The 53893-nt window shown below is 62.8% G+C and carries 63 protein-coding genes and 2 tRNA genes (2 of these 65 cut by a window edge); 26 read left to right on the top strand and 39 right to left on the bottom strand.

Annotated features, from left to right (window positions below; genetic code table 11):
* A protein-coding gene (locus AC1D10_RS24770) for a tetratricopeptide repeat protein (RefSeq protein ID WP_477276501.1) crosses the window boundary here: on the bottom strand, positions 1-378 show its start. It extends 531 nt beyond the left edge of the window; only the first 378 of its 909 coding nucleotides appear in the window; its start codon is at positions 376-378; its stop codon lies beyond the left edge, outside the window.
* A gap of 5 nt (positions 379-383) precedes the next feature.
* Entirely contained in the window at positions 384-962 is a 579-nt protein-coding gene (locus AC1D10_RS24765; RefSeq protein WP_477276499.1) for a winged helix-turn-helix domain-containing protein, read from the bottom strand.
* A gap of 154 nt (positions 963-1116) precedes the next feature.
* Here AC1D10_RS24765 and AC1D10_RS24760 point away from each other — a divergent pair, with 154 nt between their 5' ends.
* A complete protein-coding gene (locus AC1D10_RS24760; RefSeq protein WP_477276497.1) occupies positions 1117-1950 on the top strand; it encodes an AraC family transcriptional regulator in 834 nt (277 codons plus the stop codon).
* Between the two features lie 4 nt (positions 1951-1954).
* Here the strand turns inward: AC1D10_RS24760 and AC1D10_RS24755 are convergent, their stop codons facing one another.
* Genes AC1D10_RS24755 through AC1D10_RS24745 form a run of 3 tightly spaced genes read right to left on the bottom strand, consistent with a single transcriptional unit; the run spans position 1955 to position 5574 of the window.
* Positions 1955-3100 (bottom strand): alanine racemase, encoded by a 1146-nt coding sequence (locus AC1D10_RS24755; RefSeq protein ID WP_477276495.1) that lies wholly within the window; start codon positions 3098-3100, stop codon positions 1955-1957.
* Positions 3097-4377, bottom strand: coding sequence for a D-arabinono-1,4-lactone oxidase (locus AC1D10_RS24750; RefSeq protein ID WP_477276493.1), 1281 nt, complete (start codon positions 4375-4377; stop codon positions 3097-3099). The genes AC1D10_RS24755 and AC1D10_RS24750 overlap by 4 nt, the downstream gene beginning before the upstream one ends.
* A gap of 12 nt (positions 4378-4389) precedes the next feature.
* A complete protein-coding gene (locus AC1D10_RS24745) occupies positions 4390-5574 on the bottom strand; it encodes an MFS transporter (protein ID WP_477276491.1) in 1185 nt (394 codons plus the stop codon).
* 126 nt (positions 5575-5700) lie between these two features.
* On the opposite strand from AC1D10_RS24745, the gene AC1D10_RS24740 reads away from it, so the two are divergent.
* From AC1D10_RS24740 to groL, 3 genes are all read left to right on the top strand, one after another.
* Positions 5701-6327: a TetR/AcrR family transcriptional regulator gene (locus tag AC1D10_RS24740; RefSeq protein ID WP_477276489.1), complete on the top strand. Its 627-nt coding sequence runs from the start codon at positions 5701-5703 to the stop codon at positions 6325-6327.
* Between the two features lie 286 nt (positions 6328-6613).
* Positions 6614-6910 (top strand): co-chaperone GroES, encoded by a 297-nt coding sequence (gene groES, locus AC1D10_RS24735; RefSeq protein ID WP_006203049.1) that lies wholly within the window; start codon positions 6614-6616, stop codon positions 6908-6910.
* Between the two features lie 62 nt (positions 6911-6972).
* On the top strand, positions 6973-8628 hold the full coding sequence (gene groL / locus AC1D10_RS24730; protein WP_091577362.1) for a chaperonin GroEL: 1656 nt from the start codon (positions 6973-6975) through the stop codon (positions 8626-8628).
* Positions 8629-8721: 93 nt separating this feature from the next.
* Here groL and AC1D10_RS24725 read toward each other — a convergent pair whose 3' ends face one another.
* Positions 8722-9330 carry a TetR/AcrR family transcriptional regulator gene (locus tag AC1D10_RS24725; protein WP_477276481.1) on the bottom strand — a complete coding sequence of 203 codons (609 nt, stop codon included), beginning with the start codon at positions 9328-9330 and terminating at the stop codon, positions 8722-8724.
* Positions 9331-9430: 100 nt separating this feature from the next.
* Here AC1D10_RS24725 and AC1D10_RS24720 point away from each other — a divergent pair, with 100 nt between their 5' ends.
* The 3 genes from AC1D10_RS24720 to AC1D10_RS24710 are packed head-to-tail and all read left to right on the top strand — an operon-like array spanning position 9431 to position 11328.
* Positions 9431-10444 (top strand): zinc-dependent alcohol dehydrogenase family protein, encoded by a 1014-nt coding sequence (locus AC1D10_RS24720; RefSeq protein ID WP_477276479.1) that lies wholly within the window; start codon positions 9431-9433, stop codon positions 10442-10444.
* A 30-nt stretch (positions 10445-10474) separates the two neighbouring features.
* On the top strand, positions 10475-10924 hold the full coding sequence (locus AC1D10_RS24715; protein WP_477276476.1) for an OsmC family protein: 450 nt from the start codon (positions 10475-10477) through the stop codon (positions 10922-10924).
* Between the two features lie 17 nt (positions 10925-10941).
* Complete coding sequence (locus AC1D10_RS24710; protein WP_477276474.1) at positions 10942-11328, top strand: nuclear transport factor 2 family protein; 387 nt, start codon at positions 10942-10944, stop codon at positions 11326-11328.
* A gap of 19 nt (positions 11329-11347) precedes the next feature.
* Here the strand turns inward: AC1D10_RS24710 and AC1D10_RS24705 are convergent, their stop codons facing one another.
* The 8 genes from AC1D10_RS24705 to AC1D10_RS24670 form a co-directional block, all read right to left on the bottom strand.
* Positions 11348-11959, bottom strand: coding sequence for a LysE family translocator (locus AC1D10_RS24705; RefSeq protein ID WP_379106542.1), 612 nt, complete (start codon positions 11957-11959; stop codon positions 11348-11350).
* 136 nt (positions 11960-12095) lie between these two features.
* The gene (locus AC1D10_RS24700) at positions 12096-12479 is read right to left on the bottom strand and encodes a YkgJ family cysteine cluster protein (RefSeq protein ID WP_477276472.1); all 384 of its coding nucleotides are present in this window, start codon (positions 12477-12479) and stop codon (positions 12096-12098) included.
* Positions 12480-12483: 4 nt separating this feature from the next.
* Positions 12484-12645, bottom strand: a complete 162-nt coding sequence (locus AC1D10_RS24695) for a hypothetical protein (protein WP_477276470.1) — start codon at positions 12643-12645, stop codon at positions 12484-12486.
* A 1-nt stretch (position 12646) separates the two neighbouring features.
* The gene (locus AC1D10_RS24690; protein ID WP_477276468.1) at positions 12647-13054 is read right to left on the bottom strand and encodes a hypothetical protein; all 408 of its coding nucleotides are present in this window, start codon (positions 13052-13054) and stop codon (positions 12647-12649) included.
* Positions 13054-13281: a hypothetical protein gene (locus tag AC1D10_RS24685; protein WP_477276466.1), complete on the bottom strand. Its 228-nt coding sequence runs from the start codon at positions 13279-13281 to the stop codon at positions 13054-13056. Before AC1D10_RS24685 ends, AC1D10_RS24690 begins: the two co-directional genes overlap by 1 nt.
* A 347-nt stretch (positions 13282-13628) precedes the next feature.
* The gene (locus tag AC1D10_RS24680) at positions 13629-13838 is read right to left on the bottom strand and encodes a cold-shock protein (protein WP_010915421.1); all 210 of its coding nucleotides are present in this window, start codon (positions 13836-13838) and stop codon (positions 13629-13631) included.
* 85 nt (positions 13839-13923) lie between these two features.
* Positions 13924-14067 (bottom strand): hypothetical protein, encoded by a 144-nt coding sequence (locus AC1D10_RS24675; RefSeq protein ID WP_477276464.1) that lies wholly within the window; start codon positions 14065-14067, stop codon positions 13924-13926.
* 285 nt (positions 14068-14352) lie between these two features.
* Positions 14353-15006 carry a glutathione S-transferase family protein gene (locus AC1D10_RS24670; RefSeq protein WP_477276462.1) on the bottom strand — a complete coding sequence of 218 codons (654 nt, stop codon included), beginning with the start codon at positions 15004-15006 and terminating at the stop codon, positions 14353-14355.
* A gap of 188 nt (positions 15007-15194) precedes the next feature.
* Between AC1D10_RS24670 and AC1D10_RS24665 the strand changes: the two genes are divergently transcribed.
* Positions 15195-15383, top strand: a complete 189-nt coding sequence (locus tag AC1D10_RS24665; protein WP_477276460.1) for a CsbD family protein — start codon at positions 15195-15197, stop codon at positions 15381-15383.
* A 52-nt stretch (positions 15384-15435) separates the two neighbouring features.
* Here AC1D10_RS24665 and AC1D10_RS24660 read toward each other — a convergent pair whose 3' ends face one another.
* The gene (locus AC1D10_RS24660; protein ID WP_477276458.1) at positions 15436-16569 is read right to left on the bottom strand and encodes a metallophosphoesterase; all 1134 of its coding nucleotides are present in this window, start codon (positions 16567-16569) and stop codon (positions 15436-15438) included.
* A gap of 100 nt (positions 16570-16669) precedes the next feature.
* Positions 16670-17266: a TetR/AcrR family transcriptional regulator gene (locus tag AC1D10_RS24655; RefSeq protein WP_477276456.1), complete on the bottom strand. Its 597-nt coding sequence runs from the start codon at positions 17264-17266 to the stop codon at positions 16670-16672.
* A gap of 239 nt (positions 17267-17505) precedes the next feature.
* On the opposite strand from AC1D10_RS24655, the gene AC1D10_RS24650 reads away from it, so the two are divergent.
* Positions 17506-18300 (top strand): NIPSNAP family protein, encoded by a 795-nt coding sequence (locus AC1D10_RS24650; protein WP_477276454.1) that lies wholly within the window; start codon positions 17506-17508, stop codon positions 18298-18300.
* 40 nt (positions 18301-18340) lie between these two features.
* Here AC1D10_RS24650 and AC1D10_RS24645 read toward each other — a convergent pair whose 3' ends face one another.
* Both AC1D10_RS24645 and choX read right to left on the bottom strand, forming a co-directional pair.
* Complete coding sequence (locus tag AC1D10_RS24645) at positions 18341-19180, bottom strand: alpha/beta fold hydrolase (protein WP_477276452.1); 840 nt, start codon at positions 19178-19180, stop codon at positions 18341-18343.
* Positions 19177-20115: a choline ABC transporter substrate-binding protein gene (gene choX, locus AC1D10_RS24640; RefSeq protein WP_477276450.1), complete on the bottom strand. Its 939-nt coding sequence runs from the start codon at positions 20113-20115 to the stop codon at positions 19177-19179. The genes AC1D10_RS24645 and choX overlap by 4 nt, the downstream gene beginning before the upstream one ends.
* Positions 20116-20195: 80 nt before the next feature.
* Between choX and betI the strand changes: the two genes are divergently transcribed.
* The 5 genes from betI (at position 20196) to AC1D10_RS24615 (ending at position 24419) form a co-directional block, all read left to right on the top strand.
* A complete protein-coding gene (gene betI, locus AC1D10_RS24635) occupies positions 20196-20858 on the top strand; it encodes a choline-binding transcriptional repressor BetI (RefSeq protein ID WP_477276448.1) in 663 nt (220 codons plus the stop codon).
* Between the two features lie 71 nt (positions 20859-20929).
* Complete coding sequence (locus tag AC1D10_RS24630) at positions 20930-21688, top strand: SDR family NAD(P)-dependent oxidoreductase (protein ID WP_477276446.1); 759 nt, start codon at positions 20930-20932, stop codon at positions 21686-21688.
* Positions 21689-21813: 125 nt separating this feature from the next.
* Positions 21814-23211: a class II fumarate hydratase gene (fumC, locus tag AC1D10_RS24625; RefSeq protein WP_477276444.1), complete on the top strand. Its 1398-nt coding sequence runs from the start codon at positions 21814-21816 to the stop codon at positions 23209-23211.
* Between the two features lie 178 nt (positions 23212-23389).
* A complete protein-coding gene (locus tag AC1D10_RS24620; RefSeq protein ID WP_477276442.1) occupies positions 23390-23809 on the top strand; it encodes a DoxX family protein in 420 nt (139 codons plus the stop codon).
* A 193-nt stretch (positions 23810-24002) separates the two neighbouring features.
* Complete coding sequence (locus tag AC1D10_RS24615) at positions 24003-24419, top strand: DoxX family protein (protein ID WP_477276440.1); 417 nt, start codon at positions 24003-24005, stop codon at positions 24417-24419.
* A 10-nt stretch (positions 24420-24429) separates the two neighbouring features.
* Here the strand turns inward: AC1D10_RS24615 and ppx are convergent, their stop codons facing one another.
* Together ppx and AC1D10_RS24605 are read right to left on the bottom strand one after the other, a co-directional pair.
* Positions 24430-25965, bottom strand: a complete 1536-nt coding sequence (gene ppx / locus AC1D10_RS24610) for an exopolyphosphatase (protein ID WP_477276438.1) — start codon at positions 25963-25965, stop codon at positions 24430-24432.
* On the bottom strand, positions 25965-28166 hold the full coding sequence (locus AC1D10_RS24605) for an RNA degradosome polyphosphate kinase (RefSeq protein ID WP_379106505.1): 2202 nt from the start codon (positions 28164-28166) through the stop codon (positions 25965-25967). Before AC1D10_RS24605 ends, ppx begins: the two co-directional genes overlap by 1 nt.
* A 145-nt stretch (positions 28167-28311) precedes the next feature.
* On the opposite strand from AC1D10_RS24605, the gene AC1D10_RS24600 reads away from it, so the two are divergent.
* Both AC1D10_RS24600 and AC1D10_RS24595 read left to right on the top strand, forming a co-directional pair.
* The gene (locus tag AC1D10_RS24600) at positions 28312-28557 is read left to right on the top strand and encodes a zinc-finger domain-containing protein (protein WP_477276436.1); all 246 of its coding nucleotides are present in this window, start codon (positions 28312-28314) and stop codon (positions 28555-28557) included.
* A 19-nt stretch (positions 28558-28576) separates the two neighbouring features.
* The gene (locus tag AC1D10_RS24595; protein ID WP_477276434.1) at positions 28577-29815 is read left to right on the top strand and encodes an FAD-dependent monooxygenase; all 1239 of its coding nucleotides are present in this window, start codon (positions 28577-28579) and stop codon (positions 29813-29815) included.
* 28 nt (positions 29816-29843) lie between these two features.
* On the opposite strand, the gene AC1D10_RS24590 is transcribed toward AC1D10_RS24595, so the two are convergent.
* The 7 genes from AC1D10_RS24590 to AC1D10_RS24560 all read right to left on the bottom strand — a co-directional run bounded on the left by AC1D10_RS24590 (position 29844) and on the right by AC1D10_RS24560 (position 36856).
* Positions 29844-30512 (bottom strand): TIGR02117 family protein, encoded by a 669-nt coding sequence (locus AC1D10_RS24590; RefSeq protein WP_477276432.1) that lies wholly within the window; start codon positions 30510-30512, stop codon positions 29844-29846.
* A gap of 115 nt (positions 30513-30627) precedes the next feature.
* Entirely contained in the window at positions 30628-31377 is a 750-nt protein-coding gene (locus tag AC1D10_RS24585; RefSeq protein ID WP_031240865.1) for an amino acid ABC transporter ATP-binding protein, read from the bottom strand.
* A 79-nt stretch (positions 31378-31456) separates the two neighbouring features.
* On the bottom strand, positions 31457-32614 hold the full coding sequence (locus tag AC1D10_RS24580; protein ID WP_379106498.1) for an amino acid ABC transporter permease: 1158 nt from the start codon (positions 32612-32614) through the stop codon (positions 31457-31459).
* Between the two features lie 4 nt (positions 32615-32618).
* Positions 32619-33806: an amino acid ABC transporter permease gene (locus AC1D10_RS24575; protein ID WP_477276430.1), complete on the bottom strand. Its 1188-nt coding sequence runs from the start codon at positions 33804-33806 to the stop codon at positions 32619-32621.
* Positions 33807-33869: 63 nt separating this feature from the next.
* Positions 33870-34898: an amino acid ABC transporter substrate-binding protein gene (locus AC1D10_RS24570; protein ID WP_477276428.1), complete on the bottom strand. Its 1029-nt coding sequence runs from the start codon at positions 34896-34898 to the stop codon at positions 33870-33872.
* 422 nt (positions 34899-35320) lie between these two features.
* Positions 35321-36211 carry a DUF2182 domain-containing protein gene (locus tag AC1D10_RS24565; protein ID WP_477276426.1) on the bottom strand — a complete coding sequence of 297 codons (891 nt, stop codon included), beginning with the start codon at positions 36209-36211 and terminating at the stop codon, positions 35321-35323.
* A 9-nt stretch (positions 36212-36220) separates the two neighbouring features.
* Positions 36221-36856 carry a DUF1326 domain-containing protein gene (locus AC1D10_RS24560; protein WP_477276424.1) on the bottom strand — a complete coding sequence of 212 codons (636 nt, stop codon included), beginning with the start codon at positions 36854-36856 and terminating at the stop codon, positions 36221-36223.
* A 330-nt stretch (positions 36857-37186) separates the two neighbouring features.
* Between AC1D10_RS24560 and AC1D10_RS24555 the strand changes: the two genes are divergently transcribed.
* The 5 genes from AC1D10_RS24555 (at position 37187) to AC1D10_RS24535 (ending at position 41431) form a co-directional block, all read left to right on the top strand.
* Entirely contained in the window at positions 37187-38356 is a 1170-nt protein-coding gene (locus AC1D10_RS24555; protein WP_477276423.1) for a cystathionine beta-lyase, read from the top strand.
* 252 nt (positions 38357-38608) lie between these two features.
* Positions 38609-39697, top strand: a complete 1089-nt coding sequence (locus AC1D10_RS24550; RefSeq protein WP_477276421.1) for an HPP family protein — start codon at positions 38609-38611, stop codon at positions 39695-39697.
* Positions 39698-39798: 101 nt separating this feature from the next.
* A complete protein-coding gene (locus AC1D10_RS24545) occupies positions 39799-40473 on the top strand; it encodes an RNA polymerase sigma factor (protein ID WP_477276419.1) in 675 nt (224 codons plus the stop codon).
* Between the two features lie 113 nt (positions 40474-40586).
* The gene (locus AC1D10_RS24540) at positions 40587-41111 is read left to right on the top strand and encodes a DUF4142 domain-containing protein (protein ID WP_477276417.1); all 525 of its coding nucleotides are present in this window, start codon (positions 40587-40589) and stop codon (positions 41109-41111) included.
* An 11-nt stretch (positions 41112-41122) separates the two neighbouring features.
* Positions 41123-41431, top strand: a complete 309-nt coding sequence (locus tag AC1D10_RS24535; protein ID WP_477276415.1) for a cupredoxin domain-containing protein — start codon at positions 41123-41125, stop codon at positions 41429-41431.
* Here the strand turns inward: AC1D10_RS24535 and AC1D10_RS24530 are convergent.
* Entirely contained in the window at positions 41377-42273 is an 897-nt protein-coding gene (locus tag AC1D10_RS24530; protein WP_477276414.1) for a crotonase/enoyl-CoA hydratase family protein, read from the bottom strand. The genes AC1D10_RS24535 and AC1D10_RS24530 overlap by 55 nt on opposite strands.
* A gap of 80 nt (positions 42274-42353) precedes the next feature.
* On the opposite strand from AC1D10_RS24530, the gene AC1D10_RS24525 reads away from it, so the two are divergent.
* Positions 42354-42941 (top strand): TetR/AcrR family transcriptional regulator, encoded by a 588-nt coding sequence (locus AC1D10_RS24525; protein ID WP_477276412.1) that lies wholly within the window; start codon positions 42354-42356, stop codon positions 42939-42941.
* Here AC1D10_RS24525 and AC1D10_RS24520 read toward each other — a convergent pair.
* The 6 genes from AC1D10_RS24520 to AC1D10_RS24495 all read right to left on the bottom strand — a co-directional run bounded on the left by AC1D10_RS24520 (position 42938) and on the right by AC1D10_RS24495 (position 47394).
* Positions 42938-44164: an anion transporter gene (locus tag AC1D10_RS24520; protein WP_477276410.1), complete on the bottom strand. Its 1227-nt coding sequence runs from the start codon at positions 44162-44164 to the stop codon at positions 42938-42940. The two genes, AC1D10_RS24525 and AC1D10_RS24520, sit on opposite strands and share 4 nt — an antisense overlap.
* A gap of 148 nt (positions 44165-44312) precedes the next feature.
* Complete coding sequence (locus AC1D10_RS24515) at positions 44313-45320, bottom strand: glycosyltransferase family 4 protein (protein ID WP_477276408.1); 1008 nt, start codon at positions 45318-45320, stop codon at positions 44313-44315.
* A gap of 155 nt (positions 45321-45475) precedes the next feature.
* The gene (locus tag AC1D10_RS24510; RefSeq protein ID WP_477276406.1) at positions 45476-46264 is read right to left on the bottom strand and encodes a GGDEF domain-containing protein; all 789 of its coding nucleotides are present in this window, start codon (positions 46262-46264) and stop codon (positions 45476-45478) included.
* A gap of 189 nt (positions 46265-46453) precedes the next feature.
* The gene (locus tag AC1D10_RS24505; protein ID WP_477276404.1) at positions 46454-46678 is read right to left on the bottom strand and encodes a hypothetical protein; all 225 of its coding nucleotides are present in this window, start codon (positions 46676-46678) and stop codon (positions 46454-46456) included.
* A gap of 287 nt (positions 46679-46965) precedes the next feature.
* A tRNA-Arg gene (locus tag AC1D10_RS24500) sits at positions 46966-47042 on the bottom strand.
* 46 nt (positions 47043-47088) lie between these two features.
* The gene (locus AC1D10_RS24495) at positions 47089-47394 is read right to left on the bottom strand and encodes an ETC complex I subunit (RefSeq protein WP_477276402.1); all 306 of its coding nucleotides are present in this window, start codon (positions 47392-47394) and stop codon (positions 47089-47091) included.
* 124 nt (positions 47395-47518) lie between these two features.
* On the opposite strand from AC1D10_RS24495, the gene AC1D10_RS24490 reads away from it, so the two are divergent.
* Positions 47519-47595, top strand: a tRNA-Pro gene (locus AC1D10_RS24490).
* A gap of 21 nt (positions 47596-47616) precedes the next feature.
* On the opposite strand, the gene AC1D10_RS24485 is transcribed toward AC1D10_RS24490, so the two are convergent.
* Positions 47617-48483, bottom strand: coding sequence for an NAD(P)H-binding protein (locus tag AC1D10_RS24485; protein WP_477276400.1), 867 nt, complete (start codon positions 48481-48483; stop codon positions 47617-47619).
* Between the two features lie 118 nt (positions 48484-48601).
* On the opposite strand from AC1D10_RS24485, the gene AC1D10_RS24480 reads away from it, so the two are divergent.
* The gene (locus tag AC1D10_RS24480) at positions 48602-49504 is read left to right on the top strand and encodes a LysR family transcriptional regulator (RefSeq protein ID WP_477276398.1); all 903 of its coding nucleotides are present in this window, start codon (positions 48602-48604) and stop codon (positions 49502-49504) included.
* Positions 49505-49554: 50 nt separating this feature from the next.
* Here the strand turns inward: AC1D10_RS24480 and hdaA are convergent, their stop codons facing one another.
* The 4 genes from hdaA to AC1D10_RS24460 all read right to left on the bottom strand — a co-directional run bounded on the left by hdaA (position 49555) and on the right by AC1D10_RS24460 (position 53161).
* Positions 49555-50259, bottom strand: a complete 705-nt coding sequence (gene hdaA / locus AC1D10_RS24475; protein ID WP_477276396.1) for a DnaA regulatory inactivator HdaA — start codon at positions 50257-50259, stop codon at positions 49555-49557.
* A gap of 47 nt (positions 50260-50306) precedes the next feature.
* Positions 50307-51509, bottom strand: coding sequence for an AI-2E family transporter (locus tag AC1D10_RS24470; protein ID WP_477276394.1), 1203 nt, complete (start codon positions 51507-51509; stop codon positions 50307-50309).
* Complete coding sequence (locus AC1D10_RS24465) at positions 51481-52038, bottom strand: CDP-alcohol phosphatidyltransferase family protein (protein WP_477276392.1); 558 nt, start codon at positions 52036-52038, stop codon at positions 51481-51483. Before AC1D10_RS24465 ends, AC1D10_RS24470 begins: the two co-directional genes overlap by 29 nt.
* 133 nt (positions 52039-52171) lie before the next feature.
* Positions 52172-53161, bottom strand: coding sequence for a methyltransferase (locus tag AC1D10_RS24460; RefSeq protein ID WP_477276390.1), 990 nt, complete (start codon positions 53159-53161; stop codon positions 52172-52174).
* A gap of 70 nt (positions 53162-53231) precedes the next feature.
* Here AC1D10_RS24460 and AC1D10_RS24455 point away from each other — a divergent pair, with 70 nt between their 5' ends.
* Together AC1D10_RS24455 and purM are read left to right on the top strand one after the other, a co-directional pair.
* Complete coding sequence (locus tag AC1D10_RS24455) at positions 53232-53438, top strand: hypothetical protein (RefSeq protein WP_477276388.1); 207 nt, start codon at positions 53232-53234, stop codon at positions 53436-53438.
* Positions 53435-53893, top strand: the beginning of a protein-coding gene (purM, locus tag AC1D10_RS24450) for a phosphoribosylformylglycinamidine cyclo-ligase (RefSeq protein ID WP_477276386.1). 606 nt of this gene lie beyond the right edge of the window; the window shows 459 of its 1065 coding nt (coding positions 1-459); its start codon is at positions 53435-53437; its stop codon lies beyond the right edge, outside the window. The genes AC1D10_RS24455 and purM overlap by 4 nt, the downstream gene beginning before the upstream one ends.

Raw genomic sequence — 53893 nt, 5'->3', positions numbered from 1 at the left:
GCGCGCATTTTCCAGCACTGCGTCGCTGGCGCGCCCGAATTCTCCGTCCAGCGCCCGCGTCAGGGCGAGATAAGTGTAGGCCAGTCCATAGTTCGGATCCTTGGCGATTGCCGCCTCGAACAGAGCCTCCGCACCTTTCTGGTCGGTCTGGGCTGGATCGCGCAACAGCGCAAAGCCACGCAAAGCCAGTTCATAGGCGGCAAGGCTGGTGACCGGCTTGCGCGATGCCTGTTGCAGCCCTGCATTGGTGACCCGCGTGACCAGCCTGCCGACGATCTGCTCGACAACCTCCTGCTCGATGGCGAACAGGCCTGTGCCCTGCGACTGGTAGCGGTCGCCCCAGAGTTGGCTCGCAGTCGCGATGTCGATCAGGTTCACGGCTGTTATGACTTGCTCGCCTTGGCGTCGCAGCGATCCTTCGACAAGATAGTCGGCGCCGATGCGGGCGCGGATTTGAGACCACTCGTCGCGCCCGAAGAGGCGAACGAGAAACTCGAGTTGCGGGCGAGCACCGTGACCGTCCCAAAGCGCGCCAGGCCGTTGATGATATCCTCGGCAAAGCCGTCGACCATCGCCTCGTCGGCCGGATCTCCGCTGTCGTTGCGAAAGCGTATCACCGCCACAACCGGTTGCGCGCCGATCTCCGGCGCAGTCTCGGCTTCGGCGGCGAGCATATAGCCGCGCTTGGATACAGTACGCACCATGTCGTCGCCGAGCACCTTGCGGATTTCGCGGATCGACTGGGTCAGCGAATCCTCGGTGACGTAGACACCCGGCCATACGACATCCATCAGTTCCGATTTCGGAACGACGCGGCCCATGTTGCGGGCAAGGTGCGAAAGCAGCGCGTAGGCCTTCGGGCGCAGGAACAGCGGCTCGTTGACGCCACGCAACGTTCCCCTGTCGAGGTCGAGCGTGAATCCGCCGAACCGGAAAAGCTGACCGGCAGTCGCCGTCGTCATTGGGACCCCTCCCCGGACACTGCGCATCATGCCGCGTCGATCCCACATCCACGCGGCACGGGATTTGGTGCATTATTGCCCAGTGCGCAATTTCAATCAAACTGGCCGCTTGGAGAGACAGCAAGATGATCTGGCCAACGCGGGAAGGAACTCGATGAATCCGACGGAAAAAGCGCTGTGGTTCGTCGAGAGCCATCTGCCGGAGGCGGTCTCGCTCGACGATGTTGCCCAAAGCAGCGGCGTGTCGCGTTTTCATGTGACACGGGCTTTCGGCGCTGCCACCGGCCGCTCGGTGATGGGCTACATGCGCTCACGCCGGCTGACCGAGGCGGCCCGCAAGCTGGCTGGCGGGGCGCCCGACATCCTCTCGGTCGCGCTCGACGCCGGCTACAACTCGCATGAGGCATTCACCCGCGCCTTCCGCGACCAGTTCGGCACCACGCCGGAACTGGTGCGCGCACAAGGCACGCTCGACAACCTCGACCTCGTGGAGCCAATCCTGATGAACCAGTCCGTTCGTGCCAACCTCGAACCGCCGCGCTTCGAAACCAGCCGGCCGTTCCTGATCGCCGGCCTCGGCGAGCGTTACAGCTGCGAAACCAGCGCCGCCATCCCGATGCAGTGGCAGCGCTTCGGCCCCTATATCGGCAACATTCCGGGCGAGACCGGCGACGTCGCCTATGGCGTCTGCGTCAACGGCGACGATGCCGGCAATTTCGACTACATCGCCGGCGTCGAAGTGTCGGACTTTTCCGACCTGCCGAAGGAGTTCAGCCGGGTGCGCGTGCCGGCGCAGAAATATGCCGTCTTTGCCCACCGCGAGCACATCTCGACCATCCGTCGAACAGTCAACACGATCTGGAACAAATGGCTGCCGGCCTCCGGCCACGAGATCGCGGATGCCCCCGAATTCGAGCGCTACGGCCCCGAGTTCGATCCGCGCAGCGGCAATGGCGGACTGGAGATCTGGATACCGGTGAAGGCGTAGTCGGTCACGCCATCGGCAGCGCCGGCCAGCGATCGGCAATCCTGCCGCCGGAAAACACCGTGATCGATCCGAACTGCTGCAACACGGCCTCGCTCTGCGTCGGGCGTAAGAAGGCGTAGTCGCCGGGCTTTGCGGTCGCATTAGCCGGCAAGCCCATGAATTGCTGGTTCGAGGAGAGGCCGAGCAAGCCGTTCGCCCTCATGCCTTCGGGAAACACCGGTTCGGCCATCCATTTGCCGCCATAGAGATAACAGCCTCTGCGCGGAAACCGGCCGAGCGCCTGTAGCAGGCGGGTGACGGCCGGTGGGCCGGGCAGCATCGGCTCGACGACTTTCAGGATCGGCGTGGCGATGAAGGCCGCCGGCTGGAAGCCTTCGAGGCCGGGCGTATCGAAATCGCTGGGCAACACAAAGGCCGAGCCCATCGACACCTCGTTGGCAGCGCTGCCATGATGAAGCAGCGCGGTCTTGCTGCCGCCGATGTTGAGGATACGGCGCTGGTCGGCGCCGAGGCACGCAATGAAGGCGGTGGCCTGTTCCGAGGCGTTCGCCAACGCCCTGGCCGCCCCGCCGAACAGGCCGGGAATATGTGGCGCATGCGCTTCATAGGCCATGACGCCCTCGCAGCGCAGCCGTCTATGGCCCGGCAGTGCGCTCAACGCCTTTGACAATGCCTCCGGGCTGGCAAAGCCGCCGCGATGCAGCCCTACATCGATCTCGAAAGCGATGCGCAGCTCGGCGCCGAGTTCGTCCGCGAGCGCACCGTACTCGGCCAGCCTCTCTTGGGTATCGATCAGCCAGCAGACACGCGACCAGTCGGCGCCACCTTTCACCAGTGCCGCCCTTGCCGCGTGGACAGGCATCGGCTTGCCATAAAGCAGATCCGCATCCGGAAATGCCTTCAACACCGCCGCGGTGATCGGCGGATGGAAAGTCATGAAGCGATTGGTGCCCAGAGCGTTGCCGATGTGCGACAGCAGCGGCAGACAGGCGAGCGACTTGTCGACCAGCCGCACGGCAAGGTCGGGGTCAAGCCGCTCCTTTGCCAGCGCAACGTTGCGATCCAACCGATCGCGATCGAGCAACAGGCAGGGCTGGAAGATGCCGGCTTCCTTCAGTCCATCCGAAAGCGTGGCGAAATAGGCGCTCATCGTTCGATGCCGAACAGGCCGGCCAAATAGGGCGAGATGAAGCGGTTCTGCGGATCGATGTCGCGGCGCACCGCCATGGCGTCGTCCCAGCGCGGATAGAGCTTTTTCAGGTCCGCCGCTTTCAGGCTGTGCATCTTGCCCCAATGCGGCCGGCCGCCGTATTTGCGGAAGATCGGCTCGGCCGCCCGCATGAACGGCAACGGATCGCTCGCCGCATCGTGATGGACGGCGATCGAGCAGGTCTGCCTGTTGTAGAACGGCGAAAGCCAGAACTGGTCCGGTGCGACCGAGCGCACCTCCATCGGGAAATAGACTTCGGGAAAGCGCTTCTCGGTCAGTTCGATGATCTCGGCCAGCGCCTTCGGCCCCTCCTCGAACGGCAGATGATATTCCATCTCGTTGAATTTGGTCTGCCGGTCGCTGGCATAGACGTTGAGCCAGTCCTGCACATAGTCCTCGGCCCGCACTTTCGCGACGGCATCGCGGATCAGACGGCGGCGGAGCGACGGCAGCCAGGCGAGCCCGGTGCGCAGCCGGCGCAACGTCCTCAACCCGCCCTCGTCATCCTCGGTCGGACGCGTGGTGGTCGCAGCCGTGCTGAAGTCGCTGGCGATGAACTGCGCGTAGCCGGAAAACGGAATGTAGTAGAATTCGGCCGAACGATGCGCGGTCATCATCGTTTCGAAATCGCCCAGCATGTCGGTGATCGGCAACACCCATTTGCGGCGGCGCAGCCGGTAGGTCGCAATGTTGTTCAGCGTCACCTCGGTCATCACGCCAAAGGCACCGAGCGCGGCGCCGATGGCGTGTATCGTCTCCTGATCCCCTGCCCGCTTGAAGTCGCGCAACTTGCCCAGCCCGTCGACGATCTGCACCGTCTCGAGCTGCGTGTGATAGGCGCCGAGCGTCGGTCCCGAGCCATGCGTGGCAGTGCCGAGCGCGCCACCGATCGCCTGGCGGTCGATATCGCCCATGTTGGGCAGGCCCTGGCCAATGCCTTGCAGGATATGCATCAGCGGGCCGAGCCGCGTCCCTGCCCGCACGCGTGCCTGATGTTTTCCGGTGTCATGCGAGACGAGCCCTTCCAGCCTCTCCAGGGACAGGATCGTTCCCTCGGATTTCACCAACGGCGTGAAGGAATGACCGGCGCCGGCAACGCGGACCGGACCGGGTGCGGTACGAACAAGATCACCGAGTTCGCCGGCATCGGCTGGGCTGGCAATCAGCTTTGGCTCTGCGCTTACATAGCCCGACCAGTTGCTCCACATGTTCGACATGCCGCCCCCTGCTCAGGCAACGGCGCGGCGACGCCGCGCCACGAAGACAAACAGGCCGAGCAGTGCCACGCTGGCAACGGCGCTGGCCGCGGCGAATTCCGGCACCGGGCGAAAATCCTTGCCGTCGATGAGCGCCGACACCGCGATCGGCCCGATCGCCAGGCCAAAAAGCTGCGCGGCCGGCACCAGCAGCACGGCGGAGCGCGTCTCATCGGCTGTGATCGCAAGCCGGATCTGGTAGGGCACGATGAACAAGAGGATGAAGCCCATGACCAAGGCGGCAACCCAGAATGTGGCGAGGCCTGGTCCGCTGGCGAGGACCAGGGAGCAGACAACCGCGACGGCACCGATCGCGACGATGGCAAGGCGATAGTCGATGCGCGCCTCGAACGCGGTCGCCGTCATCGCGCCCAGGACCTGAACCGCAAGGCTCGCCGATACAATCAGCCCCACGGTGCGGCCATCGATGCCGTATTGCGCGCCAAGCGGCTCCAGAAAGGCCCAGACGGCGCCGAAGAACATGAAGTAGCAGAAGACCGACAGCAGCGCGGTCATCGCAGGGACCGTCAGCACATTGGCCAAGTTCTCGTCCTTCGGCAGGTCGGCATAGTCAGCGGGGACGCTGAAGGCGACCGCCAGTGACGCGACGCAGACGGCCGCAAGAACGATGAAACCGCCCGCCGACCCGGTGGCCGGGATGACATAGAGCGCCAGCAGCAGGGCAAGCGCGCACTGCGCCAGCGTCTGCATGGTGACGAAATAGCCGCCGATACGCTCGGCACGCCGCGAACGCGCAATCAGTTCGGTCGCGACCGCCACCAGGCCGCCCTCGGCGAGGCCCGCCAGGGCGCGGCCCGCAATCAGCATGCTGGCGCTTGCGGCATAGGCCGTCCAAAGGTTCGCCAGTGCCAGCAGGAGCAGAAGAGCCGCACTTTTCCAGCGCATGTTGTGGGCCGACAGCAGCATCGCCACAACAGCCGAGCCGATGGCGATGGCGATCATCTCGGCGGTGGCGACCAGCGCCAGTTCATCGCCGCTGACATGGCCCTCGGTGTAAAGGGCGCCGAGCAGTACCGGCTGCAGCCCGAGGATGAGCAGGCCGACCGACCCGATCCACAGGGCCGAGGCAAGCTGTCCGCCGGTCGGATTGCCGACCAGCCAGTCGCCGCTTCCGGTATGCGCGTCCCCAGATGCCAAAGCCGCCTCCCAACGTCCCTTGCCGTACCACAAAAAAGCTGACAATCTGTCAGCATTTAGAAAACTGATACTTGATCATATTACTTTGTCAACCATGGAGCCGGAATTGTCGCGGAAGATCGGAGCATGACAGAAGCAAGGCGAACGGTGACAAGGCTTAGGCGCAAACCCAAGCAGGAGCGCAGCCGCGAGCGCATCGACGCGATCCTGTCGACAACCATGCGGCTGATCGGAGAAAAGGGCATCGACGCCGTCACCATGAAGGAAGTCGGCATGCTGGCGGGCGGACCGATCGCCACCGTCTATCATTACTTCCCAAACAAGTCGGCGATCCTGGCGATGCTCTACGAGCGGTTTTCCGAGGTCAGCCGTACACGATTGACAGCAATCATCACCGACGTCCGCGAGGCCAAGGACGTGATAATGGCCGCCGACCGGTTGCTTGACGACTATCTCAGCCGTGTCGCCGGCGATCCGGCCATCCAGGATCTGCAGAACGCCATCCAGGCCGACAAGGCGCTCAAGAATCTCGACATCGCCGAAACCCGACATCAAGCCAAGATGTTCTGCGACCATGTCATCGCCCTGCTCGAGCCCGAGAAGCGCGAGCAGTTCGAACGCATGGTTCTCCTGATCTTCCAGCTAGCCGGTGGCGTGGTGCGCCTGGCGCTTGCCGAGGGCAAACCGGAAAGTCGCCAAACCATCGAGGATTACCGGTCGATCATCCACACCCAGCTGCGGCTCTTTCTCTAAGCAGACTTCACTCGCTTCGCCATCGCGTCGTCTGCTTGGGTTTCTTTGATTGCCGCAGGTTCTTGTCGCAAAACCGCGGACACTTTTGCGGAACCTGCTCAGCGGTCGCGGCGACATCGCCCCGTGCAAATTTCGCGCGTTTGCGCAGCGTGTCGCGCCTTGACACTTGCAGGCCAGCGGCCTATTTCAGCGCCACGTTAGCACTCGCCATTGGTGAGTGCTAACCATATGTCCGGCGCCGCCGGACTGAGGAACTGTTCTCACCGTTCTCATCGAGGAAGAAAAAATGGCAAAGTCGAAGTTCCGCCCGCTTCATGACCGCGTGGTCGTTCGCCGGGTCGAATCCGAATCCAAGACCGCCGGCGGGATCATCATCCCCGATACGGCAAAGGAAAAGCCGCAGGAAGGCGAGATCATCGCTGTCGGCTCCGGCGCTCGTGACGAAGCCGGCAAGCTGGTCCCGCTGGACGTCAAGGCCGGCGACCGCATCCTGTTCGGCAAGTGGTCGGGCACCGAAGTCAAGCTCAATGGCGAAGACCTTCTGATCATGAAGGAATCCGACATCATGGGCATCATCGGCTGATATCAGGCCTTTCCGTCAACTGAATTCCCGGGCTCAATCCAAGCCCTTGCCAGGAGTTAAAAATGGCTGCCAAAGACGTAAAATTCTCCCGTGATGCCCGTGAGCGCATGCTGCGCGGCGTCAACATCCTCGCCGACGCGGTGAAGGTCACGCTTGGCCCCAAGGGCCGCAACGTCGTCATCGACAAGTCGTTCGGCGCCCCGCGCATCACCAAGGACGGCGTCACCGTCGCCAAGGAAATCGAGCTTGAGGACAAGTTCGAAAACATGGGCGCGCAGATGGTCCGCGAAGTTGCTTCGAAGACCAATGACATCGCCGGCGACGGCACCACGACCGCGACGGTTCTGGCGCAGTCGATCGTCCAGGAAGGCCACAAGGCGGTTGCCGCCGGCATGAACCCGATGGACCTGAAGCGCGGCATCGATCTGGCCGTGACCGAAGTCGTCGCGGCGCTCGGCAAGGCTGCCAAGAAGATCAAGACCTCCGAGGAAGTTGCCCAGGTCGGCACGATCTCGGCCAATGGCGACGAGTCGGTCGGCAAGATGATCGCGGAAGCGATGCAGAAGGTCGGCAACGAAGGCGTCATCACGGTTGAGGAAGCCAAGACCGCCGAGACCGAACTCGAAGTCGTCGAAGGCATGCAGTTCGACCGCGGCTATCTCTCGCCCTACTTCGTCACCAACGCCGACAAGATGGTTGCCGAGCTCGAGGACGTCTACATCCTCCTGCACGAGAAGAAGCTCTCCAACCTCCAGGCCATGCTGCCGGTTCTCGAAGCCGTCGTGCAGACCTCGAAGCCGCTGCTGATCATCTCGGAAGACGTCGAAGGCGAGGCTCTGGCCACGCTCGTCGTCAACAAGCTGCGTGGCGGCCTGAAGATCGCCGCCGTCAAGGCGCCGGGCTTCGGTGATCGCCGCAAGGCCATGCTGGAAGACATCGCCATCCTCACCGGTGGCCAGGTCATCTCGGAAGACCTCGGCATCAAGCTCGAGAACGTTGGCCTCAACATGCTCGGCCGCGCCAAGAAGGTGTCGATCTCCAAGGAGAACACCACCATCGTCGACGGCGCTGGCAAGAAGGCCGAGATCCAGGGCCGCGTCGCCCAGATCAAGCAGCAGATCGAAGAGACCACCTCGGACTACGACAAGGAGAAGCTGCAGGAACGTCTCGCGAAGCTCGCGGGCGGCGTTGCGGTGATCCGCGTCGGCGGTGCGACGGAAGTCGAAGTCAAGGAAAAGAAGGACCGCGTCGATGACGCCCTCAACGCGACCCGCGCGGCCGTGGAAGAAGGCATCGTTGCAGGCGGCGGCGTTGCCCTGCTGCGCGCTTCGGCCAACATCAAGGCCACCGGCGCCAATGCCGACCAGGCTGCTGGCATCAACATCGTGCGCCGCGCGCTGCAGGCTCCGGCCCGCCAGATCGCGTCGAACGCCGGTGCGGAAGCATCAATCGTTGCCGGCAAGATCCTCGAGAACAAGGGCGCGACCTTCGGCTACAACGCCCAGACCGGCGAATATGGCGACATGATCGCCATGGGTATCGTCGATCCGGTCAAGGTCGTGCGCACGGCTCTCCAGGACGCGGCCTCGGTCGCCGGCCTGCTGGTCACCACCGAAGCCATGATCGCGGAGGCTCCGAAGAAGGAGTCGGCTGGCGGCGGCATGCCCGGCGGCATGGGCGGCGGCGGCATGGGCGGCATGGGTGGAATGGACTTCTAATCCAGCCCCTATCAACCTTCAGCTACGGAAAGGGCGCCGAAAGGCGCCCTTTTTGTTTAGGCATGCACCTTGATCGCCGCGCCTCGATCGGCCTCACACGGCGGCATTCGCACGTTGCCGTGCCTCCCCAGACAGTACCGCGCCTTCAATCAGCGCTGCGACTTCGTCCGCCACCGCCAGCAGCGGGGCGCGGTCGCGGGTGGCGCGGGCGATCACCATCAGCCCTTCCAGCGACGATTCGACCAGCAGCGCCAATGCATGCGCGCGGCGCTCGGGCACGCCTGCCCTGACAAAAGCCTGTTGCAGAAGGCCGATCCATTGCTCGAAGGCCGATCGGCACAATTCCGCCAGTTCCGGCATATCGGTCGGTGAGTCGAGGACCACGGGTGCGATCGGGCAGCCGAGCGTGAATTGGTTCTCCTCGAGCATGCGTCCGACCGCCTGGTAGATATGGTGGACGGCCACTGCCGGATCCCGCTCGGCGGCCAGTGCCGCGCCTAGCCTTTGCGTCACCTGGTCGACGCTGTCCCGCGTCACCTCGATGACCAGCTGGTCCTTGCCGCCGGGAAAATGGAAGTAGAGCGAGCCGCGCGGCGCGCCGCTGGCGCCCAGTATGTCGTTGAGTGAGGTGCCGTGATAGCCGCGCTGCCTGAGCAGCAGCGCCGTCGTCTCAAGTATGCGGGTGCGGGTGTCGTTCGCCATGTCAACCTCTGTCAGCAGCAATCATTATAGGCCTTGCATCGAATATGACAATCGGTCTACATAATATGTAGATCAGTCTATATATTATGAGGAAACCGACATGCAGGCCTATCGTCTCGGAGGGTGGTCCGGCGGGACCGCATGCCTGGTGATGCGCGACGAGGCGCAGCCGGAGCCGAAACCGCATGAGATCGTGGTGCGCGTTCATGCCACCTCGCTCAACCGGCGTGACACGATGATCCTCAACGGCACCTATCCGCTGACGCCGCGCCAGGGCGTCGTTCCCCTGAGCGACGGAGCTGGCGAGATCGTCGCCATCGGCGATGCCGTTACCCGCTTTGCCATTGGCGATCGCGTGACCGGCAGCTATTTCGCCCGCTGGGTCGACGGCCGCATCAATGCCGGGCTCATCGACCAGCTCGGCTGCACGTTGGACGGCATGCTGGCCGAATACGCCGTTCTCGACGAGCAATGGGCGGTGCGCCTGCCCGATCATCTCGACTGGCATGAGGCGGCAACGCTGACCTGCGCCGGCGTGACCGCCTGGAATGCGGTGACCGGCGCCGGAATTCCGAAGCCTGGCCAATGGGTTCTGGTCATCGGCTCGGGTGGCGTCTCGCTGTTTGCGCTGCAGTTCGCCAAGCTGCTGGGCTGCCGCGTCGTCGCCGTCACCTCACGTGGCGAGAAAGCCGACAGGCTGCGCGCGCTGGGCGCCGACCTTGTGATCTCGACGTCGGAGATGCCCGAATGGGGCGCGACTGTCCGCGACCAGACCGGCGGCATCGACCTCGTCGTCGAGACCGGTGGCCCGGCGACATTCGCGCAGTCGCTGATCGCCAGCACGCTCTACGGGCACATCGTGCTGCTGACGCTGCAGGACCCGCAAGGCAGGTCGATCGAGATGCCGGCAGCGCTCTACCAGCGCAGCCTCGCCACCATCAACCGCCTTTTCGTCGGCAGCCGGTCCAATCTCGAAGCCATGCTGCGCGCTGTCTCACAGCACCGGCTGCGGCCCGTCATCGACAAGGTCTTTGCCTTCGCCGAGGCCGGCGACGCGTTTCGGTATTTCCAGCAAGGCGACGTCTTCGGGAAAGTGGTCGTCGACGGCGCCTGACATTTTTCACAATCAAGGGGAGAACAGACAATGACAATTCGTGACGCTTCGGCCGAGTGGCAAGGCACGCTGAAGGAAGGTTCGGGTCGGCTACGGCTCGGCAGCGGCGTGTTCGAAGGCGCCTATTCCTTCCCGTCGCGTTTCGAAAACGGCCCGGGCACCAATCCGGAAGAACTGATTGCGGCGGCCCATGCCGGCTGCTTCTCGATGGCCTTGAGCGCCATACTGGTCGGAGCCGATCACATCCCAACAAACATCAGCACCGTCGCCAAGGTGCATCTCGGCGCAAGCGCTGCCGGGCCGACGATCACCCGCATCGACATCGAGACGCAAGCCGAGATCCCGGGCCTTGCCCAGGATGAATTCCAGACCCTTGCAGAAAAGGCGAAAGCGACATGCCTTGTCTCGCGCGCCCTGGCCGGCGTGGCAACTATCACGCTCAAAGCCGAGCTCGTCGCCGCCGCCTCCACGGAAAAATGAAATCAGGAGATGATGAGATGAAACAGGACAGCATCGCGACCCTTCATCCGGACGAACATACCAGGCAGACAACCGAAATCATGCAGCGCTTCAACGACGTGTTCCAGCTGCACGATCCGTCGGCACTGCCCGGCTTGCTTGCCGAGCACTGCGTGATCGAAAACACCGTCCCGGCACCGAACGGCGCCCTTCATGCCGGCCGGGAGGCATGCGTCCAGCTGTGGTCGGCGATCGCCACCCAGCCCGGCACGCGTTTCGACCTCGAGGAGACATTCGTTGCCGGCGAACGGGCAACGATCCGTTGGCGCTACTGGCTCGCCAACGGCAACTCCATCCGTGGCGTCAATCTGATGCGCGTCGAGGACGGGCTGATCGTCGAAGCGATGGGATACGTCAAGGGATAGTCGCCGCGCCCGGTTGCCGCTATCGATCCGCCAACGCCAGTTTTGCGCCGAGCATGACAAAGGCGCCGGCGAAGGTCCGGCGCATCCAGGTCAGCACCATCGGCCGCGACACGACATGGCTGCGGATCGACGCAGCGAAGATGCCGTAGCCGACGAAAACCACGAAGGTCAAAAGCATGAAGACGGAGCTGAGTTCCAGCATCTTCGACAGCGCATTGGGTTCAGTGGTGCTGACGAATTGCGGCAGGAAGGCGAAGAAGAAGATCGACAGTTTCGGATTGAGCACGTTGACGAGGATGCCGGTGCCAATCACCTTGCCGGCCGAGCGCGGCGTCACATCCTGCTCGACGCTCAGGCCACCCTTCTCCTTCAGCGTGTTCCAGGCCATGTAGAGCAGGTAGGCGACACCAAGATATTTCAGCGTCTCGAAGGCAACCGCGCTGGTGTGCAGCAGCGCCGCAAGGCCGGTGATGGCGGCCGCCATATGCGGAATGATGCCCAGCGTACAGCCGAAGGCGGCGATGATCGAGGCGCGCGCGCCGCGTGAAAGGCCGGCGCTCAGCGTGTAGAGAACGCCGGTGCCGGGCGAAGCCACGACGATCAGCGACGTCAACAGAAATTCGATGCTCACGATGTTTCCTCCGGCGCCCTGCCCTGTCGCAGCGTAGCCAGCAAGGAGGATGCGCACAAGCCGCCGCCAGTCTTTGCCAGTGCATGTCGCCCAAAAGTCCGCAGCGGTTTTGGGCGACATGCACAAGACAAGGACTTTAAGAGGTCGGCAATCCGTGCGCCCGGCGCGCCATCAGGCAATCGTCGTCGCCAGGCATGCAGGCGCGGCAGACATCCGGGCGGACTTCATAGATGCCGCAAGCGGTCGACTTGCCGATCTCGCCCGACAGGGCCGAGCAGCGCACGCCCTCGCAGCGCATGCCGGACAAGTTGGCCGCCACATATTTATCCGGGATGCGGTCGAGCTGCGCATCGTCCTCGGTGGAAAAGCGCGGCCACTCCGCTGAATAGGAACAGCAGGCGCCGCAGCTCTGGCAGTCGAAGACAGGAGCGGTGCCGTTTTGCGGCGACGAAAGGCTTGTGGCGGCTGCCAAGGCGAGCAGCCCAGCCGCGGCAGAATTGCGGTCGGTGTCTTGCGGCAAGGCGTTATTTCTTCTTGCCTGCCTTGCCCTTTGGGGCATCCACCGGCGATTTGAACAGGTCGGTCGCAGCCTCGGCGGCTTCGCCGGCTTTCGGCCTGACTGCCGGCTTGACCGGTTTTGCAGCTGGCGTTGCAGGCTGGTCCTTGGCGGAGAATTTTATGGCCATGTCAGTCCTCGTCGGCGAAGCGCGATGATGGTGCGCGCGGATTGCGCAAGCGGCCGATCAGCGCCGAAACCGCCGTGATGTTCATTTCCTCGGGCGACCAGTTCTTCACCGCCTCGATGTGGTGGGGCGCCAGTTCGCGATGCGTGCTGCCGCTGTAGGCAGCGTCCTGATGCGTCACCCGCTCATGGGTCTTGGTGTCTTCGCGGACATATTCGATCAGGTAGTTCGGGCATTCGGCGCGACCGCGCACGCCGAGCCGCACCTGGGCATCGCCATGGGCGCGTTTGCAGCGCTCCAGCTTTTCCAGCACCCGGCGCACATATTCGACCGGCTTGTTGAGGCCATCGACAACGTCGGCGATGGTCGAGTCGGCGGCGATCAGTTTCGGAGGCACGCGCTTGGTGGCCATCAGCGTCTTCCGGCTCGTTTCGGCAAAGCCGCCAGCGCCGCGGCCGCTGCCATCTCGTCAGCCTCCTTCTCGAGGCGCTGTTCGCGCAAGCGCGCGGTCTTGGCTTCCCGCGCCTCACTGACGGCATCGCGCTCGGAAATTATGCGGTTGAGCGACATCGACTGGGTCTGCGTCTTGCTGAACAGGGACACAGCCTGATCAGGAGCTGTCTTCGAATTGGCGGTCAAAATCTTTCTCCTGTCAGGAGCCTGGTGCCGATAGGGCGAGACCGGGTCTTCGGTCAGGACCACGCACAAAGCCATACGGCAGCGGATTCAAATTGCCGGAGCGTCCCTTAGCACGTTCAGGCCGACGCGCAGTGCACTTTCGGCGGCAAGACGCGCAAAATGAAAAAAGGCCAGGCACCGCCTGACCTTCCATGAGAGCGCCGCGCATCCAGATGGATGCACAGGGAACGCCCCTTCTCATGCGCATGACATGCCGTGGAAACTCAGGTTTCCGCGGCCACGCGCTCGAATTCGCCATTCACCGGTGCCAGTACATCCGTGGTCACCGGGAAGGCTGAATTCTGTCTTCAGGCCGCCTTCAACTGGTCGGCTGACATCTTGCCCGACTTGTTGTCGCGGACCATCTCGTAGCCGAGCTTCTGGCCCTCGACGATGTCGCGCATGCCGGCGCGCTCTACGGCCGAGATGTGGACAAAAACGTCGGCCGAGCCGTCGTCAGGCTGAATAAAACCAAAACCTTTGGTGGCGTTGAACCATTTAACTGTGCCGGTGCTCATGACGAACCCTTTCCATGGCAAATATTCGTTAATCGCGGTGCGAATGCACAACGATTTTTGTCTCGATTTTTGATGGGGAAGTTCGTCAAAGGCGCGCATTCGTGCGCGGATAACAAAAGTCGGTCAAACAAATATCGACGAAACTCTTGTAGGCTTCTTTTTGCGCCGTGTCAATTTCTGGTTTTTCGCCATCAGGATTCAACGCAAAGTTGTCCGGCGCAAAGCCCATCAGCTGGCGAATCCGGGCGCAGAAACAAGGCGTTCCTGTTCCCTCAAAAAAATTGAAACATGCCGGGAACCAATTCGGCGCCCGTGCATTTTGGTGTTGTCAGCAGTTTTAGAGAGCAATCTCAGGAAGGCTGACGCAAAGGACGCCTCCCGCGCAATAAAAGGTGCGAGGGGCGTTCTTGTATGGCTTTCCGGCTGCTGAGCAGTCATGGCCTGGCTTACACCCTTTCCCGAATCATCTTGATGCCCAAGGGCCGAGCGCCGACGACCCGCGCCTTGCAGCCTCTCATTCGTCTGGGCCGGGCTCGGGCCAAGGTTCCTTGGCCGCTTCCGCGTACCAATGACGCATTGCCGGGGTCGAAAGCACCGCATCGACATAGGCACGCGTATCCGGCGCCAGCGTGCCGCCATAGGTGTCGAAGCGAGTGACGACCGGCGCATACATGGCGTCGACCGCGGTGAAATGGCCGAAGAGGAACGGGCCGCCCTTGCCGTGTTTTTCCCGGCACTCGCGCCATAGTGCCTCGATGCGCTCCCGCTGCGCCTCGCCCTCGGCGTCGAGCGGCTTGTGGCCTTTTGGCCGACGCAAATTCATCGGCCAGCCATAGCGGACCTCGCGAAAACCGGAATGCATCTCGCTTGCCGTGGAGCGCGCCAGCGCGCGGGCACCGATATCGGCCGGCCAGAGATTTTTCCCGGGGAACAGGTCGGCGAGATATTCGAGGATGGCGAGGGTTTCCCAGATGATCCTGCCGTTGTGATTCAAGACCGGCACCAGCCCGGTCGGCGAGACCTTGCCGAGATTGGCGGCCGTCTCAGGCGTGCGCAGCCGCACGAACCCTTCCTCGAACGGGATCTCCAGATGCTTCATCGCCACCCAGGGCCGCAGCGACCATGAGGAGAAGCATTTGTTACCGATATGGAGTGTGAATTCAGCCATTTTTTCCCCGCTCGCACGATTGTCGTCAAACCTTTGGGCTGTCCGTCATCGCAGCCTATAGCCTGCCAGCCTTGCCGCCGAAAGCGGCGCGCGACTTTGATCGGCTTCCGGAGGAGGCTTGGAACCGAAACGACACCGCCCCGTTAGCCTCCGCGGATGAATTCCCTCGAACTCAAAACTTCCAGGAGATGCGAAAAATGGTGAACAAGGATCAGGTCGCGGGCGTGGCCAAGCAGATCAAGGGCTCGGTCAAGGAAGCCGCCGGCAAGGCAACCGGCAACAGGCAGACCCAGGCCGAAGGCACGGCCGACAAGATCGCCGGCAAGGTGCAGAAGGCCTATGGCGATGTGAAGGACAAGATCAAGAAAGCGCTCTGATCCCACCGGGTATCGCTTTGTCTGGAAAAGGCGGCCGCCAGGGCCGCCTTTTTCATGTGCTCCAGTCTTTGCTGAAGGCGTTGGTGAAGGCGACCTCGCCGTGATCACCGGTCGCCTCGCCCAATGCGATGTCCATGCTGTCGCTGGTCACCCTGGCCAGCGCGAAGCCACCCATATAGGCAGCCTTCGGCTTGATGAGGTCGAGCCCGTCACGGCGGTAGATCAGGGGGGTTTCGTGCTGGTGGCCATGGAAGATGGCGACGACATTGTAGCCCTTCAGCGCCGCCAGCAGTGCCTGCCGGTCGGCCTCGCTCCACCAGTGCGGCGCGCCGGCACCGTCATCGTCATAGGTCCTTTTGGCGGCATCCCACCGTTCTATCGAGAAGGTGTCCCAGCCATAGTGCTGGAACAGGACGACCGGGCGGCCATCCGCCGCGTAGGTTGCCAGATCCTGCTTCAGCCATGGCAGGCTGCTGTCGGCGCCGTGGCCGGTGTCGCCGGCGAAGCGGTGCGTCTGGACAAGATGCAGGCCGCCCCAGTCCCAGGAATAGCAGTCGGTGTCGACGTCGTAGTCCGTGGCCGGCACCGGTGGCTTGAAGAACACGCCGGCGCGGTGATTGACCTCGACATAGTCGCGCAGTTCGCGCCGATACCAGTCGACATGGGGCGGCGGGCCGTTCTGGTCGAGATCGTGGTTGCCGAGCCCGACATAGACCGGCATGTGCACCCGATCGGAGCCGACGCCTTGCTGGTAGCGCTGGCTGAACTGGAGCAGCTGGGTGCCCTCGCTTGGCTGGGTGATCTGGCCGCCGCCGTCGTCGGTGATGTCGCCGCCGACGACAAGGCCAAGCGGCGAGCCGATACGCCTGCCGGCCGAACGCAGGCCGGTGGCGACGCCGTTGATCTCGACCGGCCAGTCCTTGTCGCCGAGGCCGTTCAGCGCTGCCACGTTGCGCAGCAGCGCGGCGTCGGTCTTGCCCTCCTGCTGGCAGTTGGGGCTCAAGCCGCTCGCCATGCGGCAGGCATGGACATCGGCGATGAACAGGAAAGTGGCGTCGATCGGCTGGATGCGCTGCCCGGTCTGGCCAAATGCATGGCGTGACAACGCGCCGGCCGCGACAAATCCCGCGGCCTGGCCCAGAAGGCTGCGTCGAGAAAACAAACCAGGCGAACGGCGATTCATCATGCGGTGAATTTCAGCATGGAGAGCGGCCGGCCGTCCAGTTCTCCGCGCGGCATCGCGACAGCAGCGTGAAAGAACAGCTCTTCATGTTCGAGGGCATCCTTCAAGCCTCGCCAAGCGCCGCCAGACAGTCGCGCAGCACGGTGGCATCCTGCGCCGTCTTGGCCATCGACATGGCGCCGGAATAGGTGGCCACGGTGAGCGCCGCGAAACGCTGCGGATCGGTGCCTTGCTCCCTGCCCGCCCGCTGGTCGGCCCTGGTCTTGTCGGCGATCGCCTGGCGCCACGCCGAAAAGATTGCGGCAAGGGCAATCCGGAAATCGGGATCGGCGAGCGACAGTTCATGCGCCAGATTGTTGAGCGGGCAGCCACGCACGAAACCCTGTTGTTCCAGTTCCACCGCCACAGCCTCGAACACCGCGCGCACGCCCGCGCGCACGGATGCCGCCGCCAGCACCGGCGCGATCCATGTCTCTTCGACTGCACTTGCAACACGCTCGTCGATCACTGCCAGCGCCAGCGCCTTCTTGGTCGGGAAATGATGATGCAGCGCGCCGCCGCTGACGCCTGCCGCCGCCATCAGGTCGCCGAGGCTGGAGGCATGATAGCCGCGCGCCTGAAACGATTCCTCGGCAACATCGAGCACTTTGTTGCGCATGCCTTCGGGGTCGTTGATGCGTTTGCGGGCAAGCCGTGCCATCGCGAATCTCCCCCTTCTCCCCTTGTGGGAGAAGGTGACTGAACGAAGTGAAGGCGGATGAGGGTGCCCGAGCTTGGCATAGAGGGCGCTCCGTCCAGCACCCCTGATCCGTCTTGGCGCTGCGCGCCAATCCACCTTCTCCCACAAGGGGAGAAGGCAGAGGAAGGTACCATATTGACAAAACAGGACAACCGGTCTGTTTATAAACAGGATGATCACCCTGTTTAGGAGACTGACGGATGAACCTGCTGCCCTTGAATACCCCACCGGAACCCGCGGTCCTCGCTTCGCCTGTCGTCGAATTGCGGCAGTACAAGCTGAAGCCCGGCAAGCGCGACACACTCGTCGACATCTTCGACGGCAGACTGATCGAGGGTCAGGAGGACGCCGGGATGACCATCATCGGCCAGTTCCGGGATCTCGATCGTCCGGACATGTTCGTCTGGATGCGCGGCTTCGACGGCATGGACGCGCGCAAGAATGCACTGGCCGCCTTTTATGGCGGGCCGGTCTGGGCGGCGCACAGCAATGCGGCCAACGCAACAATGATCGATTCCGACGATGTCTTGCTGCTCAAGCCGGCATGGCCCGGCACCGGCTTCGATCTCTCGGGCACACCACGGGCAGGTTTGACCGCTGACCAAAAGTCGAGCCGGAACAGGCTGCTGGCGGGCATTGTTGTCATCCAGATTCATCATTTGCGGCCCGGCGCCGAGACCATTTTCGCCAATCGCTTCGAGACTGAAATGGCGCAGCTGATGACGGCACCCGGCGCACGCCTGCTCGCCGCGTTCGTTACGGAGCATGCGGAAAACAGCTTTACGCGCCTGCCGGTACGGGCCGGCGAAAACGTCTTCATCAGTGTCATCGGCTTCGACAGCGCGGAAACACACGCACGGCATGAGGCCACGCTTGTCGGCTCACCCGCATGGCAAGTGTTTTGGCGCGCAGCCCGGAAGGATCTCACCAGACTGACGGAGACATTGCGGCTCTCGCCGACCTCGCGTTCGCGGCTTGGGCAACAGCTCGCTTGATTGTCGGCTGCGGGATATGCCACCGTCAAGCGCTCTGGCACTAGCCGAACCCGAATGTCTTGCCTATGGCGTCGGCAACAAAGGCCGGATCCTCCCAATGAGGATTGTGGCCACACGCCTCGGCGTGCACGAGACTTGCCCCCACAAGGGAATGTGACAGTGCCTGCTGATGTGCCTCGCCGAACAGGGGGTCGCGCGCGCCGGCGATGATCAGCGTTCGAGCCCGCACGGCCCGCGCCGCGCCACTCAGATCGGCGCGGCGGATTTCCTTCAGGATCGCTCGCCAGCGCGACGCCGGCATCGCCGAGGCGTCTTTCGCCAGACCGGCGAGAAAGGCCTGGGGCACGCCGGGCCGGCAGGCATGCCACCAGGCATAGAACGGATCGGCCGGCGATATCGGGTCGCGCAGAGCCTGAACGCCCATGACCAGTGGATGGTCCTGCTCCAGATCGGGCTTCAATGTGCCAGCCAGTAGCACCAACCCGCCGATGAGCCCGTTGTGCCGCGCGGCCAGTGCGATAGCCACCATGGCGCCCAGCGAATGGCCGACGACCACCGGCCGGTCAAGCCGCAAGCGGCTGATCAATCCGGCAATGTCACTTGCGAAATCGGCGATGCGGCAGCCCTTGCCGGCTGGCGTGCCGCCATGGCCGCGCAGATCTGGGATGACCAGCCGGCGCCCGGCAAGATGCGGCGCCAAGAGCGAAAAGCTGCGGCCGGTGTCGGTGAAGCCGTGCACCAACAGCAGCGCCGGCTCGGCACCCGCGATTTCGACATAGGCGATGTCGAGATCGCCTATGTCGACGGATTGCTTGCGGGCGGCCCAGGCGTCCTGTTGCGCCCAGGCATTCGGCGAGGCATCAAGTGCTGCCGATCTCACAGGCCGAGCTTTTCCTTGACCGCGGCAAGGCCGGGCTTGCCGTCGAATGTGGTGACGCCGGCGAGCCAGGTGTCGAGCCGATCCTTGTTCAGCGTGATCGCCTTCAGCCCCGCCTCTTCCGGCTTCATACCGTCATTGATCAGGTAGCCCATGCCGACATTCTCGAAATCGATGTCGAAGGCCAGGTTCTTCAGCAGTTGCCCGGCATTCGGGCACTGTTCGAGATAGCCCTTGCGGGCTTGCGTGGTCACTGTCGCCGCGCCGAGGTTAGGGCCATAAAACTTGTCGCCGCCTGTGAGATACTTGAAGTCGTACATGGTGTTCATCGGATGCGGGGCCCAGCCCTGGAAGACGATGAACTGCTTTTCCTTTATCTCGTAGCCGACCTCGGACAGCATGCCGGCTTCGCTCGACTCGACGACCTGCCAGCCATTGAGGCCAAGCGACGGATCGGCGATGGCATCCATCATCAACTGGTTCGAGCCAGGTTCGATGCCGTACATCTTCTTGCCGAACTTGTCGGCGAACTTGTGCAAGTCCGCGAAGTCCTTGACGCCGGCGTCCCAGACATAGGTCGGAACAGCGAAGGTGTATTTGGCGCCTTCGAGATTGATGCGCACGTTCTCGACCGAGCCGTCCTTCTTGTAGGGCTCGTAATAGGTGACCATGGCCGGGTTCCAGTAACCCAGGAACAGGTCGAGATCGTTGTTCTTCATGCCTTCGTAGATGACGTTGATACCGAGCACCGAACTCTGCGGCTGATAGCCAAGGGCTTCGAACAGAACATCGGCAACCCCGGTGGTGAATGCCAGATCGTTCCAGCCAGGTTCGGCCATGCGCACGGCCCTGCACTGCTCGGGCTCAGTTGCTTGAGCCGCATGAGAGGCCAGCGCCAGGGTGGCGAGACAGACGCCATTTGCAAGGATGCGAAACATTTCGGTTCTCCTCATTTCAAAATTGACCGCTTGGTCTTTTTATTGTCCCACTGGTCAATTGTTGATCTGAGTGGGCGAAAATGTCAATGTGGAATCGCAATGCATGGATCGATCCGGTGAAACTCAAGCGTCTCAGCGACATACGCCGCAAGGAGCTGCGGCAGGCGGCGTTCGCGGTGCTGGAGCGCGAGGGCATTGCCGGCGCGACGCTGGAAAAGGTGGCGGCCCAGGCCGGCGCCTCCAAGGGAATCGTGCTGCACTATTTCCGCAACAAGCAGGAATTGTTCGAGCACGCGATGCGCGAAGCCAACGCCGTCCTGTGCCACGCGGTGATCGCGCGCCTGCGCCGGGCCAACACTCCGATGGAGCGCATGGATGCCGTGATCGAGGGTAATTTCGAACCGCATCTTTTTCAGCCTCCCCTTTGCCATGCCTGGCTTTCGCTCTGCGCCGAGGTGCCGCGCGACGAGAAGATGGCGCGTATCCAAAAGGTGATTCACGCGCGCATGCGATCCAACCTGTTGTCCGGCCTGCGCGGCCTTGCCTCGCCGGCGGACGCCGACGACATCGCGCTTGGCGTCACCGCGTTGATCGACGGGCTTTGGCTGCGGCTCGGCCTGCAGCCGGGCAGCGTCTCGCGCGAACAGGCGGTCCGCCAGGTCAAGAATTTTGTCGCGGGGCGGCTCGCAACCCGGGAGCCCATGCGAGAGCCGGCAGCGGTCGAAGTTCATACCATGGGATAGACCGAAGGCTTGACCGCGGCCGCTTATATGCGCTGCTCTCGAAGTGGCCAAAGCTTGCCTCGGAGCGTCGAATGAGACTTCACAACAAGCGCGCGCTGGTTACCGGCGGGTCGGACGGGATCGGCCTCGCGATTGCAAAGGCCTTTTCGCGCGAGGGCGCGGACGTCCTGATCGTCGGCCGTGACATCAAAAAGCTCGACGCCGCCCGCAAGCACCTCGGCGGCAGTGTCGAGACGCTGTCGGCCGACCTTGCAACATCGGCCGGCATCGCAGCCGTCGTCGAGCATGTGAAACAATCCGGCAGGCCGCTCGATATACTCGTCAACAATGCCGGCGTGGCCTTCCTGGTGCCGTTCGAAACCGTCAGCGAGGAGCAGTTCCAGCAATCCTTCGCGCTCAATGTGACGGCGGTGTTCTTCCTCACCCAGGGCCTGCTGCCGCATCTGCCAGCTGGCGCATCGGTGATCAACATCTCGTCTTACTTCGCCAACAAGATGATCCCGAAGCGGCCGTCGAGCCTCTATTCCCTGTCGAAAGGCGCATTGAACTCGCTGACCAAATCGCTGGCCTTCGAACTCGGGCCGCGCGGCGTCCGCGTCAACGCCATCGCGCCCGGCACTGTGGACACGGCCATGCGGCGCAAAACGGTCGACAATTTGCCGGCCGAGGCGAAGGCGGAGCTGAAAGCGTATGTCGAGCGCAGCTATCCGCTCGGCAGAATCGGCCGCCCCGACGATCTGGCCGGCATCGCGGTCTATCTCGCGAGCGACGAGGCGGCCTGGACCAGCGGCGGCATTTTTTCCATCGATGGCGGCTATACGGCGGGGTGAGCGCCCCGGCTCTCCTTCCAGGGCTAAAGGCTTCAACCGATTTGCATCCGTCCCGCCCGCAATCTCCGCTTGAAGCCGTTTGTGCAACGCGATACGCCGTTGCCGACTTCGACAAGGAGAGACCCGTGACCGCTGCAAAGACCAGAACCGAAACCGACACGTTCGGGCCGATCGAAGTCGCCGCCGACCGGTACTGGGGAGCACAGGCACAGCGTTCGCTTGGCAATTTCAAGATCGGCTGGGAAAAGCAGCCTGCATCGATCGTGCGCGCGCTCGGCATCGTCAAGCGGGCGGCGGCCGAAGCCAACATGGAACTGAAGCGGCTCGACCCGGCGATCGGCAAGGTTATCGTCGAGGCAGCGCAAGAAGTTATCGATGGCAAGCTCAACGACCATTTCCCGCTGGTCGTCTGGCAGACCGGCTCGGGCACGCAGTCCAACATGAACGCCAATGAGGTGATTTCCAACCGGGCGATCGAGATGCTGGGCGGCGTCATGGGATCGAAGAAGCCGGTGCATCCCAACGACCACGTCAACATGAGCCAGTCGTCGAACGACACCTATCCGACGGCCATGCACATCGCTTGCGCCGAGCGCATCGTGCACGACCTGCTGCCGGCTCTGAAGCACCTGCACAAGGCGCTGGACGCCAAGAGCCGGGCATTCGCCCACATCATCAAGATCGGGCGTACGCACACGCAGGATGCCACGCCGCTGACGCTTGGCCAGGAATTCTCGGGCTATGCCGCGCAGGTCGCCTCGTCGATCAAGCGCATTGAGCTGACGCTGCCCGGCCTGCAGGAACTGGCGCAGGGCGGCACCGCCGTCGGCACGGGCCTCAATGCGCCCGTCGGCTTCGCCGAAAGGGTGGCGGACCGCATAGCCGCCATCACCGGCATCGCCTTTGTCACCGCGCCGAACAAGTTCGAGGCGCTCGCCGCCCACGATTCGATGGTGTTCTCGCACGGCGCCATCAACGCGGCGGCTGCGGCGCTGTTCAAAATCGCCAACGACATCCGCTTCCTTGGTTCCGGTCCGCGCTCGGGCCTCGGCGAACTGTCGCTGCCGGAAAACGAGCCGGGCTCCTCGATCATGCCGGGCAAGGTCAATCCGACCCAGTGCGAGGCGATGACGCAGGTCTGCGTGCATGTGTTCGGCAACAATGCCGCCCTCACCTTCGCCGGCAGCCAGGGCCATTTCGAGCTCAACGTCTACAACCCGCTGATGGCCTACAATTTCCTGCAGTCGGTGCAGTTGCTCTCCGACGCTTCGGTCTCCTTCACCGACAATTGCGTGGTTGGCATCGAGGCACGAGAAGACAACATCAAGGCGGCACTCGACCGCTCGCTGATGCTGGTGACGGCGCTGGCCCCGACCATCGGTTACGACAATGCCGCCAAGATCGCCAAGACCGCGCACAAGAACGGCACGACGCTGCGCGAGGAAGCGCTCGCCACCGGGCTGGTCAGCGAAGCCGACTACGACCGGCTGGTGCGGCCCGAGGATATGACCCATCCGGGGTAGGATTTTTCGGCGGGAGAATTTCCTCCTGTCGCGGCCTGACTCGACGCGAATTTTGCGTAAGTCGCCCGATCACGGAAATGTAAACGCTGTGAACAATGTGTCGCCAGTCTGGCGGCTTTGGTGAACAGTCCGCGTGCTCTATTTCAGCGGTATCAACCCCTTCCTGGAGAGAGTCACCATGTCCATCAACACTTCCGTCGCCGGTTCCGGCGCTTCCAATGCCTCAGCCACCATCCTCCTCGGCCGCGTCCTGCTTGCCGTCATCTTCCTGCTTTCAGGTTTCGGCAAGCTCACCGCGATCGCCGGCACAGCCGGCTATTTCGGCAGCCTCGGCCTGCCCCTGCCGACCGCGACGGCTATCATCGTCGGCCTGATCGAGCTTCTCGGCGGCGTCGCCATCCTCATTGGCTTCCAGACCCGGATTACCGCCTGGGTGCTCGCGATCTTCACCGTCGCCACCGCGCTGGTCGCCCACACCGGTTGGGCCGACCAGATGCAGATGATCAACTTCCTCAAGAATCTGGGGATTGCCGGCGGCTTCATCGTGTTGGCCACCTCGGGCGCTGGCGCCTATTCGGTCGACGCCAAGCGCGGCTGAGCCTTCCCTCCCAAGCCATGCAGACAAAGCGGTGCGGAATTTTCCGCGCCGCTTTTGCGTTGTCGGTGCATAGGTCCACGCATCTCGAACTGCCTGCCGGGATTTGCGCCCGCGTTGCTGGTAGGGTCGAGACGTCGGGTTGAACGGCCGGCCGATCGGCTGTGCCCGATGATCGACATCGGAGGTGACAAGCATGCCCCGCAACGCACTGCTGCTGCTTTCCCGGCTGCTGCTCGCAGCCCTGTTCGTACCCTCCGGCTTCGACGCCCTTTCCGACATTGCCGGCACGACAGACTATTTCGCCAGCCTCGGCCTGCCGCTGCCGACGCTTGCCGCCTGGGGCACTGGCTTGTTCGAATTGATCGCCGGGCTGCTGATCCTGGTCGGATTCCAGACCCGGATCACCGCATTGCTGCTTGCCGCCTTCTGCATTGTCGCCGGTTTCATCGGCCATTACGGCCAGGGCGGCGATGACGCGATGCTTACCTTCCTGCACCAGCAGATGCTGATGAAGGACATCGCCATATCGGGTGGTTTTGTGGCGCTGGCGATGGCCGGGGCCGGCGTGTGGTCAGCCGACGGCCACGGTTCGGCGTTAAGGCCTACTTGACCGATACGCTCTATTTCACCGAAACGCTTGGGCCGCCTTCGACGGCCAGCACCAGCCGGCGGTTGCTTATCCTTGCCAGTTGCGCCAGGCGCCCGGCCGGCCGTTCGCCATAGAGGTCGGCCAGCGACGCGGGCAACACCAGCGCCAGCACGCCGTTGGCGCGCTGTTCCCATTTCAGCCTGGGCATGATGCCGGGCATCGACGCCGTCAGCAGGTAGACGACGCGCATCATCGCCGCCAGCATGCGTGCCCGCTCCAGATAACGCGGCGAAGCCAGCGCCTTGATCTCGGGTGCAAAGGCTTCGTTGAAAATGCCGTCGTGACGATAGGCATTGGCCATCGCCAGGAAGGCACGGCCGGGATGGTCGACGCCGAAGAAGGAAGCGTGTGCGATGATGTTGAGCGACTGCTTGCCGCGATATTCGGGATGCGCGCGCCAGCCGATGTCGGCAAGCAATGCGGCTGCGTGGCGATAGCGCGCCTCGTCCTCGGTCTCGTCGATGCCGAAGGCGGCAAAGGTCCTTGCGGTCCAGTCGACAAGTTCATGCGCATGGGTGACAGAGCGCGAGCGCAGACGGGCGAGTTCCTCCGAGGCCGAAATCAGCGGATCGGCCTTCTGTTCGGCCTCATCGAGCAGCGAATAGAGAAAGCCCTCGCGCACGCCGAGCGCCGAGACGATGATCTTCGACGGCTGCATCGCCGCCATGATCTCCTGCAGCACGATGGCGCCATAAGGCAGCAGCGAACGGCGGTTCTTCGACACGCCTTCAATACCCTTGACCTTCTCGATCTCGGCTTTGGCGACCTGCTTGAGGAAGTTTGTCGCACTGTCGGCGCTAATCTCGTAGTGGTGCATGACACCAAGCGGATAGTTGGTCATTTCCATGTGCAGCCGGGCGAGATTTCGCCAGGTGCCGCCGACGGCGTAGAAGGGCCTGCCCTGCCCGCCTTTCAACAGCTTGGCCCTCGCCAGTTCGTCCCGCGTGATCTTCGCCGCCTGAGTCAGCGAATTCTTCGCCATGTCCTGCAGGCGCAGGCCGCCTAGCGGCAGCGTTATGCCGTCGCCGATCGCTTCACCGTTGACGTCGACCAGTTCGAGGCTGCCGCCACCGAGATCGCCGGCGATGCCATTGGCCGGATGGAAGCCCGAAATGACGCCAAGCGCCGAATAATAGGCCTCCTGGCGACCGCTGATCACGCGGATCTCGGTCTTGAGCACGTCCTCGGCACGGTGGATGAAATCGGGACCGTTAATCGCCTCGCGGGCCGCGGCGGTGGCCAGCACATACATATGCTCGGCGCCTGCCTGGTCGGAGAGCGCGCGAAAGCGGCGGAACTCCTCCATCGAACGCGTCACCGCCTCGGGGTCGAGCTTGCCGGTGGAAACGATGCCGCGGCCGAGACCGGCCAGCATCTTTTCGTTGAACAGCATGGTCGGCGAGCGCGCCAGCCCCTCATAGACGACGAGGCGGATCGAGTTCGACCCGATGTCGATGATGGACAGCGGTCGGCGGTCCTGCAACCGGCCCTGGGAATCGGACAGCATCAGCTGGACGCTGCGGCGTTCTTCTTGCGGCGCTTGAACTGCGCGATGCGCTTGGGCGCATGCGACTTCAGCGCGTCACCCCGTCCGGACAGGCTCGGATTGGTCATGAAATATTCCTGCGCGTTGAACGGTTCCTCGCCCTCCTCCAGCACGACGCGCCGGGAGGTTCCATCAGCCAATACGTCGAAACTTTGCTGATTGTCCATGATGTTGCCCAGCATGATCTGGCCCAGGATCTGTTCATGCACAGTTGGATTGGTGATCGGCACCATGGTCTCGACCCGACGGTCGAGATTGCGCGGCATGAGGTCGGCCGAAGAGATGTAGACTATCGCGCCGTCCGACGGCAGCCCATGGCCATTTCCGAAGCAATAGATGCGGCTGTGTTCGAGAAAACGGCCGACAATCGATTTCACACGAATGTTTTCCGACAGGCCCGGCACCTGAGGCCGCAGGCAGCAGATGCCGCGCACGACGAGGTCGATCTCGACGCCGGCACGGCCGGCGTCATAGAGCGCATCGATGATGATCGGATCGACAAGCGCGTTCATCTTCATCCAGATGCGCGCCGGCCTCCCCTCCACCGCATGGGCGATCTCGTCGGCAATATGCTTCAAGATGCGGCTTCTCAGCGTGAACGGCGAGATCGCCAGCCGCATTTCATCCGTCGGCTCGGCATAGCCGGTGATGAAATTGAACAGTTGGGCGACATCGCGGGCGATCGTCGGATCGGTGGTGAAGAAGGACAGATCGGTGTAGATGCGCGCGGTGACCGGATGGTAGTTGCCGGTGCCGAGATGCACGTAATTGCGCAGCTTGCCGTCCTCCCGCCGCACCACCAGCGACATTTTCGCATGGGTTTTCAGCTCAAGGAAGCCGAACACGACCTGCACGCCGGCGCGCTCCAGGTCGCGCGCCCAGCGGATGTTGGCTTCCTCGTCGAAACGCGCCTTGAGCTCAACCAGCGCGGTGACCGACTTGCCGGCCTCGGCCGCGTCGACCAGCGCGCGCACGATCGGGCTGTCGTTTGACGTGCGGTACAGCGTCTGCTTGATCGCCACCACTTCCGGATCGGCCATCGCCTGGCGGAGGAACTGCACCACCACGTCGAAAGATTCGTAGGGATGATGGACGACGATGTCCTTCTCGCGGATTGCGGCAAAACAGTCGCCGCCATGCTCGCGGATGCGCTCGGGGAAGCGCGGATTGTAAGGCGTGAATTTGAGGTCGTCGCGGGGGACGGCGACGATCTCGGAAATCTGGCTGAGCGCCAGCGGCCCGGTCAGGACGCTGATGCGGCTCGACGACACGCCAAGCTCGCCGGCAACGAACTCACGCAATTCGCCAGGCATCAGTCTGTCGAATTCGATGCGGATCACCGAACCGCGGCGGCGCCGCTTCAGCGCTGTCTCGAACAGGCGCACCAGATCCTCGGATTCCTCCTCGACCTCGATATCACTGTCACGGATGATGCGGAATGTGCCTGAGCCCTTGACCTCGTAGCCGGGGAACAGCTTGCCGATGTAGAGGCCGACCGCCTCTTCCAGCGGGATGAAGCGGACATGGTGCTTGCGATCCGGCAGACGGATGAAGCGCTTCAGCGCCACCGGCAGGCGCAGCAGCGCGCTCATCTCCTCGCCGTTCTTACGATGGCGCAATTGCAGCGCCATCGAGAAGCCGAGATTGGGAATGAACGGGAACGGATGCGCCGGGTCGATCGACAGCGGGGTGAGCACCGGAAACACCTGCTCCTGAAAATGGTCTTCCAGCCAGACCTTTTCGTCCTTGGTCAGCGCATCGCGGGTGATGCTCTCGATGCCTTCCTTGTTGAGCAGCACGGTGAGCGCCGAAAGGCTCTTCTGTTGGTCTTCCTGCAGCCGCTCGACCTCCCGCAGCAGCTGTTCGAGCTGCTGTTCGGGGGTTCGGCCGTCGGGGCTCTTCAGCGTGATGCCCTCGCGCACCTGGCCGGCAAGACCGGCGACGCGGACCATGAAGAACTCATCGAGATTAGCCGCCGAGATCGACAGGAAGCGGACGCGCTCGAGCAGCGGATGATTGAGATTCAGCGATTCCTCGAGAACGCGCCGGTTGAACTGCAGCCAGGAAAACTCCCGGTTAACAAAGCGATCCGGGTTGCCGCCCTCCGGGCGAACCACCTCGATATTCACGAATTCGCTCTGCACCGGCTTCAGTTCGTTCATGATTCCCGTTCTTCCCCGCAACCGCTCGCCGGTTAACCGGCTTAACTTATCCTCTGACAGGCTTTTGCGACAGTTTGATTTCATCGAACTTGCAAAGAGACCGGTTATGATCCAGATGCAGAGAGACTGCATTAAGGAGACGACGATGGCAGGCGGTTCCATTCCCCATTTTCAGAACGATGCGGGCCACCCGGCAATCGACATCGGCGTCAAGGAATTCATGTGCACGGGCGCCAACCCGCCTTTCGACCATCCACACGTGTTTCTCGACATGGGCGACGACAATGAAAAAGTCTGCCCCTATTGCTCGACGCTCTACCGCTATTCGCCAAAGCTGAAGGCGACGGAAACGCTGCCGGCCGGCTGCACCTACATCGACCAGGCTGCCTGATTCTTTCGCGACAAGCCCAATGGACGACACGCGGTCCCGGCAAGTCGTTATCGCCGGGGCCGGCGTTGCCGGGCTAACCGCTGCCGTTGCTTTCGCCGAACGCGGCTACCTTGTGCAGGTGTTCGAACAGGCGCAGCGCCTGGAAGCGGCCGGCGCCGGCATCCAGCTTTCTCCCAACGCAACACGCATCCTTCGCCAGCTTGGGGTGCTCGACCGACTGCTGCCGGCAGCGGTGCGGCCGGAAGCCGTGGTACTGAAGGACGCCGCAACGTTGCGCGAACTGGCACGTGTGCCGCTCGGACAAGCCGCCGAAGCCCGCTGGCAGGCACCCTATCTCGTCGCCCACAGGGCCGACCTGCAGAGCGCCCTGACTGCGCGCGTTGCCGAGATGCCGAACATTCTTCTGACCACCGGCGCGCAGGTCAGCAGCATTGCCAAAGGCACCCATGGTGTCACCGTGGCTGCCGAGATGGCTGGCGAAACAGTCGAGGCCGGGGGCTTGCTGCTGGTCGGCGCCGATGGCGTCTGGTCATCGCTGCGCGGGCTTGTCGACACAACCAAAGGGCCGGCGTCGCCAAGAAGCCACTTTTCGGGCGAGCTGGCCTGGCGCGCAACCATTCCGGCCGACAGCGCTGCCGGACAAGCCTTTGCCGCGATCGGTGCCACCAATTGCGTCACCACCTTCCTGCATCCCGGCTTCCACATGGTCGCCTATCCCGTCAGCAAAGGCGCTGCCTTCAATCTTGCCGCCTTCACCAAGGGCGAACGCATTGCCGAGGGCTGGTCCGGCAACGCCGACACCAGGATCTTGACCGGTGCCCTGCGCGGTACGGCGGCCGCGCTCGCCCATCTGGTCGAGGAAGCCGGCCCGTGGACGGCGTGGCCGATCCATACGGTCGACAGAAAACAACCTTGGACGACCGATGGCATGGCGCTGATCGGCGATGCCGCGCATGCGATGACGCCGTTCGCGGCGCAAGGTGCCGCCATGGCGATCGAGGATGCGGCGATGCTTGCCGATGTCGTTGCCGACTTCCCCGCCGACCCGGCACAAAGCCTTCAAATCTGGGAGAACCTGCGACGGTCGCGCGTCGCCAAGGTCGCTCGTCGCGGCGCCGTCAATCGCCTTGCCTGGCATGCCGCGGGTCCAGTGGCTATCGCGCGCAACCTGTTCCTGAAGATGCGCTCGTCGGACAAACTCGCCGCCGATCTGGATTGGCTTTATGGCTGGCAACCGCAGAAAATCATCCGACGCTGAAGGCCTGGAGCCGGCCAGTGGAAGAGAGCTAATTGTAAAGCCGCATCGACAGGCCGAGCGAAGCCGGCAGCGGGTTCCACCATCCGGTGCGCAGGCCGGCGGTGCGCAATGCCGCCGCCGTCCAGGTGTTGCAGCCGACCAGCGCGTTGAAATGGCCGTTGGCTTCGTAGAAACCGTCGAACCTGGAATAGGCCGCGTCCGGAACAACAATCGGGCCTTTCGGCCCGCGCTGGAAACTTGCATCGATGAAATCGAGCAGCGCCGCAAAACGCGCCTCGCCGATGTCGAAGCCGGCAACCTCCGGATGCGGTTCGGCGATGTCACCGGCGACATCGACATGCATGACCGACGCGTCGAGGGTCAGCGCCTTCATCACCGGTGCCGCCTTCAACTCTGACCAGGTCGGCGTCTCCAGATAGAAGGCGCGGCCGCCCCAGCCGAAGACGATGTAGCGAACCTCCGGACTGTCGGCCGGGATGCCGGCTTCGGCCAGGAAATGGAAGCGCTTGCGCACGGCATCATCGACCGGAATGGCGATGTCGGTGTGGATCGGATTGTTCAGCACCAGGATATGGTGCGTGACGGCGGGCGTGGCGGCAGCCGCTCGCCACAGCGGCCGCGGCACGAGAGTGCCCAGCGTCACAGCGAGCGCAACGACGATCAACAGCAGGCCTAGAAAACGTCCCAGCTTTTTCATGAATGGCGGCCCTACAAACGGACCCCGGCGCGACACAAACCGCCCGCCTCCTGCCCGTCCATACGCAAAAGAGCCCGGCACTGTTTCAGCCGGGCTCTCCCTGGTTGTCGAAGGCCTAGTGCAGGATCTGCGACAGGAACAGTTTTGTGCGCTCGTGGCGCGGATGGTCGAAGAACTCGGCCGGCGTGTTCTGCTCGACGATCTGGCCCTGATCCATGAAGATCACCCGGTTGGCGACCTTGCGGGCAAAGCCCATTTCGTGCGTGACGCACAGCATGGTCATGCCTTCTTCGGCAAGGCCGACCATCGTCTCCAGCACTTCCTTGATCATTTCCGGATCGAGCGCCGAGGTCGGCTCGTCGAACAGCATGATGCGCGGGTTCATGCACAGCGAGCGGGCGATCGCCACGCGCTGCTGCTGGCCGCCGGACAACTGGCCGGGATATTTATTTGCCTGTTCCGGGATCTTGACGCGCTTGAGGAAATGCATGGCGATTTCCTCGGCCTGCTTCTTCGGCGTCTTGCGCACCCAGATCGGCGCCAGCGTGCAGTTCTCCAGGATGGTCAGATGTGGGAACAGGTTGAAGTGCTGGAACACCATGCCGACCTCCCGGCGCACCTCGTCGATCTTCTTCAGATCGTTGGTCAATTCCTTGCCGTCGACGATGATCTTGCCCTTCTGGTGCTCTTCCAGACGGTTGATGCAGCGGATCATCGTCGATTTGCCGGAGCCCGACGGACCGCAGATGACGATACGCTCGCCGCGCATCACTTTCAGGTTGATGTCCTTCAGCACATGGAACTCACCATACCATTTGTGCATGGCGATGATGTCGATGGCGACATCGGTGGTCGAGATGTGCATCTTAGCGGCGTTGACCTTGATCTCTTCCGCGCTGACGGCATTTTCTATGACCATGGCAGGGGTCCCCTTGTTCTTTTGTTTAGCGTTTGTGGCCGGTATCGAGCCGACGTTCGGTGTACATTGAATAACGCGACATGCCGAAGCAGAACAGCCAGAAGACGAAGGCCGCGAAGACCAGACCCGACTTGGCCGTCTGCGCCGTCGCCCAGTTGGGGTCGGCGAAGTTCTGCTTGATGATGCCGAGCAGGTCGAACATCGAGATGATGAGGACCAGGGTGGTGTCCTTGAACATGCCGATGAAGGTGTTGACGATGCCCGGAATCACCAGCTTCAACGCCTGCGGCATGACGATGAAATACATCTTCTGCCAATAGCCGAGACCGAGCGAATCGGCGCCTTCATACTGGCCCTTGGGGATCGCCTGCAGGCCGCCGCGCACCACCTCGGCCATATAGGCGGCGGAAAACAGCGACACGCCGATCAGCGCGCGCAGGTACTTGTCGAAGGTGACGCCCGGCGGCAGGAACAGCGGCAGCATGACGCTGGCCATGAACAGAACGGTGATCAGCGGAATGCCGCGTACAGCTTCGATGAAGATGACGCACAGCATCTTGACGACCGGCATCCTGGAGCGCCGGCCGAGCGCCAGCACGATGCCGAGCGGGAGCGACGCGACGATGGCCACGAAAGACAGCGACAGCGTCACCAGCAGGCCGCCCCAGCGCGCGGTTTCGACATGTTCCAGACCGAAGGAACCTCCGACCAAAAGGAAATAGGACACGATGGGGAAAAAGACGAACAGCAGCAGGGCGTTGAGGCCTTTGCGTGGCACACTCGGCATCAGCATCGGCACCAGAAGCACCACAAACAATATGCCGGTCAGGATCGGCCGCCAGCGCTCCTCGATCGTGTAGGTGCCGAACATGACCTGGCCGAACTTGGCGTTGATGAAGGCCCAGCAGGCACCCGACCAGCCATCTGGCTGGATACCGCCCTGCGCCACAGTGGCGCACACGGTCCGGTCCGGTCCCGTCCACACGGCGTTGATGAACGCCCAGTTGATGATCTGCGGCAGGATTATCGCCACCAGCGCGATGCCGACAATGGTCAGGATGGCGTCGCCTGCTGAGGCGATCAGGTTCTTGCGCACCCAGGCACCGAAGCCCGTGACGCTGGCTGGCGCCGGCTGCGCCAGCGCCATTTCGGTGCGCACCCAGGACATATCATGTTCTTGCATGTCCCTACCTCTCCACCAGCGCCATTTTGGCGTTGAACCAGTTCATCAACAGCGAGGTCAGAAGGCTGATGGCCAGATAGATCACCATCATGATGACCACGCATTCCACAGCCTGGCCGGTCTGGTTGAGCACCGTGCCGGTCGTCGCCGTCAGGTCGGGATAGCCGATGGCGATGGCGAGCGAGGAATTCTTGGTCAGGTTGAGGTACTGGCTGGCCAACGGCGGAATGACGATGCGCATGGCCTGCGGCACAACCACCAGCCGCAACAGCTGGCCGGAGCGCAGGCCAAGCGCCTCAGACGCCTCGCTCTGGCCCCTGGCGACGCCGCGAATGCCGGCGCGCACGATCTCGGCGATGAAGGCCGCGGTATAAAACGACAGCGCCAGGTAGAGCGACAGAAACTCCGGCTTGACGGCGAAACCGCCGGTCAGGTTGAAGGTGGACTGTTTGGGAAAGTCGAAGGTTAGCGGAAAGCCGCTCAGCGCATAGGCGAGCAGCGGCAGCCCGACAATCAGCGCCAGCGATGTCCAGAATACCGGGAATTGCTGGCCGGTCGCCATCTGCCGCTGATGCGCCTTGCGGGCGACGAACCACGCCATGGCGATGCCGGCAAACAGTCCCACCAGGATCAGCCAGGAGCCGTCGCCCCAGATGGCGCGCGGAAAATAGAAGCCGCGCTGGTTGAGGAAGGAGCCGAACGGCAGGTTGATGCTGTCGCGCGGCGGCGGCAGCACGGCGAGCACGCCGGAATACCAGAAGAAGATGACCAGCAGAGGCGGAATGTTGCGAAACACCTCGACATAGACGGTGCAGATCTTCTGGATCAGCCAGTTTTTCGACAGCCGGCCGACACCGACGATGAAACCGATGATGGTGGCAGTGATGATGCCTACAAACGCGACGATCAACGTGTTGATCAAGCCGACGATGATGGCCCGGCCATAGGTGGAGTCCGACGTATAGGCGATCGCCGTATCGGAAATATCGAAGCCGGCGCGGCCCTTCAGAAAGGTAAACCCGGAGGCAATGTGCAGGTTCGTCAGGTTCACGATCGTGTTGTGGACGATCCACCAGACACCGGACACCAGCAAAGCAACGACCAAGCATTGATAGAAAATGCTGCGGACTTTCGGATCGTTGATGAGAGAAGCGCGACTTGGCTCCACTCGAATAACTTCCTGCGACGCCATTCGACCGTCCCCTGGAAAGAGAAACCGGAAGGCAGAGGATCTGCCTTCCGGATCACATTTCGATCAGCGGATCGGCGGAGCGTATTGCAGGCCGCCTTTGGTCCACAGCGCATTGATGCCGCGGGCGATCTTCAGCGGGCTGCCCGAACCGACATTGCGGTCGAACATTTCGCCGTAATTGCCGACGGCCTTGACGATGTTGACGACCCAGTCGTTGGAGACACCGAGATCGGTACCGATCTTGGTATCGGCTTCCTGGCCGAGCACGCGCTTGATCTCCGGGCTGGGCGAGTTCTTCATTTCATCGACATTGGCCTTGGTGATGCCGAGTTCTTCTGCCTGCAGCAGCGCGAAATAGGTCCACTTGACGATGTGGTACCACTGGTCGTCGCCCTGGCGAACGGCCGGTCCGAGCGGCTCCTTGGAGATGATCTCGGGCAGCACGACGTGGTCGGCCGGCGCCCCGAGCGTCAGACGGATGCCGTAGAGGCCCGACTGATCGGTGGTGTAGACGTCGCAGCGGCCGGCGTCATAGGCGGCGTTGACTTCTTCCAGCTTCTCGAAGACGACCGGGTTGTACTCCATCTTGTTGGCCTTGAAATAGTCGGCGAGATTGAGCTCGGTGGTCGTGCCGCTCTGCACGCAGACAGCGGCGCCGGAAAGCTGCAGCGCCGAATTGACGCCGGGCAGCTTCTTGGCATTGATCATGAAGCCCTGGCCGTCATAGTAGGTGACGCCGATGAAGTTCAGGCCGAGCGCGGTATCGCGATTGATGGTCCAGGTGGTGTTGCGCGACAGGATGTCGACCTCACCGGATTGCAGAGCGGTGAACCGCTCCTTGGCGCTGAGTGGAGTGAACTTGACCTTGGTGCCGTTACCAAAGACGGCGGCCGCGACAGCGCGGCAGAAATCCGCATCGATACCTTGCCAGTCACCCTTGTCGTCCGGCGCCGAGAAGCCAGCCAGGCCGGTCGAGACACCGCACTGGATGAAGCCCTTTGCCTTGACGGTATCGAGCGTCGTTGCCGAGGCGGCCGACGCCATCAATCCAAGCGTGGCGGCGCCAAGAATGCTGATAGCAATATGTTTCATGACCCACAGACCCTTTTCTCTGTTTTTCAGGCAAACCCTGATCTTTTCCCGTGTGAACGCAGCTCCCATTCCGGCCCATACCCGGAACCCCGCATCGCAACCGACGCGCTGCCTCCCATTCACGAATGGCATCGAAGGCGATAATTCCCGTGAGGTCAAGGAAAATGACCGAATTCCAAAGAGTTTGAAAACCAACCGCGGCAAATGCCTGAATTGCAGCCAAGGGCACCAGGAAATTAGCAAGCCGCGCAAACAAAATTGGCAAAGGCCGGCCGGCCGCGGATCCGGACTTTGCCATCGAAATCCGTCCGGAGGATTTGCTGCGCGCTGCTGGATTTATCCCGGGATAAGTTGGCATATCCAAAGACGCCACATGGCGAGGACAGGTCGCATGTGCCGCCCGAAACCGGAGGAGCCCCCGCTCAAATTGCTTGAACGAGCAGCCAGGCGCCGATTGCCGCCATCAGCGCGCCAGAGATGCGCGGGATCAGCTGCCCGGTCGGGACCGTCTTCTCCAGGAGAACAAGGATGGCGATGCCGGCGATCCACAGCACGTTCATGACGCCGCCGACGAACAGGAGCGCCATCAACGCCCAGCAACAGCCGAGGCAATAGGCGCCGTGACGGATCCCGAATCGAAGCGCACCAGGCGGATCGGAGCGGAACCCGCCATGACTGGCCAGAAATGCGACCGGTGCCTGGCATTGCTGCAGGCAGACGCCCTTCATCGGAGTCCATTGATAGAGACCGGCGGCGATCAGGACGAGGCCGCCGAGAACCGTACTGTTGGTTGCCATCATCGGGCTCAGCAAGGTGAGACTGGTCAGCAGCCATTGCGTGCCGGTCGCCGCCGCGCTGAAGGCAACCCAGACGAGCAGATAGCCGGTAAAAAACCATGCAGTCGATGCGATGGGCCGCCCGCCCGCCCGCGCCTTGCGGCCGACCCCGGCATAGAGCAGCACCATCGGCGCGACCGACGGCGTCATCATGCCAACCATCATGACGGCCCACATGGCGAAGATGAAAGCGAAGTCGGCTGGCGCCCAGGCCCGGAAACCGGGCGCCACCGCAGCGCCCATGTCCATGCCACCCATGTCCATACCCGGCATGTCCATGCCGCCCGCATTGGTACCCGACATGTCCATGTCACCCATGTCGCCACTTGTGGCGCTCGGCGTGGCAGCATCCGGCATGGTCATGTCGGCGGCGAGCCACAGTACATAGGCCCATGCGAGCACGGCAATAATGACGAGCGCGGCCGTCACGACTGTGCGGTCGCGCCGCAGCACCGCCTCGAGGGCCGTGTCGCTCATTGGATCAGGTCAATGCACGATGCCACTTTGCGAGAGGTGCAAATTGGCGAAATGGCTGTGCGAGTCTGCCAGCTCGAACTTGATCGGGCCGGTTGCCTTCGTCCAGCCGCGCCCGACCTCGGCAAGCGAATATTCGAAACCATGCGTGAGGTCGATGCGCGCCCGATGCTCCGCGCCGGTGACGGGATTCTTGATCGGCTCGCCGTGGCCCGAGGTTACGCCCGGCACGTCGAGGCGAGCCGCTCGGGCATCGACGTCGACTTCGAAGTCTATTGCCGCGAAGATCGGGTCGTGGACCGTTTCCAGCGTGGTCGAAAAGACCTGGAATATGGTCGCGCCGGGCTCGGTGTCCTCCCCGCTGAGAATGCGAAGCAGCGCTCCGCGCTGCGCCTCGGTCGCCCGCTCGTCAATGACCACTGCCGCCTCGCCCCCGCCGTGGTGGATTGCGCCGGGCCAGCGGAAGACACCGGCAAAGCGCAAGCCATCCAGCCTGGTGTCGCCATGATAGCCGCTTTCGATTTCCACGCCGACCACCGCCCGGCAGGATCCATCCGTCGGCAAAGCGTTGAACTGGCACGGGCAGCCATAGGCGCAGTTGCAGTTAACGAACTCGCGCGCCTTTATCATCCACTTGACGTCGGTCATGATATTCCTCCCCTTGGCTGCATTCATGTCTATGCAAGCGAGATGCCCGGATCGCAGGGGATCAGGAGGTCAACCGGGAATGATCATCCGGCAGCGCCTGATCGAGGCAGTCCGGCAAAAGTATTAGGATTCAATCATATATCTTTCCCGGCCGTCTTCAATAGCCGACCGGCCCAGGGGCGCAATGCGCTGGGACCGGTGCAAGATTGAGCGCCTTTCACCAGGGACGACTTGGTACATCCGAAGTCGGTTCCCTGGCGGGTGCGGGCCGGTTGCACGGCCATTGCCGCCGCACTATGGCTAGCGCCTTGTCAAACAAGGCGAAGAAGAATGGCGAAAGACGGCGACGGACTGGGTTTCAACACGCGGCTGGCCCATTCGGGCAACAATCCGCATGACTATTTCGGCTTCGTCAATCCGCCGGTGGTGCATGCCTCAACCGTGCTTTATCCCGACGCGGCGTCGATGGCGGCACGTAGCCAGAAATACACCTACGGCACGCGCGGCACGCCGACGACCGATGCCCTTGCCAACGCCATAGATGCACTGGAAGGCTCGGCCGGCACGATCGTGGTGCCTTCGGGGCTCGCGGCGGTGACGATACCGCTGTTGGCCTTCGTGTCGGCGGGCGACCATCTTCTGATCGTCGATTCTGTCTATCACCCGACGCGCAATTTCGCCGACACCATGCTGAAGCGGCTGGGCGTCGAGGTCGAGTACTACGCCCCCGATGCTGGCGCCGGCATCGCGGCGTTGATCAAGCCCAACACCAAGGTGGTGTTCACCGAATCGCCGGCCTCCAACACGTTCGAGCTGCAAGACATCCCGGCCATCGTCAAGGCGGCGCACGCGGCAGGCGCCCTCGTCATGATGGACAACACCTGGGCGACGCCGCTGTATTTCCGTCCGCTCGACCACGGTGTCGACATCTCGATCCATGCGGCCACGAAATACCCGGCCGGCCATTCCGACGTGCTGCTTGGCACGGTCTCGGCCAACGAAGGCTGCTGGAAGCATCTCTACGAAAGCTTCTGCACGCTTGGCTGCTGCGCCGGACCCGACGATGTCTATCAGGTGCTGCGGGGCCTGCGCACCATGGGCGTTCGCCTCGAGCACCATCAGCGCAGCGCGCTCGCCATCGCCTCCTGGCTCGAGGGGCAGAAGGGCGTGGCGCGCGTGCTCCACCCTGCCCTTCCCAGCCATCCGGACCATGGCCTGTGGAAGCGCGACTTCTCGGGCTCGAGCGGCATCTTTTCCATCGTGCTTGCCGGCGGTGGCCAGAAGCAGCAGCACGCCTTCCTCGATGCGTTGCAGATCTTCGGCCTCGGTTATTCCTGGGGCGGCTACGAGAGCCTTGCCGTGCCGGTCTGGCTCGGCGACCGCGTTGTTGCGAAAGGTCCGTATGAAGGTCCGTTGATCCGCCTGCAAATCGGCCTCGAGGATGTCGAGGACCTGAAGGCCGACATCTTGCGCGGCCTGACCGCGGCGGCGGCTGCCTGAGCGATCAGAGCACTCTGCCAAACTGATTCAACGGGTGAGTGCAAGCAGCTCGAAAGACTGGTGAACCGCCACGTCGCCCAGCGGAGCTAAATCGGCACCGCGGCGGATGCGGCAACAACGTCACGGAATTCTATTTCTCCAAACCGCGACTTCGCGGATCAATTTGGCTTTCAACTTCGACATTGCCGCGTCATTGCGGTGCGATCATCGCGGTTTCGACTTCCTCTGGAATACCGGCTGAGTTCCGACCCCATGGCCTTTCGCCTCTTTGTTCCCATTCTTGCCGGCGCGACGCTGCGCGAGCGCATCATCGCCTGCATCGGAGCGACGATCGGCATTGCACTGACCGGGGCGATCGGTGGCCTGGTGCTCGGCAACGGCCCGCACGTGCCGCTGCTGGTGGCACCGATGGGAGCCTCGGCCGTGCTCCTGTTCGCGGTGCCGGCCAGTCCGCTGGCGCAGCCATGGTCGATCATCGGCGGCAACACGATATCGGCCCTGGTCGGCGTGATCGTCGCACATTTCATCCACGAAACCGCCCTTGCCACCGGCATCGCGGTGGCGCTGGCCATCGCCGCCATGTCGTTCACACGCTGCCTGCATCCGCCGGGCGGAGCGGCCGCCCTGACCGCCGTGCTGGGAGGGCCTGCCGTCATCAGCGCCGGCTTCCTGTTTCCATTCGTGCCGGTGGCACTGAACTCGCTTCTGCTGGTGGCGCTCGGCTATGGCTTCCACAAGCTGGCCCGGCGCAATTACCCGCACGTGCCGGTTTCAGCACCGACGAACAGCCACGGCACCGTCGATCTACCACCGCAGTTGCGCGTCGGCTTCCAGCCCGAGGACATCGATGCCGCGCTTGGTGCACTTGACGAGACGTTCGATATCGATCGCAACGATCTCGACCGGCTGCTGCGGCAAGTCGAATTGCAGGCGATGGTGCGCGCGCACCAGAACCTTCTCTGCGAGGACATCATGTCGCGCGATGTGATCTCGGTCGACGCACACACCTTCGCCGGGGCGGCACGCCAATTGCTCCTTGACCACAACATCCGTACCTTGCCCGTCGTCGACGCAGAGGCAAGGCTGGCTGGCACCGTGGGGTTGCGGGAACTGGCGCTGGCCTCCGGCACGGTTGGGCCCGTCATATCGCCAGCGGCGACAGCCGCCGCCGGTTTCGCCGCCATGGGTCTGTTGCCCGTGCTCACCGACGGCCGCAGCCATGCGGTCATCATCGTCGACGACGACAGGCGGATTCTCGGGCTGATCACCCAGACCGATCTGCTGGCGGCCACGGCACGCCTGCAGGTTGCTGACAAGCCTTCGCCGGAAGCGCTACGGTAGCCACAGCCGGACCCGGCGAAAACGGCCGGGAACCTTTTGCCGGCAATGCCATCCAATCTCTCAATCGGGTTCGGGTCCGAGATTGGGTTGAGGAACTGGCCATGCCTGCTGTCTTGACGGCGATGCCTTCTGTTGCTTCAGGCGACATGCAGCTCGTACGCCGCGCCCTGGCGCGCGAAGGCGACGCTTTCCGCACCATCATCAAGACGCACAATCAGAGGCTCTACCGCATCGCCCGCGGCGTGGTGCGCAATGACAGCGAGGCCGAGGACATCGTGCAGGAGGCCTATGTCAGGGCCTTCGCTCATCTCGATGCCTTTCGCGGCGATTCCTCGCTGGCCACCTGGCTGTCGCGCATCGTCATCAACGAGGCGCTCGGCCGCCTGCGTAAAAGGCGCAGAACGGTGGCACTGCCGGAAAATCCGCAAGCCGAGATCATCCGGTTCCCCATCAACCCCAGCGACGATCCGGAGCGGACGATGGCGCAACGGCAGATCCTCCAGCTGGTCGAACAGGCCACCGACAGCCTTCCCGATGTCTACCGGACGGTGTTCGTGGCGCGCGTAATCGAAGGGCTGAGCATCGAAGAGACCGCCGATCTTCTCGGCGTGCGGCCACAAACCGTCAAGACAAGGCTGCACCGTGCGCGCGCCCTGGTGCGCAAGGCCCTGGACGACCAGATCGGGCCGGTGCTGCTCGATGCGTTTCCCTTCGCCGGCCGGCGTTGCGAAAGGCTGACCAGCGCCGTGATGCGGCGGCTCGGCCTGGAAAGCTGACCCTCGTCGTACTGGCTCATTTTGGCGGGAACGTTTACCGCTGCCCTGCATCCAATGACCGTCAACTGAGAAAGCTGCCCGGCGCGATTTCCGCTCCTGGCGAAGGAGATGCCATGCTTATTCGTCACACCGCTGCCCTGGCCGCCATGCTGCTGCTTGGCACTGCACCGTTTGCACAAGCCGCCGACAAGCCGACCGACCCGCAGATCGCCCACATCGCCTACACGGCTGGGGTCATCGACGTTGAAGCGGCCAAGCTGGCGATCGAGAAATCGAAGAACAAGGACGTCGTGGACTTCGCCAAAGACATGGTGCGCGACCACGAAGCCGTGAACGTGCAGGCGCTCGACCTGGTCAAGAAGCTGAAGGTCACGCCGGAAGACAACGCCACCAGCCAGGCGTTGAGCAAGGCTGCCGCCGAAGAAAGGACCAAGCTCGCCAAGCTCGAGGGTGCCGCCTTCGACAAGGCCTATGTCGACAACGAGGTCGCCTACCACAAGCAGGTCAACGGCGCTCTCGAAACACTGCTCATCCCGTCGGCCAGCAATGCCGAACTGAAGAGCCTGCTGGAAACCGGCCTGAAGATATTCCAGGGCCATGAGCAGCATGCCGAACATGTCGCCGGCATGTTGAAGTGAGGACAGCGATCATGTCGAAACGCCATCTGTTGATTGCGTTGACGCTGGCCATCGGTATCGTTCCGGCACAGGCTGAAACCATCCAGGTCACCATCGACAAGCTGGTGTTCTCGCCAGCCACCGTCGAGGCGAAGGTCGGCGATACGATCGAGTGGGTGAACAAGGACGTGTTCGCCCACACGGCCACCGTCAAGGGCGGTTGGGAGGTGATGATCCCGCCGAAAAAGTCCGCGAGCCTCACCTTGCAGAAGGCGGAGACGGTCGACTATTTCTGCCGCTTCCACCCCAACATGAAAGGCCGTTTGGTGGTGGCGCCCTGATCCAGCGCCAACGAGGCCCGCCTGGCCTCATCAGGCCGGGCGACATGCGTCCACGAGCCATCATAGCGGGGCTCGCGGCGCGTCAGCCAGGCATCGAGCCCTTCGCGCAGATCCGCGGTCGGAGCTATGCGGGCGAACTGCTCGGCCTCGACCAGCAAGCCTTCGGCGATGCTCTGGTTGAGGCCGCGCGCCACTGCCGTGAGGATGCTGGCGACCGCCAGACCTGAGTGCCGCAGGATACGCCTGGCAAGGCCGATTGCGGCCGGCATCAAATCGCCATGCGGCACCACCTGGTTGACCAGGCCAAGTTCAAGGGCGCGCTGGGGCGGAAACCAATCGCCGGTCAAAAGCAGTTCGAGCGCGCGCTTGCGCCCGGCTAGCCTGGGCAAGCGCTGCGTTCCGCCAAATGTCGGTGGCATTGCGAGGTTGATTTCCGGCTTGGCGAACAGGGCGCGATCGCTGGCGATGGCGAGCGGCACGGCCTCGGTGATTTCGCAGCCGCCGCCAAAGGCAATGCCGTTGACGGCGGCGATGACCGGTTTGCGGAACGCTTCCAGCCTTGCCGTCAACCGCTGCCCGCGCATGACGAAGTCGCGCATCGCGACGTCGGCGCCAAGCGCCACGCTGGCCGAGAACTCGTCAATGTCGCCTCCCGCCGAAAACGCCCGCTCCCCTGCACCGGTCAGAATGACCGCGCGGACGCCGTCATCGACTTCGATGTCGTCAAGGATCGCAAGCAGGCGATCCATCAGGGCATAATTCAGCGCGTTGAGTTTCTCCGGCCGGTTGAGGGTGAGGATGGTTACCCCGTCGCAGGTCTCGCTCAGGACAAGATGGGTCATTTTTCTTCCTTTCCAGATACCTCTGGAAAGGATCACGCATTCGATTGCTTGTATATTTACTAGTCGGTATACATCACTTCATGCCTGAAGCGTCGAGTCCTACCCGCAAACGCATTGTCGAAGCCGCGACGAAGCTCTTCTATGCGGAGGGAATCGGCCGGGTCAGCGTCGATGCCATCGCCGAAAAGGCAGGGCTCACCAAGCGGACGCTTTATTACCACTTCAAGAGCAAGGACGATCTGATCGCCGCCTATCTCGATGGCCGCGACCAACCCAATCTGAAGCGGATGGCCGGCTGGTTCGATGCCGCCGAAGGCGGGGCGGATCGCAAGGTCGAGGCGATCTTCACCAATCTGGCGAGGGCCGCACGCCATCCGAAATGGAAGGGATGCGGCTTCCTGCGCACGGCTGCTGAACTCGCTTCGATGCCTGGACATCCGGCGATCAAGGTCGGGTCGCGGCACAAGTCAAATTTTGAAACATGGCTGGCTGGCGAATTGTCCGACCGCAGCGTCGAGGAGCCGCAAGCCCTGGCACGCGAGATCGTGCTGCTGATAGACGGCTCGTTTTCGATCATGCTGATCCATCGCAACCCCGATTATATCGAGGCAGCCGGCCGCGCCGCGGCGACGCTTGTCCGGGCGCGAATTTCAAGCAACCAGGTCTAGAATCCCAACGCCAGCCAAGCCGTGCCCACGGCAAGCGTTATCAGCGTCAGCGGCAAGCCGACCTTGAAGAAGGCGCCGAACGACAGCTGCGTACCGGCAGCCCTTGCCTGCTCGGCGACGATCAGGTTGGCGACCGAGCCGAGCAGCGTGAAATTGCCGGCCAGCGTCGAACTCATGGCGACGACCAGCCAGGCACGTTCGGGGTTTTCGAGGCCGGGTATGAAGGGCCTGAGTGCCAGCACGGCCGGGACATTGCTCATGATGTTGGAGAGCACCGCGGTGAAGCCGGACAAGCGCCAGACATCGTCCAGGCCGAGGTCCTTTGCCGAGGCGATGATGTCGGGCGTCAGCAGTGTCTTTTCCGCGCCGGCAACGACCACGAACAGACCGGCGAACATGAACAGCAGCGGCCCGTCGATCTCGCGGTAGATGCGTTCCGGTTTGATGGCACGGGTGAGCAACAGGATGGCGCCGCCGACGAGTGCCGCCTTGGCGACCGGCACGCCGGCGAAGAAGGCGACGGCCAATCCAATGCAGACCACCACCGCCTTCAGCACCTGTCCCTTGTGCATACGGCCACGCGAGACCTCGGGCGTCAGTTGGACCGTGCGGGCGAATTCGGTCCGGTAAACGATGCGGACAATGACAATGACCGCGACGAGGCCAAACAAGGCGACCGGCGCGAGTGCGGCCGAAAAGGCTGGATAGGAAATGCCCGACAGCGCGCCGATGACCATGTTTTGCGGATTGCCGGTGATGGTGGCGACGCTGCCGCAATTCGACGCGGTGGCGGTGGCGATCAGATAGGGGATGGGATTGCGCTTGATGACGCGGGTGACGTGGACGACGATCGGCGCCATCACAAGGCAGATGGCGTCGTTGACCAGGAAGGCCGACAGCACGCCGGTGAGCAGCGTCACCATCACCAGGAGCATGAAGGGCGCATGCGCGTGTTCGATGGCGACGGCGCCGAGGCCGCGAAAGGCGCCTGAGACCTTCAGATGCGCCACCACGATCATCATGCCGAGCAGAAGTGTGATGGTGTCGAAATTGATCGCGCGGTAGGCATCCTCCATGCCGAGCGCGCCAATGGCGATCATCGCGGCCCCGCCGAGCAGCGCGATCCCGGCCCGGTCGAGGCGCAGGCCCGGGATGCGGCCAATGGCGACACCGGCGTAGGTCAGGACCAGGATCAGCAGTGCCGCCGCGCCCGTCAATGTCATCGGTAAGAAGTCCTGCTCGGTCTGTGGCGCGCCGCGGCCCGTCCGCCCCGTTGATTCGCTCGCGTGCCAGCTTTAGCGCGATGTCGAGATCGATGACAAACAGGCCGGGGACCGAAGGTGTCCGCAAAGCCCAGTGGATGACGTGCCCCTAACGCAGATAGAAATCCAGCCGCTGTCGAAGCGCATGCGAGGAAAACAGCTGCTCGACGGTCCGCCGCGCCTCGCGGCCCACTGTCGCACGCAGCCCCGGGTCGGCTTTGAGGTCGGCCAGGATCTGCCCCGCCTGTTGCGTCGTTTCGAACAGAAAACCGTTTTCGCCATGCCTGATATGGTCGGCGTAGCCGCCATGCGAATGGCAGACCACGGGCAGACCACAGGCCATCGCTTCGAACACCACCCGGCCGAACGTCTCCACATGCGAGCCGCTGCGATAGTAGAACACGTCGAGCGTCGGCAGGAACTCTTCAGCCGCAAACCGGCCTTGTGGGAGGAGTTCGAGTTGCGAATGCGGTTTAAGCCTGTCCTCGAGCACCATCCCGCCCTGAATCCGCAGCGCGACGCCACCTGCCAGCAATGCTTCGTAGAGCGGCACATCGTCCGCATGATGTTTGTCAGGGGTGTCGCGGCTCAATCGTCCCAGCGTGAACGGACGACCCGGCTTGGCCGGTTGCGGTAGGAAACGTTCGATATCGATCGGCGACGGATGCACGACGCCATCGACCCGCAGCATGCGTTTCTGAAAATCGGAAATCAGCACCAGTTCGGCGTCGGGCCAGTTCAGCATGCGGGGCATGCGCGTCGTCAGCGCGATGACTTTCGGGTGAAAGGTATTGAAGACATAGATCAGCCGGCGCGGCCGGGGGATCAGGTAAGGCCATATCTTGTTGCGCCAGTGCGCGCCAAGGAAGACGTAGGTCCCGCCATCCGGCACATTCCACTTTGCCGGTGAGATGCGGCGAATCGGAAATTGCCGCATCAACTCGCCGGATACCCTTGAGGACGTTGCCCACAGACGCACCTCGGAGTCGGCGCTCAGCAACCGGTACAGCTCCAGGGTTTCGAGGTCACTGCCGCCAAACGGGTTCTGAAAGCCATTGAACAGATGAATCATGGTTGCCGCGCTGATTTTGCCGTCCCGCCACTCGTTCGCCGGCATTGAGACTAGCGGTGACTGGACCGCCAGCCCGGACGCTTGGGGAACTCAGGAGCTCAGGACCGTTTCAGCGGTGATCCATACATCACCGACGCGGAGGAATCACGGCGTTATGGGGACGTCAAGGAAGCGGTCCACGCCAGCTTCCTTCTCCGTTGTCAATGCACCGTGGCGATGCTGGGCAGAGGCACCGGAGAGGCACCTGCCGGATCGAAGCTGACTTGATCGCGCCCGTTCGACTTGGCCGTATAAAGCCGTCTGTCGGCCGCCACGAAAATCTCTTCGAAGGTGGTCGGGCCGGTAAAGCTTGTGCCGCCTATGCTGACGGACAATGGGCATGGCCGCCCGCCTGGAGAAAAGTCCATTTCACGGATGCGCCGGCGGATGCTTTCGGCAACCACCCAGGATTGCGCGGGATCCACCCCGGGAAGAAACACGCCGAATTCCTCGCCACCGATGCGGCCAACGATATCGCCGCCGCGAAGCTGGCCTTTGATTGCCTGCGCTATCAGCTTGAGCGCCTGGTCGCCGCAGTCATGCCCGAGCCGGTCGTTGATCAACTTGAAATGGTCGGCGTCGATGATCAGCAGTGCCCCCGAATTGGTGTGCTCCTGCTTGCGGGTCTGCTCAAGATAGGCCTCGACCAGCATCGAGAAGGCGCCGCGGTTCAGCACCGCCGTCAGGCTGTCGGTGGCGGCAACGATGCTGAGATCGCGCTGGGCGATGGCCAGCTGGCGGATCTTCCACATGAGGAAAGACAGAAACGAGCCGCCCAGCACCAAGGGCAGCATCAGATCGGTCACTTGCGCCCGCCACACCGCCTCGGGTGAGAGATAGGGGAAATTGAAGGAATCGACGAAGAACGCCACGGCAATGAAGAACGCCGTACCGGCTGCCGTGACAACGATCACCCTGCCCCAGCTCGTCGGCGACAGATCGAGCTTCATCGCATTCCACTCCGTTAGCCGCCGCTACTATGACGCACCAACGCAAACAAATTGATAAGACTTTCCTTCCAATTCGATATCGGGAGACACGGCAGCCAAAGGTCAACTCCACCGACGGCAGCCGTGATCGTCGGTGAGGGTGATGCCGTCCCTTTGCTGGACTTCGGCTGATGCGGGGAATCCTGAATGTCAGCGGTTGGGCGCCGGTCCACCCAGCGTCCCGACAACGAAGGATGCCGCGATCAGGTCGTCGGCGTCCAGTCGCAGGGAGCCGTCGCCTGCCCCCATGATGGCGGCGACCTTTTGAAACGTTTTCATCTCATGATCGGAGATTTCGGCATCCCGCATTCTGGCCTTGAGTTCAGCGATACGCCGCCCCAATGCGGGGGACGTTCCAATTTCACGATACGACATGGTCTGGTTTCTCCTCCCCCCAGCCGCGCTTGTTTTGCCCCACCCCATTCGTAGGCCCGCACATTGTCTTTTTATGAGGCACCGCGAATACAAGGCCCGGAACGCGTGATGGGAGCTAAGGTTCCGACCATATCGGATCACGAAATAATTACGGATCGCTGCACCGAATGGGCGGCATTTCCAAGGCTCAACGTCCTGTTGCATAGGGTTGCGGGCGCCGGGCAGTCGCGGGACGGCGGATCTTGCGGCCTTGATCAGACTGACCGGCGCAAACCTTTGAAAATATTTGGCGATCCCGACAGGATTCGAACCTGTGACCATCGGCTTAGAAGGCCGGTGCTCTATCCAGCTGAGCTACGGGACCGCTGGCCGGCCGCTGGGCCGGCTGGATATTTGGCGCCAGCCGCCGGTCAATGCGTCCAGGGCGTCCGGCGGTCATAGCGGAAATTCTCCGCATAGGAAATCTGGCGACGCTTGGTCTCTTTCGGCTCTTCGACGCGGTAGGGGAGCGCTTCCTTCTCGGCGTAGGCCACCGCCTCTTCCCTGGTGTCGAAGGTGAGCCTGATCTGGCTCCTCATGTCTCCCGACGTGGTATAGCCCATCAGGGGGTCGATCTTCTTGCGCATCTCGGGATCGAATTCGAGCACCCAGTGGCCGGTCTTGGCCTTGCCGGACTGCATCGCGGTTTTGGCTGGGCTGAAAATGCGCGCGGACATGGCCACCTCGTTATTGTGCAAGGCAGCATCGCCACCCTTCGCCCGTCATTACTGCGCAATGCGCACGGCGGCAAGGTTTTTGCACTTGCCATGCAACACTGAAATGAATAGGCAACAGACCGTTCGGAGTGTAGCGCAGCCTGGTAGCGCATCTGGTTTGGGACCAGAGGGTCGGGAGTTCGAATCTCTCCACTCCGACCATCCTCTCATATTCCGCGAGATCTAAGCGCTTGTGCCCGCGACGAGAGCGGCAACGACGGCCGTCGCATCTGTCATCCCCTTGACCGTCTTCGTTTGATCGGAGAATGCAATCCAGCCCTCGTTGAAGCCGTCGAGCATGCGCAGGCGGGGCTGCGGGTTCTTCATGCCTTGCGAACGAAAAAGCGCTTCCCAGGTTTCGCGCGGCACCGGCACGGCGCGCACCGGCCTGCCAAGTACTGTGGCGAAGGCTGCGGCAAGGTCATCAGGCGATACACGGGCTGGGCCTTCCAGTTCGACGATGCGCGTGCCGGTCCAGTCCTGCTGGATGAGCTCCGCCGCCGCTCGCCCGACATCCTCGGCGGCAACCATCGGCAGCGCCCTGTCCGTCGGCAACAGGAAGCTTTGGATCAGGCCCGTTTCGCGCGCCGACGTTACGTCCCAGGCGGCATTATCGAGGAACCAGGCGGGCCGCAGGAAGGTGAGTGTCAACGGGAGAGCGCTCAGCGCGGCCTCCATCATCCTGCGCTGTGACAGCAGATTGTCCTGAACCGCATCGGCGCCAACGGTAGACAGGCAGACGACCTTGGCCGGTCTTGCGGCTTCCAACGCCGCTACGACGCTGTCGATCACCGCTTGCGTTTCAGGATAGCCGGGCTCGGGATCGAACACCGGCGGCGGCAGGATGAATACGGCCGTGGCACCGTTGAAGGCTTCGGCCAGCGCTACGGCATCCTCCATGGCACCTACCGCGACATCACAACCGAGTGCCGCCCATTGCTGGGCCTTTGCGGCGTCGCGCACAACAGCGCGGACTGGCTGGCCAGTGGCGAGCAAGCCTCGCGCCAACGCGCCGCCGACTTTTCCGGTAATGCCGGTGATTGCATACATGATCCGTCTCCATTCATCTCTGCGGCGTGGGATGACGGATCTCTAGCCCGGCACTCACTGTTGCAGTGAGTGCCATTAAGTCATAGCATTGTTGATCTAAAATCATCGGATAAGCAAAATGACGTTTGATGGACGCGTGATCTCCAATGTCGGCGTGCTGGCCGCGATTGCCGAAGGCGGCAGCTTTGCCCGGGCGGCGGACGCGCTCGGCCTGTCGCGCTCAGGCGTCAGCCGCGCTGTCTCGCGCCTCGAAGCCCGCGTTGGCGTGCGGTTGCTCGACCGGACGACACGAGCGGTGTCGCTGACCGACGAGGGCCGCCGGCTTTATGCCGAGGTCGCCCCGCTGCTGACAGGGATCGAAGACGCGGTAACCGTCACCTCCGGCACGTCTGTCGCCGTGCGCGGCCGGCTGCGCGTCAACGTCGATGCCTTTTTCTCGCGCCAGCTGTTCACGCCGCATATCCGTGAATTCCTGTCGCTTTATCCCGACCTATCGCTCGAACTGGTCGCGCGAGACCAGTTGGGAGACCTGGTGGGCGAAGGATTTGACATCGCCATCCGCTTCGGGACACCGCCTGTGTCGTCCCTGGTGGCAAGGAAGCTCGTCGAGACGCGCACGGTGACGGTTGCGGCGCCGGTCTATCTGAAGGCGCATGGATGTCCGGTCGCTCCTTCCGACCTCGTGGATCATGCCTGCATCCAGGTTCGGGATTCGCTGACCGGTCAGCCGATCGAGGAGTGGCGGTTTCGACGCGCCGGCGAGGTTGTCGACGTCAAGACCACCGGCCGTCTCATGGTCACCGAGTTTGGCACCATGCTCGGCGCCTGCCTCGACGGCGTCGGCATCGCCAGGATCAAGGCAATCGGCGTGCAGCACCTCATCCGGCAAGGCGCTCTGGTCGAAGTCCTGCCGGACTGGCATGGCGAGAGCTTTCCGCTCTATGCGCTCTACCCATCGCGCCATCTGCCGCCGGCCAAGGTGCGCGCCTTCATCGACTTTGTGCAATCGCATCTGGGTTGAACGCCGGTCTGACGTCAGCCCGCTGACCGCACCTTTTTGGCGAATCCAGCCTAGATCTCGAACTCGCCCTGCCCCTCGTCCATGGCGCTGACGGTCTCGGCTGCCAATGTCCGCGTGATCGGCGTCTTGCGCTCGAGCGCGGTGCGGTCCAGCCGCTCCACCACGCGCATGGCTGTCGCCAGCGAGCGCTCGATGCGACGGACCAGATACTGAACGACATGCGGCTCGACCTCGATCTGGCGATCGGCGAACAGCTTGGTGATGACGCCGGCGAGCAAGTGATCGTCGGGCTCATAGATCTCGACCGTCGCCGCCGCTTTCAGCCGAGAGGCAAGATCCGGCAGGCTGACACCCCAGGCCGATGGGAAGCGTCGCGCTGTCAGGAGCAGTGTCGATCCGGCACTACGCACCGCATTGATCAAGTGGAACAGCCCTTGCTCGTCGACCGCCCCGGTATCGACATCGTCGATCAGCGCCGGTCGGGCACCGAGACTGGCGATGCTGTCGCCGACGCGCCTGGCGTCGACCGCCACCGCGTTGGCGCGCGCGCGCCAGATCGAGGCGAGATGCGTCTTGCCCGAACCCGCGGGACCGGCCAGCACCACCACCGGCGAAGGCCAGTCCGGCCAGCGATCAACCAAGGCCACTGCCTGGTTGTTGGTGCCAGAGACGACGAGGTCGTCACGCGAATAGCCGGTGCCATGGCCGAGATCGAGCGGCAACTGACGCGGCGGGTCGGTTTTCTGGTCACTCATGCGGGCTCAGCCCTGCGGGCCGGCAAGACACCTGGTCACCGGCCGGATCATGGCTTGATGGCCTTGCGCCGATCGGCCGGGAGCTCCGGTGCGGTTCCATGGCCCCTGTAGAGCGGCGACTCGAGATAGCGGGCTATGGCAAACCGCACCAGCACTGCAACTGCCGCCGAAGCCGGCACGGCAATCAGCAGGCCGACGAAGCCGAACAGCGCACCAAAGGCAAACAGCGAGAACATCAGCCACACCGGATGCAGTCCGACGCTCTTGCCGACCAGCCGCGGCTGCAGGATGTTGCCTTCGATGAACTGGCCGATGAAGAACACCACCGCGACGGCGACGATCATGGTCCAGTCCGGCCAGAACTGGACGAAGGCGACGCCGACGGCCAGCACCAGCCCGGTCAGCGAGCCGACATAGGGGATGAATGAGATCAGCCCGGCGAACAGGCCGATGAGGATGCCAAAATTCAGCCCGGTCAGCGTCAGCCCGGTGGCATATATTGCGCCAAGAATCAGACACAGCGTGCCCTGGCCGCGCACGAAGCCGGCGGTGGCGGTGTTGATGTCCCTGGCGATGGCGCGCACCGTCGCCACATTGTCGCGCGGTACCCAGCTGTCGATGACCGCCACCATGCGGTCCCAGTCGAGCAGCATGTAGAAAGCGACGACCGGCGTCACCACGAAAAGGCTGACCACCGAGACCAGCGCCACACCGGAACTCCAGATCGAGGTGAAGACCGTGGAGAGCAGGCCGAAGCCCGAGGTCAGCAGCGAGTTCAACCCATCTCGCAAACTATTGGCGTTGACGCCGAATTTCTGTTCCAGCCATTTCGGGTCGAACGACGTGATCAGACTCTGCAGTCGGGTCAGATATTCCGGCAATTTGCCGGCGAAATCGGCCATCTGCGTCGCCAGCACGGGAATGAGGATGACGAAGGCCAGCACCAGTACGATGAGGAAGGTGATGAGGATGACCACCGTTGCCATGATGCGGGACAGGCCGAGCCGCTGCAGCCGGTCCGCGACCGGATCGAGGAAATAGGCAAGCACCATGCCTGCAACGAAGGGCAGCAGGATGTTGCTGAAGACATAGAGGAAAAGCGCGAGCACCGCGGCGCCGGCCAGCCAGAAGAAGATCTGCCGGCGAAAGGCGGAGGACGCAGCTAGATCGGCAGCCGCAGCCTCGATCACTGCCGCCTCTCTCTCAACTGCCGCTTCTCTCTCAGATGTCCGGATTGGAGCTTTCGCCATAGCCGCTCATATGCCTCAGCCAAGCCACGAGATAGGCCGCGGCCGAAGCCACGGTCAAGACCCCGGACAGCAATATGAGGGCCGGCCGCAGCGGGTCGAGGTCAACAGCAAGGGCAAGTTCGCCCAGCACAACCGCCGCCAGCACGATCTGGATGGCGGTGTTGGCCTTCGACACGAAAAGCGGCTTCATCTCGACCGGATGGGCCATGATCGAGGACAACAGCACCGCGCAGACGATCAGAGCATCGCGCGACACCATGGTGACGACCAGCCACAGCGGCAATTGCCCGATGAAGCCCATGACGACGAAGACCGAAACCAGCAGCAGCTTGTCGGCCATCGGATCGAGATAGGCGCCGAGCTCGGACTGCTGGTTGAAACGGCGGGCGATGAAGCCGTCGACGCCATCGGAAATGCCGGCAATGAGGAAACCGGCAAAGGCCCAGTCCCAGCGCGCCTGCAGCATCGCCAGCACGACCGCTGGCACCAGAACAAGGCGCAGGATGGTGATCAGGTTGGGGATGGTCAAATGCGTGCCTGTCGGGTTTGCTGGCTGATAGATGATGGAGACGCAGGGGATCGCAAGGGAGAAGCGCCACACAAAGCAAAGTAGCTGGACGGCGATGCACCGCGACCTAGGCTCACATTGAGATATTCTTCGGTTAGGCCGCAGACGCCTCAAGGATGGAAATGGGTCCTCGGGTCTGAATCACTCGCTCAAGGCGTAGCCCAGCGGCGTCGAACAAGCTTGCATATTGGACCTGCGTCCTCTCCAGGCCGCCAGTGACGGCGAGCATGACCACGTCGATACCCTTGATCTGGTTCGGTTCGTCACCAGGCGGCACGAGGGTCTCGGCCACAAGCACCTTTCCGTTCGGCAACATTGCCTTGCGGCAATTTCGCAGGATCTCCGCGGCACGCCCATCGTCCCAATCGTGAACGACCTTCTTGATGACGTAGACGTCACCGGTGGGAACGCTTTCAAAGAAATCACCTGCGATAAATTCGGTGCGCGGCAGGTCGCCTCCGGTACCCTGGCGTGCTGCCGCGACGCCCGAAGGCAGATCGAAAAGCACGCCGCTCAAATGGGGGTTGCGGGCCAGGATCGCCGAGAGAAGCTGACCATGTCCGCCGCCAACGTCGACGACCCTTGTGAACGGCCCGAAGTCACAAGCTTCGGCAACGGCCTCGTTACTGCCTTGGCTCAAGGCGACCATGGCCCGCTGAAACAAGGCAGCCTGCTCCGGGTGTTCCGACAACCAGTCAAACCTTGGGCTCCCGAACACCTTGTCGAAGGCTGGCTTTCCGGTGCGGACAGAATGCAAGAGCTGCTCGAAGGCAAGATAGGCCTCACTGTTGATCATGCGGACGAAGTCACGAGGACCCGGCTGATCGGAGCGCAGCACGGCGCCAACCTCCGTCAATTCGAAATGACGGGGCAGTACTTCCCTAAATACGCCTTCCGGCGCGAGAAGTCGCATTACACGGTAAAGCGCGTCAGCATCAGACTGAGTGGCGGCCGCTAGTTCATCCACAGACTGCTCGCTGACAGCCAGGAGATCGGGGATGCCGAGTTCGATAATTACGCGCAACGCCTGTGAAACGGCGAATCCAAAGCCTAGCCTCATGATCTGTTGCGACGGATTGAGCATGGCCCTGCCCCCGGATGCCTGATGCGAAGCAACAGAGCACCAACAACAGCCAGACACAAGGATGCAAGGGGTGAAGGCGCAGACGCAGGTATGGGGTTTTGCCTCCGATAAAAAATCAGGGGGATTTCACACAAGCGGCGTTACCGCCGCCGAAAACCCGCTCTCCACGCTTTTTATCGGGGCAAAACTTCGGCATCCCACCGTCATCCTTGCGGGGCGAAGCCGTTCATGCGAAGAGCCCGCAAACGAAACAACGATGAGCAAGCGCCAGAAATGAGCAAGCGCAGGAACGGGCTCACCTATGCTGAGGCCGGCGTCGATATCGATGCTGGCAATCTCATGGTCGAGAAGATCAAGCCACTGGTGCGCGCCACACGCCGGCCGGGTGCCGATGGCGAGATCGGCGGCTTTGGCGGCCTGTTCGACCTCAAGGCGGCCGGTTTTGCCGATCCGGTGCTGGTGGCTGCCAATGACGGCGTCGGCACCAAGCTCAAGATCGCCATCGATGCCGGCAAACACGACACGATCGGCATCGATCTCGTCGCCATGTGCGTCAACGACATCGTCGTGCAAGGAGCGGAACCGCTGTTCTTCCTCGACTATTTTGCCACCGGCAAGCTCGATCCCGACCAGGGTGCCGCGATCGTCGGCGGCATTGCCGAGGGCTGCCGGCAGGCCGGCTGCGCGCTGATCGGCGGCGAGACGGCCGAAATGCCCGGCATGTACCACGGC

Source organism: Mesorhizobium sp. P2_A8, from assembly GCF_056404935.1.
This window is presented reverse-complemented; position numbering and strand designations above follow the sequence as displayed.

Coding starts and splice junctions, on each gene's coding strand:
- AC1D10_RS24750 (WP_477276493.1), bottom strand. CDS start 4,377: ATGTCGAACATGTGGAGCAACTGGTCGGGCTATGTAAGCGCAGAGCCA.
- AC1D10_RS24665 (WP_477276460.1), top strand. CDS start 15,195: ATGCGAAAAATGGTGAACAAGGATCAGGTCGCGGGCGTGGCCAAGCAG.
- AC1D10_RS24480 (WP_477276398.1), top strand. CDS start 48,602: ATGACGTTTGATGGACGCGTGATCTCCAATGTCGGCGTGCTGGCCGCG.
- AC1D10_RS24740 (WP_477276489.1), top strand. CDS start 5,701: ATGACAGAAGCAAGGCGAACGGTGACAAGGCTTAGGCGCAAACCCAAG.
- groL (WP_091577362.1), top strand. CDS start 6,973: ATGGCTGCCAAAGACGTAAAATTCTCCCGTGATGCCCGTGAGCGCATG.
- AC1D10_RS24595 (WP_477276434.1), top strand. CDS start 28,577: ATGGACGACACGCGGTCCCGGCAAGTCGTTATCGCCGGGGCCGGCGTT.
- AC1D10_RS24570 (WP_477276428.1), bottom strand. CDS start 34,898: ATGAAACATATTGCTATCAGCATTCTTGGCGCCGCCACGCTTGGATTG.
- AC1D10_RS24550 (WP_477276421.1), top strand. CDS start 38,609: ATGGCCTTTCGCCTCTTTGTTCCCATTCTTGCCGGCGCGACGCTGCGC.
- betI (WP_477276448.1), top strand. CDS start 20,196: ATGTCAATGTGGAATCGCAATGCATGGATCGATCCGGTGAAACTCAAG.
- AC1D10_RS24720 (WP_477276479.1), top strand. CDS start 9,431: ATGCAGGCCTATCGTCTCGGAGGGTGGTCCGGCGGGACCGCATGCCTG.
- AC1D10_RS24520 (WP_477276410.1), bottom strand. CDS start 44,164: ATGACATTGACGGGCGCGGCGGCACTGCTGATCCTGGTCCTGACCTAC.
- AC1D10_RS24615 (WP_477276440.1), top strand. CDS start 24,003: ATGCCCCGCAACGCACTGCTGCTGCTTTCCCGGCTGCTGCTCGCAGCC.
- AC1D10_RS24515 (WP_477276408.1), bottom strand. CDS start 45,320: ATGCCGGCGAACGAGTGGCGGGACGGCAAAATCAGCGCGGCAACCATG.
- AC1D10_RS24670 (WP_477276462.1), bottom strand. CDS start 15,006: ATGGCTGAATTCACACTCCATATCGGTAACAAATGCTTCTCCTCATGG.
- AC1D10_RS24620 (WP_477276442.1), top strand. CDS start 23,390: ATGTCCATCAACACTTCCGTCGCCGGTTCCGGCGCTTCCAATGCCTCA.
- ppx (WP_477276438.1), bottom strand. CDS start 25,965: ATGCTGTCCGATTCCCAGGGCCGGTTGCAGGACCGCCGACCGCTGTCC.
- AC1D10_RS24470 (WP_477276394.1), bottom strand. CDS start 51,509: ATGGCGAAAGCTCCAATCCGGACATCTGAGAGAGAAGCGGCAGTTGAG.
- AC1D10_RS24725 (WP_477276481.1), bottom strand. CDS start 9,330: ATGGCGAACGACACCCGCACCCGCATACTTGAGACGACGGCGCTGCTG.
- AC1D10_RS24680 (WP_010915421.1), bottom strand. CDS start 13,838: ATGAGCACCGGCACAGTTAAATGGTTCAACGCCACCAAAGGTTTTGGT.
- AC1D10_RS24675 (WP_477276464.1), bottom strand. CDS start 14,067: ATGGGCTTTGCGCCGGACAACTTTGCGTTGAATCCTGATGGCGAAAAA.
- AC1D10_RS24605 (WP_379106505.1), bottom strand. CDS start 28,166: ATGAACGAACTGAAGCCGGTGCAGAGCGAATTCGTGAATATCGAGGTG.
- choX (WP_477276450.1), bottom strand. CDS start 20,115: ATGTTTCGCATCCTTGCAAATGGCGTCTGTCTCGCCACCCTGGCGCTG.
- AC1D10_RS24715 (WP_477276476.1), top strand. CDS start 10,475: ATGACAATTCGTGACGCTTCGGCCGAGTGGCAAGGCACGCTGAAGGAA.
- AC1D10_RS24655 (WP_477276456.1), bottom strand. CDS start 17,266: ATGGCACGGCTTGCCCGCAAACGCATCAACGACCCCGAAGGCATGCGC.
- AC1D10_RS24535 (WP_477276415.1), top strand. CDS start 41,123: ATGTCGAAACGCCATCTGTTGATTGCGTTGACGCTGGCCATCGGTATC.
- AC1D10_RS24545 (WP_477276419.1), top strand. CDS start 39,799: ATGCCTGCTGTCTTGACGGCGATGCCTTCTGTTGCTTCAGGCGACATG.
- AC1D10_RS24710 (WP_477276474.1), top strand. CDS start 10,942: ATGAAACAGGACAGCATCGCGACCCTTCATCCGGACGAACATACCAGG.
- AC1D10_RS24560 (WP_477276424.1), bottom strand. CDS start 36,856: ATGACCGACGTCAAGTGGATGATAAAGGCGCGCGAGTTCGTTAACTGC.
- AC1D10_RS24590 (WP_477276432.1), bottom strand. CDS start 30,512: ATGAAAAAGCTGGGACGTTTTCTAGGCCTGCTGTTGATCGTCGTTGCG.
- AC1D10_RS24760 (WP_477276497.1), top strand. CDS start 1,117: ATGAATCCGACGGAAAAAGCGCTGTGGTTCGTCGAGAGCCATCTGCCG.
- AC1D10_RS24510 (WP_477276406.1), bottom strand. CDS start 46,264: ATGAAGCTCGATCTGTCGCCGACGAGCTGGGGCAGGGTGATCGTTGTC.
- AC1D10_RS24690 (WP_477276468.1), bottom strand. CDS start 13,054: ATGGCCACCAAGCGCGTGCCTCCGAAACTGATCGCCGCCGACTCGACC.
- AC1D10_RS24585 (WP_031240865.1), bottom strand. CDS start 31,377: ATGCACATCTCGACCACCGATGTCGCCATCGACATCATCGCCATGCAC.
- AC1D10_RS24525 (WP_477276412.1), top strand. CDS start 42,354: ATGCCTGAAGCGTCGAGTCCTACCCGCAAACGCATTGTCGAAGCCGCG.
- AC1D10_RS24755 (WP_477276495.1), bottom strand. CDS start 3,100: ATGAGCGCCTATTTCGCCACGCTTTCGGATGGACTGAAGGAAGCCGGC.
- AC1D10_RS24765 (WP_477276499.1), bottom strand. CDS start 962: ATGACGACGGCGACTGCCGGTCAGCTTTTCCGGTTCGGCGGATTCACG.
- AC1D10_RS24505 (WP_477276404.1), bottom strand. CDS start 46,678: ATGTCGTATCGTGAAATTGGAACGTCCCCCGCATTGGGGCGGCGTATC.
- AC1D10_RS24600 (WP_477276436.1), top strand. CDS start 28,312: ATGGCAGGCGGTTCCATTCCCCATTTTCAGAACGATGCGGGCCACCCG.
- AC1D10_RS24540 (WP_477276417.1), top strand. CDS start 40,587: ATGCTTATTCGTCACACCGCTGCCCTGGCCGCCATGCTGCTGCTTGGC.
- AC1D10_RS24530 (WP_477276414.1), bottom strand. CDS start 42,273: ATGACCCATCTTGTCCTGAGCGAGACCTGCGACGGGGTAACCATCCTC.
- AC1D10_RS24555 (WP_477276423.1), top strand. CDS start 37,187: ATGGCGAAAGACGGCGACGGACTGGGTTTCAACACGCGGCTGGCCCAT.
- AC1D10_RS24580 (WP_379106498.1), bottom strand. CDS start 32,614: ATGCAAGAACATGATATGTCCTGGGTGCGCACCGAAATGGCGCTGGCG.
- AC1D10_RS24695 (WP_477276470.1), bottom strand. CDS start 12,645: ATGGCCATAAAATTCTCCGCCAAGGACCAGCCTGCAACGCCAGCTGCA.
- AC1D10_RS24460 (WP_477276390.1), bottom strand. CDS start 53,161: ATGCTCAATCCGTCGCAACAGATCATGAGGCTAGGCTTTGGATTCGCC.
- AC1D10_RS24660 (WP_477276458.1), bottom strand. CDS start 16,569: ATGATGAATCGCCGTTCGCCTGGTTTGTTTTCTCGACGCAGCCTTCTG.
- AC1D10_RS24630 (WP_477276446.1), top strand. CDS start 20,930: ATGAGACTTCACAACAAGCGCGCGCTGGTTACCGGCGGGTCGGACGGG.
- AC1D10_RS24485 (WP_477276400.1), bottom strand. CDS start 48,483: ATGTATGCAATCACCGGCATTACCGGAAAAGTCGGCGGCGCGTTGGCG.
- AC1D10_RS24650 (WP_477276454.1), top strand. CDS start 17,506: ATGAACCTGCTGCCCTTGAATACCCCACCGGAACCCGCGGTCCTCGCT.
- AC1D10_RS24495 (WP_477276402.1), bottom strand. CDS start 47,394: ATGTCCGCGCGCATTTTCAGCCCAGCCAAAACCGCGATGCAGTCCGGC.
- AC1D10_RS24565 (WP_477276426.1), bottom strand. CDS start 36,211: ATGAGCGACACGGCCCTCGAGGCGGTGCTGCGGCGCGACCGCACAGTC.
- groES (WP_006203049.1), top strand. CDS start 6,614: ATGGCAAAGTCGAAGTTCCGCCCGCTTCATGACCGCGTGGTCGTTCGC.
- hdaA (WP_477276396.1), bottom strand. CDS start 50,259: ATGAGTGACCAGAAAACCGACCCGCCGCGTCAGTTGCCGCTCGATCTC.
- AC1D10_RS24575 (WP_477276430.1), bottom strand. CDS start 33,806: ATGGCGTCGCAGGAAGTTATTCGAGTGGAGCCAAGTCGCGCTTCTCTC.